Origin of the sequence: Edaphobacter sp. HDX4 (assembly GCF_036877565.1) — a bacterium.
Lineage (GTDB): Bacteria > Acidobacteriota > Terriglobia > Terriglobales > Acidobacteriaceae > Edaphobacter.
Genome location: NZ_JAEDXW010000001.1, coordinates 342501 through 400171 on the forward strand (window position 1 = coordinate 342501; position 57671 = coordinate 400171).

The following is a 57671-nucleotide window of genomic DNA, read 5'->3' on the forward strand; positions in this document are numbered from 1 at the left end:
CTGCTGACTCATTTGTGTGGAGATGGCAGTCGTGGCCTGGGCTAGATCGCTTGCACTCGCAACCGCAGTCTGGAAGCGTGCAGAATCCACAATCGCTCCATAGGCAATCCCCGCCTGACTTGCACCTTCAGGTGGAACGAAAGCGACGCTGCCGTTCTGACCCTCACCCTTTCGCCAGCTTTCCGGGTACGACATCGAAAAAGTCTTGCCGTTATAGAAGATCAGTCGGTCCTCGAGACCAAGCGCTGCTCTGCTAAGTCTCGCCGGCCCACCTGCCCCGGCTTGACCGGCGCGTGCGTCTCCACCTGCGGGAATAGTCTGTGCGGGACCGCCCGCAACGAGAGCATATCTGCCCGTCTGTTTCCACGCACCGGACTCCATCTCCTTGGCGGTGTATGCCTTCTCTTTCGTCGCCAGTTCCCGCGCATTCTTAAATGCAGCTGAAGTCACGGTGGGATTGGGTTTGCGCGGCAGCGACGCAATTTCGGCGTTCACATACTCCATGCGATTCCCCGGGTTGGGATGGTCGCTGAAGATCTGTGCACCGCCCTCACCATACTTTGCCTGAATGGTCTCAAAGAACTGCGGCAACCCTCGCGGATCGAACCCCGCGTCGTACAGAATGTCCGTTCCCAAAAGGTCCGCCTGCTTTTCATAGTCGCGCGACATTCTGAGAAAGCCTAGGCCTGCTGCCATTCCGATCCCCTGCGTCGCCAGAGAGCCAAGCGCGCCATTTCCGAGGGCAATCGCGGCTCCAAGCTGTCCAAGCGCCGCCCACGTTCCTAAGGATTGCTGTTTGGTCAGGTTACAGGTGGAGTGCCGCATCACGACGTGAGAGAGCTCATGCGCCATGACACCTGCCAGCTGCGATTCCGTCTCAGCTGCTCGAATAGCACCGAGATTCACAAACATGGCGCCTCCCGGCAGAGCGAACGCATTGATCTCGTCACTGGCCACGACATGAAAGTTGAAAGGCCAGCGATATCCGGGTGTAACGGCGACCAGTTTGGCTCCCAGCTGACGGACATACTGCGACACGGGAGAGCTATCGGGCAGGACAGGCATCTGCTTGAACACCTCAGCAGCCACCTTCGCTCCCTCGGTCTGTTCCTGCTGGATGCTGAAGGAGTTCTTGCAGGGCGGCGGTATTTGGAAGCGGGCCCAGGCCGGGCTGGTTCCACTTCCAATCAGCAACACACCGATCAAGATGGTCTTTACCCTTTTTACGGTTCCGAACATGAAGCCCACTCCTTCACGGAAACAAGTACTACATTTTCTGATGCAGGCGAACCGCCTCTTTTATGAGGGCTTCGTGATCACACCAAGGTCAGCCAGCCCGTTGACAAAATACTGCACGGCCAGCGCGACCAGCAACAGGCCCATAATGCGAACCAGGATGCGGATCCCTGTTTCTCCGAGTGCTTTTGCCACCCTGTCCGAGTTGCCGAGGACGAAATAACAGATAAGGGCAGTGATAAAGATGGAACCGAGAATGGCGACCATCTGCCACAGATTCTGCGCCTGGCCTACGAGTACCATCACACTTGCAATGGCGCCTGGGCCGGCCAGCATTGGGATGCCGAGGGGGACGATACCGGCATCTTCCTTGCTGGCTGCTGCTTCGGCGTCTCCGCTTGCCTCCTGGGTCGGCGATCGCTTGGCCTCGAGCATATCGAGACCGATCAACAGCAAAATAACTCCACCTGCGATCTCGAAGGCGGGAAGGGTAATCCCGAACATTTTGAAGATATATTGGCCGGCGACAGCAAAGGCGCTTAGGAAGATCAGAGCAGTCAACGAAGCCTTGCGAGCTGTTTGACGGCGGCGGACAGAATCGGAGCCTGCAGTTACAGCCAAAAATGTCGGCAATGCGGCAAAGGGATCAACCAGGAAGAAGATCGAGCTGAGAGCCAGCACTGAAAATCGGACGTAGACCGAATGCTGCAGGCCATAGAGACTCATCGGCGAGTGCGGCTCGTAAAGCACACTCCATTCTCCCACGGCCTGTCACAAAACTTCAGCCGCCAGTCGATGAACCCCGCGTTCCATATAGCTCCTCAATCGCGCGATCGCTATAATAGATTCTCTACGCGAGGAGCACACATGCCCATTCAAACGACTGCGAACATATGGCACAATGGCAAACTGATTCCCTGGGATAAGGCTCAGATCCACGTCATGAGCCATGTCGTTCACTATGGTTCCTCGGTGTTCGAAGGAATTCGCTGCTACACGCAGCCGACCTCTGCGGGCGTATTTCGCCTGCAAGAGCACATGCAGCGTCTGATCGACTCAGCCAAGATCTATCGCATGCCGCTGCCCTACACCGTTGAGCAGCTCTCCGCAGCAGTAGTGGACGTCGTCGAAGCCAACGGAGTGGCACCCTGCTATATCCGCCCGATTGCCTTCCGTGGCTATGGGGAGATCGGCGTAAATCCGTTGAAATCGCCGATTGACATATATATCGCAAACTTCCCCTGGGGCAAGTATGTGCCCGGAAACGAAGGCGCAGACGTATGCGTCTCGAGCTGGTCGCGCCTGGCTCCGAACACGATGCCCTCTCTCGCGAAGGCGGGAGCAAACTACATGAACTCGCAGCTCATCCGCATGGAAGCTGAAGTCAACGGCTACTCCGAGGGCATCGCCCTCGACGTGAATGGGTATCTCTCTGAGGGCTCGGGCGAAAACCTGTTCCTGGTCCGTAATGGCGTGCTCTACACAACTCCCCTTGCCAATTCCGTGCTGAGCGGGATCACCCGCAACTCTGTCATCATTCTGGCACGACAGCTCGGCATTGAAGTTGTGGAGCAGGCGCTTCCCCGTGAGCTGCTCTACATAGCGGACGAGGCCTTCTTTACGGGAACTGCGGCCGAGGTGACCCACCTCCGCTCGGTTGATCGCATTCTCGTGGGAGATGGCACGATGGGTCCTATCACGTCTGCGCTGCACGAGGAGTTCTTCGGGATTGTGAATGGGCTTAAGCCGGATCGTTACAACTGGCTTACACCCGTCAACGTGAAGGTTGCTGAACCCGTCGGCGTCTAGAATCACACCACCGTAAGCAGTGGAAACCGCGAGGGCCCAACTCCCTCGCGGTCTTTCTTTTGTCCCAAGTTGCCGATGTCGTGACACTTATTCAACGAAATGACACTTTCGAGTTAGAAGCACTGAGGCGACCATTTCCTTGTCTGCGGTACTCTTATAGACAATTCAGCTTTACCAGCCATGTTGTCTCAGGGGAGCCATGTCCACCGTTCTTGTTACCGGAATTGCAGGGTTTATCGGGTCGAGTATCGCACGTGCACTTCTAACAGAGGGAGCGCAGGTGCGCGGCATCGACAACCTGTCCACCGGTTCGATGGAGAATATCGAAGACATCCGCTCAAGCATCGACTTTCGCAGGGCGGACATACTCGATCAGGATGCTCTGACGTCCGCCTGCAATGGAGTGGATTATGTCTTTCATGAGGCGGCGATTCCGTCCGTTCCTAAATCGGTCGACGATCCCCTGGGGACCAACGGGCCGAATCTGTCTGGAACACTTTACGTTCTGGAAGCCGCCCGCAAGGCTGGTGTGAAACGGGTTCTTTATGCGGCATCCTCGGCAGCGTATGGCGACTCTCCTGAGCTGCCAAAGACAGAGGAGATGCTTCCCGCCCCCCTATCGCCCTATGCAGTTCAGAAACTGGCAGGAGAGCACTACCTGGCAAGCTACTATCGCGTTTATGGGCTTGAAACAGTTTCGCTGCGTTACTTCAATATCTTCGGCCCCAGACAAGATCCATCATCCCAGTATTCTGGTGTGCTCGCCCGGTTCATCTCGCTCATGCTGGCAGGCCAGACCCCGACCATCTATGGAGATGGCCTTACCAGCCGCGACTTCACCTTCATCGACAATGTGGTCTCGGCGAACCTTCTCGCTGCGAAGGCTCCGCGAGATAAGGTTGCAGGACGCGTATTCAATGTAGCCACGGGAGATCGTACGACCCTGCTTGAGGCTTTTACCGAAATCAAGCGAATCACCGGCTACTCGGGAGACGTCAACCACGCGCCAGAGAGGGATGGAGATATCAAGCACTCGCTCGCAGACATCTCTCAAGCCCAGAAAGCCTTCGACTACAAAGTGGTCGCAGATCTTGCCTACGGCCTTGAGCAGACGATTGAGTGGGCTAAAGAGTCGATGGCAACTGTCTAGCCATTCAGCCTTGCAAACTCCCTGGAATTCCAGGTCTGGATTAGAGTCGGTGCAGGTTCTTGGGCATGTTCCTCATCCCAAGGACGTGGAAGTCTTTCAGCCCGCTTTTGTTGACGTAGGCGAGTCGATTGTTTCCATTTGGATCGGTCGGGATGAGGAAGAACCCGTTCTCGAGGACAAAATCGCGGGTATTGCTGATGATCCCTTCGATCATCTCGCCGTCGTGAAAATACACTCTTACCCACAAGCCTGGGACAATCGGCGCGTTCTCGTGGAAATGCAGCGCCTTGTGGCGTAGATCTCCATTGAAGGTTTTTACAAAAAAGACAGCCTTCGCGTCCTGGGTAGGAATCTCTTTCTCCTCACCGGTCTCGACCAGGTTAAGCTTGATTGTCTCGAGCGGGGACTGAGCCTCATTGTGTAAGAGTTGCTCGATCGTTCCAAGTTCGCTGATGGAAGCTGTTCCGCGAACGGTATGGTCCTCAAACCTGACCACAACGCGATAAACACCTTCTGCGGCGGCCGCAGCCATAGCAGCGATTTTGGCAGCTACGCGCGATCTTGTGGAGATAGATCGTACTGTTTGATCTTGTAGAGCAGAGCCTTGTAGCTGATCTGCAGATCGTTTGCCGCCGCCTTGCGGTTCCATCCAGTACCCTCCAACACCTGTGCAATTGCAGCTGCTTCAGCGCCGCCCTTGAGATTTTTCACCAACGCCTTGAGTCCAGCGCCGTTCGCCGGTTCGAGGTTGGATCCCGTTGCCGTTTGCCCGCTTACAGGAGCCAACTCGTCAAGGATAGCCCGTTCATCGCCAAGTACCAGATATCGATTGACGACGTTCTCCAACTCCCTGAGATTTCCGGGCCAATTGTGCGATGTGAGAGCGTCCATCAATTTCTGCGAGAAAGGCAGTGGATCGCGCCCGTAGCGACGCGCTCCTTTACGTATGAAGTACTCTGCAAGCACCGGAATTTCATCCCTGCGCTCCCGCAGTGGAGGGATGTTCAAAGTAAAACCATTCAGCCGGTAGTAAAGATCTTCCCTGAAGGTCTTATTTGCCATCGCTTCTTTCATATTGATGTTCGTAGCCGCAATTACGCGAACATCGACCTTCATAGGAGAACGGCTCCCCAGTCGGGAGAATGTGCCGTCCTGAAGGACCTGCAGCAGCTTCGCCTGCAGGATGGCCGGCATTTCGCCGATCTCATCCAGAAAGATCGTTCCTCCCGTGCAGATCTCGAATTTTCCCGGCTTGGTCTTCACCGCTCCGGTAAAAGCGCCCTGTTCGTACCCGAACAATTCGCTCTCAAGAAGATCTGCAGGTACCGCCGCACAGTTGACCTTCAGGAAGGTGTTCTGGCTGCGCGAAGACATCTTGTGGGTGTAGAGAGCAAGAATCTCCTTACCGGTTCCGCTTTCCCCGAGAATCAGGATGGGAATGTCGGCACGGGCGACAAGCGAAGCCTGGGATTCGAGATCGCGCATTCGCTTACTCGACCTGACAAACGAATGCGTCTCGTTGAGGGGGATTTCGCGCAGTAACTCTGCTGCATCCGGCTTCTCTTCGCCTGAGCGTAGGTTCTCTTCAATCGCCTCTTCTATATCCGTACCCACGAATGGCTTCATGACGATGGCGCGAACTCCCGACCGGATCACCATCTCAAGATCCCGCAATTCGGCCGAGCAAGAGAGCACAACGATGGGTAAATTCGGGTGTCCCGCCCGGATTTCCGTGAGCAGGGGAAGAGGATCGTTACCAGGATGGAGCGCAAGCAGGAGCATGTCCGGCACATCTTTTTGCTCAAGGCGGTCCAGCAAGGACTTCTCTTCAGAAAAAAGACTCAGAGCGTACCGGTCTCCAAGTGTCAGACGAAGATAGTCCAGCACCGCGAGATCCGGTTCCAAAATAAGAACCTGGGGACGAGATTTAGTCACTGACTTCAAAGCAGACATACTGTAGGACGGAGAAGCCGACATACCAATACCCCTATCGATGCCGATTCGAGTTCTTTCGCTCGAATCTTGCGAGCCTGGCTGGCCGTGCAAACACCTACCTGGTTTCCCAGCCTGTACTGTAACTTCAACCACCCGTGAAGCGGGGAGACTCCCGGCGAGCTACTTGCCAAATTTTAGTTCGGATCACGTTAAACTGCGACACAAAAATGTTAATAATTTTGCCGACAAAAGAGCAAAATGTTTACCACTCTTGATGCGAACGCTTCGGGAGATTTGAGAACCATTGTGGGCCTGGCAGGAAAAAATGATGAGGTGGCGGGAAAAATACGATGAAATATCACCCTATTTTCACCACCGAATTCCTAACGAATAAGGGTTTAGTCGCCATGTCGTGGGCTGCACAAGGAGACTGTGGGCAGTTTTTTGCACAGGAAAGCAGCGCAACCCTTCGTTTTATTCATCAGATTGGAGGATTACGTGCAGAGTGAAAGGTATTGCACCCTTTGCTCTATACCCCTCTAGACGGGAAATTGACTTGGTTCATCATACGGAATCCGCTGCGTCCTTCAGTCTGCCGCCCCTGGACATTCTTTTCGGCAAAACAGCCGTTATGCATGCCGTGCGCAACAAAATCGAGAGAGTCGCCGAGACTGACGTTCCAGTCCTGATTCAAGGCGAGAGCGGAACAGGCAAAGAGATTTGCGTGCAGCTGCTCCATTCTCTATCGCTTCGTTCCAGAGGTCACCTGGTGAAGGTGAGTTGCCCTGCGATCCCTCACTCTCTGCTCGAGACAGAACTCTTCGGTTACGAGAAGGGAGCCTTCACAGGCGCTACAGCGACGAAGCTGGGTCGTGTAGAGCAGGCTCATAACGGCACATTGTTCCTCGACGAGGTGGGAAGTCTCGACCTGAACGTCCAGTCCAAGTTGCTGCAGGTACTACAGGATGGAACCTTTGTACGAGTAGGTGGCCACGATTCCCGTTCAATCGCGACGCGGCTGGTTTCTGCAGCAAACGGAGATTTGAGAACTCAAGTAGAAAACGGGACATTTCGACTCGATTTTCTGTTCCGGATCAATGCCGTAACCATCAATCTGCCGCCGCTTAGACAGCGCATCGCAGATCTCCCCATCTTGATCGACTATTTCATCGATCACTACTCGCGGATCTTCCGCCACACTCCGGAACTATTATCAAAGAGCGCCATACGCCTGATGCAGAGCTACCACTGGCCCGGCAACATTCGCCAACTTGAGAATCTGATCCGAAGCTATGTTCTGATCGGAAGCGAAGAGGCGCTTGTAGCGGAGCTGATTCCAGAGCAAAACCGGAACGGAGTTACAGCTGAGATCGATCTGACCGAGCCGATCTCCCTGAAGAACATTACACGGCAGGCGACCCATGATCTGGAGCGTCAGATCATCCTCAAGGTACTGCAGGCAAATAGCTGGAACCGCCAGAAGACCGCGAAATGGCTACAGATCAGCTACCGTTCCCTGCTCTACAAGTTGAGCGAAGCGGGAATGCCTGAGGTGCCACCGCGCCCCCTGCGTTCTACGAGCGGAAAGAGTCCGGAAGGCCCAATCAATTCAGCGCACCCTGCTTCGACTCCGCGAACAAGGCTGTACTAGCTGACGGTCACTTTCGTTGCGGTGAGCTCGCTTCCCGTCCTGCCTGAGCGGGCACGCTCTAACGTCGCAACCAGGATGTTCTCAACATCAGCGCTGACGTCGGACCAGTTTCTTGAGTGCCGCCCAGCGATCTCACTCGTCGCCCAGGACTGAGAAAGAACCTCATCCAGGGCTGTCGCAAGGGCGATGGAGTCTTTCGGAGTGACCAACCGGCCGCTCCGTTCATCCATCAGCTCCGGAATGCCGCCTACATTCGTGGCGACCACTGGTCGCCCCGCGGCGAGCGCCTCCACTATGACATTCGGACACCCCTCACGGTAACTGGGCAGCGTCACAAGATCAGAAGCCGCCATCCAGGCAGCGACATTCTCGGTCGAGCAGGATGGTGCAAGACTCACGGAACTGGAGGCGTTCTGAGCCGAGATGGCTTCGGAGAGCGGCTGACGCGCGGGTCCATCACCGACAATCCAGGCGTGCAGCTTTGGGCGCTTATTCCGCAGACTTGCCACGGCGGTAACAAGCTCGTTGAGACCCTTCGCCATATCCAGCCGCCCTACGTAGACGATGACCTCCGCATCCTGAGGAATCCCAAGGATGGAACGAGCATCTTCCCGGTTGCCCGGATGGAAGATATCTGTGTCACAGCCATTCAGAACGGCACTACTTCTCTCGACGGGAGCCCCCATACCGCGGGCCGTCCTGAGGAGGTCTCCGCTGACGGTAATCGTAAAGTCCGCCGTGCGGAGCACACGACGAGTGAGCCATCCACAGACAGGATCGGGAATGACGTTGAGGTCTGAACCTATCGCGGTAACGACAAACGGGACCTTCAGCGCCTTTGCAACCCGCAACGCCGCATCTCCGTCTGGGTAGACGATATAGTTCAAAAGGATGTCGGGCTGGTATGCACGTACCTTCGAGAGAATGCTCTGGTAAGCAGAAAACCCGTTAAAAGGCCGCGAGATCGCAGGAAGCGCGGGATAGGGGATGTATTCGACCTGAACAGCTTCAACGCGGTGCTGAAAATCCAGCTGGCGGCCAGTTCGGCTCTTTGGTGTTAGAAACGACGGATACTGAGATTCGGGATAGAAGACCTTCAGTTCGCAACGACGGGCGAGGATCTTGAGAGTCTGGTAGGCGGAGTGACCCGCCCATGGCTCGTGGGAGGTTGGGAAGTACCGGGTTACCACTGCGACTCTCATGCCTCGATCCTGTTCCTTTCAGCCTTCCGACCGGAGATCGCGAGGCCTTTCAACAGAGATGCGTACCGGGCAGTGAGGGATCGGCGATGATAAGACGCTACCCGCTTGAGATCCGGAGCAATGAGAGCATTGGGCGATTCGACTGCCTCTTCCAGCATCCGTCGGATAGACTCCGGATCTCCTACATCAGCCCATCTTCCGGCTCGGGTCTCCTCAAGGAGTCTACGAACATCGCCATCAGGGTGGACCGCGCCAAGAATCGGCTTCCCTCCCCCTAGATAGTCGTAGAACTTTGCGGCCACGTTGATTCTGTCGTGGGTGATCAACAATAGATAGTCTGTATCGCGGATCGCCGCCAGAGCCTCGGCCTGCGGGACAAATCCTTTGAGCTCGATTGTCTCTCCCAACGAGACGAGCTGCTCCCTGTATGCCTCAGCTTCGATATGGCCTATGAAACGGACATGCAATCGCGACCTGACCGCAGGAGAGAGGTTGCGAACCGCCGCAACGAATGTTCCTGGTGCGGTTGAACCGTACACCGTGCCGATATAGGTGAGAACCACTTTTTGCGTGGTACTCGGCGTTGGTGGCAGAGGGGAATGTTCCGGAGGGGGAACATCGTATCCGTTGTGAATGCAGACAAACTTTTCTTTAGGTAGCTCGGAATAGCGAGAGTGAAGTTCATTACAGGCCGCTTCAGTGACCAGAACAACCTTGGTCGCGGCGCGAACAGCATCCCCTTCTGTCTTTTGAGCAACCAAGCGGGCCCGACTATTGTTGTTGAAGCTCACAAGGTCGAGGGTAGTCGTCAGCCACTCATCTCGGAAGTCGAGGACGATCGGGAGATCCGGAAAGAGCTTCCGCAGGCGAGTCGCCAGCTTGGTACTCGAGAATGGAGGCACCGTGATCAGAACAGCATCGATAGACCGGCTACGGATCAGTCGAGCCGCCGCAGGAAGCGCAAACGGGAGCCAACCGATCTGAGGATCAGGCAGGAGGAGATTACCGATCCAGTTCTTTAGAACGCTTTGTCTCTTAACCTGACCTTCGGGACGAGGGGAGGCTGTCTTCCCTTTGCCACCAGTGATTGCCTTTTTTACAGACTTCCGAAGCCAGAAAGGAAGGTCGAGCGTCCAGGTACGGTGCACCTGGACTTCAGGCGGAACCTGCCGCAGTAGCGTGAGATCTTTGCCTACGGCAGGAGCATTGCGAGCTGTAAGCACATCCACCCGAATATCGTTGTCAGGCAGATATTTGGCTAGCGATAGTGCCCGCAAAACGCCGACACCACCTGCAGGAGGAAAAGAAAACGTGATCAGCAGAACATTCAAGGCTAAGGAGCTCCAGCAGAAGATCCGGCCATCTCCGGTGTAAGACGGGGACCTGGATTCAGGGGACCGGTCAGGGCTTCCACAGCGCAAAACATCTCGTAGGCGCTCGCCCAACGGAGCTCAATACCACGTCGCTGGGTCTCCTCATGCAGCCATCGAAACATCTGGTCGAGACCCGATACGCGCGTGGCCGTTCCCAGCAGTGCATCAGCGTTATCTTCGCGGGCGCCGTGAGTATGGAGCTTCAGAAACATCTCGTCACCAACCTGGGGTGCAAGATCAAGCCAAACACCGACCCGATCTTTAGTGGGTAGATCATTGTGGGCGATCTCTCCCATCTCAATACGCGGTACCATCCGTCCGCCAAATCGCAGTCCTGCAGGTCCCGTGATCATAAGCAGATCGCCCATTGCCCCCCCGCCCACAGACGCCTCAATCCCGCGATCGAACGCCTTGGGGCGGCCAGGCGTGCCGGTACACCAATAGATCTGATTCACAATGCGGCTTTGCGTAGGCGATGGGATCGAGGGCATCGTGAAATCCGCATAGCAGCCGAGATCTCGCAAAAGCTCGATCTCGCCGGTTAGACCGCAATCCAGACCGTCCGGTCGGGAGTTATCGAGCGCCCAGTTACCGTGAATGAAGCCGAAGACCATGCGTCCGCGATGATCATGCAAAAGACCATGGTCATCGCGCAGACGGCGACAGAAATCGCTCATTTTTGAGATAAAGCCTTTGGCGGTCTCGTTGTGGTGATGGATATGAACTTCCACATCCCCGAATCCCTGCCTGGTCATATCGGCGAGAGGATCCAGCAGCTCGCGCCTGTATTCTTCTTGCGGATAGAAGAAGCTATATCGTGGAGTATTTCCCGCGATGTCACGTGGAGCAGAGCTGGCGATCTTGGGCCAGATCTCTTCCCAACGCGCTACCCGGCGCAAAGCCGTCTCCATGGAGGCCTTCTGGCAGAGTGGCTCGTAATGATCAGTAATGGCGACCCACAATCGGCGCACCTGCGTTTTGCGCGCCAAACGCCGCGTGCGATCGCGGAAGTAGCCTGGTAACCATAACTCAGCGTGGCGTGGAAGTTTCATGAATGATTTGGCCCGGTTCAAATCCTACGATACCGACGGGAATCCGGCATCCAATTATCTGAGTTTCCTCAAGTTCTGTTACTGATTCGGAATGTCAGATGCACTAATATTGCACTTGGGACTGCAGTAACTATTTTATGGGACTCTTTCTAACGCTGCTTTATATTCTGACTGCATATTTAGGCCCCGAGACGTTGTGGGGACCTCTGTATGAGTTCCATATCGAAATCATCATCGCGACTCTGGCGCTGGTGGCGTCCCTGCCCAGAATCCAGGAGTCCAAACTCTTCGCCATGCCTCAGACCTTTGCTCTGATTGGAATGGTCGTCGCAGTATTCTGCTCGATGGTCATGACGGGATGGCTTGGATCGATTCTGCCGGCCGTGCTTGGCTTTATACCGAACGCTTTCACCTTCTTCCTCGTAGTCGTCAACTTCCGAACCAAGAGGCATCTTCAGCTTCTTGCACTTACGTTGTTTGTCGTAAGCGCCTTCACCATCTTCCGAGGCTACAGCGCACTGCGAGCAGGTGACTACACCAATCCCTATCTCATGCCCCAGGGCAGCGAGGAGGGCGGATTCTTTTACCGCCTGCGCGGCATGGCTTTCATCAATGATCCCAATGACTTCGCTCAAGTCATGGTCAGCCTCATCCCCTGCATGTTTTTCTTCTGGAAGAAAGGGAATCTTCCGAGAAACATACTTTTCGTTCTGATTCCGGTGGGATGGTTGATTTTTGGGATGTATCTGACTCATTCACGCGGTGGAATCGTCGCTCTGCTCGCGGTGGTTGTCTTTGCAGCAAGACGGAAGATCGGCACAATCCCTGCAGGCATCATCGCCGCCGGACTCTTCGCGCTGACCAGCGTGCTTGGATGGTCGGGAGGACGCGATGTCTCCATGGAGGCAGGAGCAGGTCGAATGGAGGCCTGGGCCGAAGGGATTGACCTGCTCAAAAGCCATCCGCTTTTCGGTGTCGGCTTTGGTCGGTTTGGGGAATATTTCTTCATTACCGCGCATAACACGGTTGTCGTTTGCGCAGCTGAGCTCGGAATGTTCGGGCTCTTCTGGTGGGTGATGTTTATTCTCCCTACCATCCGGGATGCGACTGCATCCTCGCGGATGGAGAAGGTTGCCCCTGCCGAAGACGACGTCTTCTCCTATGATCGTGCGATCGGTGTACGAAGGGAGTCTGCCGTCCCAATGACATGGCAAAGCCTGCAGCCCTCCGCCGCAAACGGAGTGAATGCTGCGGTCATGGTAGAAGAGACGAACCCACCCAGAGAACAACCAGCAGCCCCCCTGCACTTGGCTGTAGATCCTCTTGTTGATGAACAGTCCTCGTCTCCAGAGGAGATTCAGCGCCTTGCACGACTGATGCTCATTTCAATCGTTGGATACTTCGTCGCGGGCTGGTTTCTGTCGCGTGCCTATATCATGACTCTCTTCATCTATGGCGGCATGGTCCAGGTCATCTATGGAATGGCAATCGACAAGAACATTGCACCCGCCAGAATGCGAGCGTTCAAGGTGGTTCAATACTCCGCTATCGGTTCGGTCGGACTCATCCTGGTGGTCTATCTGATGCTCCGATTCCAACATCTCACATCTCATTGATCCCAAACTACATGGGGCGGAAGGCATGGAAGATCAGCCGCAGCCCTCTCATGGAGTTTGTAACAAAGATAAGGCCCAGAGCGAAGTAGGCCAGCGTAATGGCGTTCGCGATGTGGTAGATCACCCTGTTCTCGCGATACTTAGCATAGCGCACCTTTCCCAGTCGCTTTTTAAGGAAGAGGGTGTAGTAGTGTACCGTTACCACCCCCACCGCATGCCAAAGCCCATAGATCACAAAGCTCAGACCCGCGCCGTGCCATATACCCATCAGTACAAAGACGATAACGATAGCCAGTGCAATGCAGTGTGGAGCTGATGCCGGACCGAAGCGTCGAACCAACGATTTCGAAAGTGGCACAAAAACCATATCGCGCATGTAATTGGTCAATGTCATGTGCCAATGAGCCCAGAATTCCTGCAGATTGCGCTTGCTGAAAGGGCGATCGAAGTTCTCATGAACATGGATTCCCAGTAATCCTGAGACTCCAATAGCAAGATCGCAGAAACCCGAAAAATTCAAATAGAGATATGCGCAATATCCGGCGACAGCGATCGGGAAATCGATCCAGTGGTGGGGCAGCCCGTCCGCCAAAAGGCCATCGTACGTGAGCTGATTCGCAAGGTTGCCGAGAAACACATACTTTGTCAGACCGATGAGAATCCGTTGCCAGCTTCTTCCCACTGGAGTGATCGTGCGATCGGGCGCCACCAACGAGTTGTGAAAGGCGCTGTAAGGATTGATGGGACCGATCGACAAAGTGGGAACAAAGAACGCGAATGAAAGATACTCTGCGAAGCTGGGCATCGGGACTATTTCGTTGCGGATCTCATGCACCATGTAAGTGAGGCGAAACGCCATATAAGAGAGCCCAAGGAAAAAGTCGGCGAACACTTTGTTCGAAAAGGGAGCAGGCACGAAATTCTGAGTGAACTGGCCTGGCACGTACTTGACCAGAGCGAGCATCAGAAGGGGAAAAAACAGCGGAAACCAGGAGCCTAGTCTCTTTTGGAGCAGAAGGTATTGAACAGCGACAAGCAGCACGTAAAGCCCAAACATGAGGGTCGAAAATATAAAGTACTGCTTCACGTCGTGGAGACGAACGCCATAGGTGCCTCGAGAGAGACACACAGCTAAGGCAAAGACCAGGTTGACGGCGGCAAAAGCCGGCATCCGCATCTTCCCAGGCGACCAGCGAAGTACAACCCATGCTGCCAGGGGAAAGAAGAGAAACGGTACCGTCAATGTTACGAGTAAAAGAGAGTTCGACAGAAAATGAGTCAGGCCGGGGGGCATAGTAGGGCTGGTCCTCTAAATTTAAAAAGCCTGATAAACGAGATTGACCGACAGAGATTCCGGCGTGATAAACAACATCAGCGCAACCGCCGCAATACAAAGTACGAAGAGCACACTAAGAAGGACGGGATGCGGCTTACTGGAGGGTAGCGCCATGGACTTCCTTCCTATAGAGATCGAGCAGGGCTGGCGTTATAGCACGGGTGAACAGTTCTTTGCCGTTGTCGTTAAAATGCTGATCGTAGTAGTAGTTGTTGATCTCTGAGGCGGGAACATCGCGAAACAGGGTCGCTGAAGGAATGGCCAGTATGGGAGCGGAAGGCAGGCCGACAACTGCGGGCCAGTACATCCGTTCAGGCACTCGAGTCATTCCCTTTTCCGTGTCCTCAGGGACATGAATCATTGCGAACGGAACGTCATACTCTTTCGCCAATTCTCCGATTTGATGCGCCCAGTACCTGTGATAAGGACCGAGAGGTAAACCAGCGAAGTCGAAATTAGGGTCGTCCTGCCCGTGAGAGTAAATGCTGTCCACGGGAATGGCTGGAGGAGTTCTTGGCTCAGCCACGAAGGGACCGCCGTAATAACCGACATTTCCATACTCTGACTGAGATCCAAGCTTGGCGACCAGATTGCGATCTTCGATTCTGCGATTGGGCCTGAGATAGTTCACGAGCTGCCTGGGAGCGCCCAGGACTTCAGCCCCATAGATGGCTGTTCGGCTACGGAAGGAGAGCCCAGCGGTCGACCTCGGGAACTCGCCCCAGCGCATCCACCGGTATGCCTGAATATGCGGGGAATCTCCGATGAGCGCGAGTGTGGGCATGTCCATGATGACGAGGCGGGCCTTGCGATGCTCTAAGAAATCACGCATAAGCATGTACTGCATGTCCAGGCCCTGCCACTTCAGCGACAGACGGGCCACTCTCGCAGGTCTCCCGAGGGTTGCGCTCAGCTGCTGCCGTATATAGTCCATGTCGACGCCGCGAACGACCAGTGAGCTGCCGACAAATAGGATATCGACGGGTCCCTTGTCTTCGAAGATCTGTTCTTCATCGAGCGGACCGGTTCCTGTTTCAACGCGAATTCCGCTATATACGCGATCGCGCGGCGGCAAACCCACAACCGACATCAGGACAGGCAGGGTGAGCAGTGTGGCAATAACGACGATCAAGGCGACCGCATGGCGGTTTGACCAGATTGCGGGGAACATTTAGGCCTTCGCACCTTCACTCATGCGCCGCTGGATAAGATCAGCAAACTCTCCGAGGTTCTTGGTAGCTTCTACCTCACCCACGCGAAAGCGAACGTTGAACGCCTTTTCCACACCTAACACGAGTGAGATCTGGAGGAGCGAATCCCACTCCTCTACGTCATCAGCGCTGAGTTCGGGCGTAACTTTAACGTCGTCCAGGAATACATCGTCGAAGACAGTCTGCATCTTTGCAAGAATTTCAGTTTGCGTCATAGGCTCTCCGGTCAATCTGAATGTGAGTTTCTCTTGGGGTGAAATCTTCTGTTTGTAGCTGGTAAATCGAAAGCTCTGGAGTCTCTTCGATCAGAGAGAAACCCATCCTGGGGAAGAGGTCTCGTACCATGCCGTTCTTTTCCGTAGGGATGTAGTGACCAATTACAGACACACACCCGCGCAACTTGGCCAGCCGAGCAATTTCGTTAACAACTTCGTCTTCCATCTGACGCTTTAGTACGCGACAACTCATCAGCCAGGTGTCCACGAGCGCCGTGACTCCTTCAATCCTGACAATCACCACAGAGATGAGGCCGTTGTCGCCGAATCTATCCGCCAGCCTCACGCTGAATGCATAATGATCGGGACTCGTGAGCAAGGCCTCTACTTCGGCTTCGGTACGGCGACGTGTCGTTACATTGAACTGATTGCTCTTGTTGATGAGTTGTGAGATGCGTGGAACATCCACAGGTGTAAATTCGCTGATGATGCTGTGCATCTCGAGCGACGCCAGATAGGAGTCCATATCTGTTCCCGCATCCATTGACTGGGCTCGTGCGGCTTGTTGCTGATACTGCTCGCCCCTTCTTAGATCGTCATCCGTAATTGAGCGTGGCTCAAACAACCGCGAGTTCAGGAGCTGCGAAGCGTACGCTGCGGGATCAGGCCCCAGCCAGATAGTTTCGATCTCGGGAACAAACTGCTTCACGATCTCGATCTCCGCAGGATTGTCATCGACAAATACGATGGAGTCGAGACCAAGGTTTAGCTCCTGCGCGATTCGCCGAAGGTTTTCGGACTTTGGTTCCCAATTAGCTTGAAAACAAGCGATATCCTTGAGCTTCAGGACCATCTCTGGGTGGTTCTCGAACGGCTCGATTGCGTTCTTGTGGTCGTTCTTACTACAGACTGCCAAGACGACGCCGCGCTGCGCCAGAGCGACGATCGCAAGCTGGAATTGTTTGAAGGCTTCTCCACGCGGATGTGTGCCCCCGATCTCAATACCGGTCATCCCGTCATCACCGATCACACCGCCCCAAAGCGTATTGTCGAGATCCAGCGCCAACACTTTTTTCGAGGATCGGTGGAGAGAAGCAACGATGTGGCCTACCTCACGCGCGATCTCAACCGCGAAGTCGGATGAATAAAGCTGCTTAGTCTCGAACCATGCGCGCGGGTCATGAGAGCGTGCAGCCCCGTACCGCGTCGCAAGGAATTCGGCATCGCAGATATGAATGTAGGAAGGAGCACGGAGGCCGAGTTCAAGGTTGACGAGCTTTCGAAAGTTCCAGCTCGAGCCAAGCGTTCTGACACGAAATGGACCGGGGTCGAACTCAGCAGCAGGAAGAAAGTTCGCGACGATTACTTCCGCTCCCGAACGTTCATGTGCGATCCGACAGAGATTGAGAAGATCTTCGGCTTGCCGTAATGCCTCGGTTCGCTGCAGGTCCTGAGAATCCGTCATCGGTCCGGAGTAGACGCACCTCTGATTGGAGGGAAGGATGAGAATGACATCGGGCTTGAAGGAGTAGAGTTCGCTCTCGGGATCGAGTATCTCGGAGATGTAATTGTCAAAATCACCCTTCCACAACTCTGTCTCCCACCAGCCTGTCGAAGATTGAGCTCCAATCGTCTGCTGGACCAGCTCGTGAAGCGGATACAGGCTTGAGCCGCCGGTCATAGCTAACCGAATTGTCTTATCGCTTCCACCAGGGATGCCGGCTCTGACCGCCTTTTTCCGCAAAGTCGCCAGAGAAAGCATCTCCCCGAAATCTGCCGCAGCACGCGTCGCCGTCCGTAAAGCCGGCCAGATGTCGGAAGATCGTCGGGCCAGCAGCTCCCGCACGTCTTCGACTACTGTCTTCAACCCCGGCGCCATAACCTCTGCTTCACTACTCATCGAGCACAACTCCTCTATCGCACTGCTGCTGGCCGTCAATTCAAGCGCTGGAACATTGAGCCACAGCTCCGGTGGGCCAGTGGTCTGCTCAACACTGGGGACCCAATCAGAATAACTCCACTAATATTTCGAAGCGATGTAACGTTTACTATTGTGTAGGTTCGATTTAGCTCTGTCCCTTTCCCCATTCATCAGGGGATGAGCGTGTTGCCTTTCATGAAGATAATCCATGTTGTCTACAGTCTTGAAATGGGTGGAGCAGAGATCCTCGTAGCTCAACTGTGCCGTCTTCAACGTCTCCATGGCCACGACGTTTCGGTGATTGCCTATAGCAATCTTGGCACTCTGGGGGAGCAGCTTGTCGCGGAGGGCATTCCTGTAGCCGTTCTTGGCGAAGCTCCGTTGCCACGAACTTTGCTCCGTTTTTTGAGTGCATTCAAACGTCTCCGTCCGGATGTTGTGCACTGCCACAATCCCGCGCCTACGCTGCAGGCAGCGATCCCGGCCCGACTCGCGGGAGTCCGTTCCGTTTTGGCGACCCGCCACAGTCTTGTGGCCCCGCCCTACGAGAGAGGCACTGAGATCGCGTTCAATGCCGTTGCACGTTCTCTCAACTGGATCGTCGGTATCTGCGATGCCACTTGCATGAACCTTCAGCACACTCCCGGCGCTGTACGAGAGCGCATCGTTCGCGTGTACAACGGTGTTGATCCGATCGTTCCCGCCGCATCGGCCGATTTGCCCATTAAGCGTGGTCTCACGCTCCTGTTCGTTGGACGCCTGGCTGCTATAAAAAACCTCCCTACCCTTCTGCGCGCCCTGGCGATCGCAGTAGCGCGCATCCCCGATCTTCAGCTTTGGGTGGTGGGGAATGGCGCAGAACGGCCGCATCTGGATGCTCTTGTCGCTGAACTTGGAATGAAACAGAACGTTACCTTCTGGGGAGAACGTCTGGATGTGGAAGGTTTCTTTTCGGCCGCAGACATCTATTGCATGTCTTCGCTCTCTGAAGGCCTCCCAATGTCTCTGCTGCAAGCTATGTCTGTAGGTCTGCCCGCGATCGTCACCGACGTTGGCGGCATGGCTGAAGTGGTCAAAAACGCTGACGCCGGTCTTGCTACCCCGATTGCTGACCCTTCTGCCATGGCCGAAGCAATCCTTCAGCTCGCTTCGGATTCGTCGAGGCGGCGCGCTCTCTCTGAAAATGCCAGAGCTGCTTATCAGCAGCATTTCACCCTTGAGCGCATGGCTGCGTCGTATATGGAACTCTACATGCGCCGCAGTTGAGAGCTGAAATATCATCTTCCTCATTTAGAGACTTCAGAGTTTGTACCGCCGGAATATGACCTCGATATGTCGGGCGAAATCGAACGGCCACACTGCTGAATTGCAAGGTCGCTTACAGGTTCCTTCTTGTTGCTCAAGCACTCTCCCGACCCGTCTCCAACGGAATTGCGGAATCCGCAATCCGGCCTTTGGGTAACCAGATCTTCCAGAGAGGACCGCGAGTGAACATAAATTTGTAGAGGCCAGCAACCGCTGCCGCGTTGAGTACAAGTAAAGCACTCGCAGGCGATGCTATCCGGTGGATCAGTGGCAACCTGACACGCAGTGCAAGCGCCGCCGCAATCCAAAATGCCCATTGGATGAGGGCAACGAACCGCCAGCCCAGAGATCCGGCACCAAGTACGGTCGCGCTTAGGATGAGGAGCAGGAAGAAGTAGGGCACCAGAAGCCGCATCAGTTTATGTGAGACCAGCTGGAAGAAGACACGATTACTTGGAGTCAGTGTCCAGGGAGCCAGGGAAAACAACTGATAGTTTCCGGCCAGGGTTCGGATCTTGCGTTGAAATTCGCCTGAAACTTTCGCGGGCCAGGTGTCCAGAACCAAGGCCGAGCGGTCCAGCACGCTGCGATAGCCTTGGCCGATGATAGATAAAGGCTGGAACATATCATCCAGAATGATGCCCGCAGGAAAAGGCTGAACAATGCTGCGACGTACCGCATAGAACCCGCCATATACTCCTACGGGAGAATCCCACGCGGCTTCGCAGTTGCGAATCCATTGCTCATAACGCCAGTACACTCCACTGACAGCAGACGCGGCTGCATCATGCCCATCAGCATTCAAGAGCAACTCACCCGCAACGCATCCCACTGCGGGATCGGCGAAGTTGCTAAGCAACTTGGTGAGAGCACCCTCCTGAACCTGGGGTCTGATATCGATAAACAGGAGAATCTCGCCGCTTGCTGCCGAGATGCCGTGATTCAGTGCCGCCGCCTTACCTCCCTGTTCCGACAGGACGATGGTCCGTAACCTGGGTTCATGGCAGAGCTCTAATACCTCGGCGGTTCCATCGGTTGAGCCATCCGAGATAACAACGACTTCCGTTACCAGATCCGGGGCAAGAGATAACAGGTGCTCAATTTGCGCCCGGATCTTTGAAACCCCGTTGTGGACTGCCATCACGATGCTGACTGGAGCGACGAAGGCGTCCCGCTTCCAGGGTCGCGGATAGAATCGCGCAAGCAGGAACATGATGGCTGGATACCCGATATAGGTGTAACCAATCACGGCCAAAGAAAGCCAAAAAAGACTTCTCATTGTGCGCCTCGTCTGCGCAAAATCGTCTTCACCGTTTCAAACATGATCAGAAGATCAAGTCCCAGAGTCATGTGCTTGATGTAATAAAGGTCGTATTCCAGCTTTTCCCGAGCCTCTTCCAGGGTGGAGCCGTATCCATATCGCACCTGCGCCCATCCCGTGAGCCCGGGCCGGATCATGTGGCGAAGATCAAAGTACGGAATGTTCTCCGAAAGCCACGGCACAAACTCCGGTCGCTCAGGACGTGGGCCGACAAACCCCATATCTCCGCGCAAGACATTCCACAACTGCGGAACCTCATCGAGGCGAGTCTTTCGCATGAACCGACCGATCTTTGTGGCTCGGGGATCGTCCTTGCTGGCCCATTTCGCTCCTGAAACCTCAGCATCGGTCCGCATCGTACGGAACTTGTAGACTGTGAAGTTTCTGCCTCCCATTCCTACGCGCGTCTGACGGAAAAAAATAGGACCCGGCGAGGACAGGCGCACTGCAAGTACGACAAAAGGAAATAACGGGAGAAAGCACAACAGCCCGGCGGCGGCGGTCAGAGTCGAAACGATTCTGCGCGCCAGCTGTTGCGACGGCTTTACACGGAATCCTTCGCTATAGATGAAGTTGCTAGGGCGGAGGCCGTCGAGATACAGCTTTCCGGTGAGGCGCTCGAGTAATGCGCCTGCTTCCTCGATGACCACTCCATCAAAGCGCAGTTTCAGGAGTTCCCGCAAGGGAAGTTCGCCCCGACGGTCCTCCAGGGCAATGACAATGCGATCAATAGCCATTGCTCGTCCCCGGAACGATTCCAGCGCAGCCCTGAATGCTTCTCTCCGCTCTTCTTTATCTGTAGGCATCGACTCGAATCCCACAACCTCCATGCCGGCATCCCTGCGGGTTCGCAGGGTCTCAGCAATCATTCGCGCGTGATCGCCTCCGCCCAGGACATAGACCCGCTCGCGAAAGACAGCTCTTCCAAGGATCCATTCATAAGCGCCACGCCAGATCACGAGTCCAAAGGTGAGGAACATCAACCCAAGTAACAGGACGTAGTGTGCGATGTCTATTTGAGGGAAAAAATAGACCAGTGCAGAAAGCAGAAAAGAAAGGAAACCAAGAACCAGCAGAAGTCTGAAGTAGATCTCCCATCGTTCAGAAATCCGCTGTGGCTCATAGAGATCGAAGTAGTACGAAAGCAGGAGGGTCAACACCGTGAGGGCCGCGATCTTGAGCACACCGTATTCATAGTTCAGGCAGATGTATGTGTCCGGCCCGAGGACGAGCTTCGTAGCCAGCAGGAACGACCCGCTGACGATTAAAGCCTCGCACATTAACAAGACAATTGTGCGGGTCGGATAATACACATTGAAGAGTCGAATCATTGCTGCTGCAGCTCCCACCTACTCCTTATTCGAGTTGTAACCGTAGTAGCTTCCCGTCTGAGGATTCTCTTGTACGGCGTTCAGGACGAAGCCGAGGACATGAGACGCTCGTAGCTCCGCAGCCGCGCGTTGCGCCACGAGGTACTTCGTGACTCCGGCACGTGCGACTAAAAGAACTCCATCGCACGAACGAGCAAGATTGACACCGTCCGAAACCGGTATGACCGGTGATGAATCCACAATGATCCAGTCAAAATAAGGAGCGACCTGGCGGAGTAACTCTCCGAATCTAGGATTTCCGGAAAGATCAGCAGCTTTGTCTCCGCCATTGCCACCCGGGATGAAGGTGAGGTTAGAAAGAGCATGGCCCACCGAGCTTAGTGGTTCGTTCTCTTCCGGCCGCTGCATAATCTGTTCTGCGGTGACTTTGCCTGCGAGATATTCGGCAAGGCCAGGATAAGATTCGGTCCCCAGCAACTCGTGAAGCGTGTACCGGCGCATATCCCCGTCAATGAGCAGAACCTTGCTGTTCTTGTGTCGAGCGAGGCTGACAGCCAGGTTCGCCGAGACAAAACTCTTGCCTTCCTGGGGCAATCCGCTGCTCACAAGAATCGACTTGAGAGGGCGAATGTCGCGAGCTTCGTAGACACGAGAACGCAGGCTACGGAACTGTTCGATGGCAGGGCCTCTCTCGAGCAGGGAGGGAAGTCTATCGATCAAGGGAGTCCAAGGAAAGCGCCGAACCGCACTAAGATTTAGCCCGCCGGAGGACAATCCGTCGGTAAATGTCTGCTCCCGCGGTGACTCCACAAAGGAGGGAGGAAGCTCGTACTCCAAGGTAGCCGTCGGCGGTGCAGTGCCTGCCTCCTCAACTGGAAGACGAGACTCGCTCATGGGGCGTTCCATCTTTTTTTCTGATTCGGCTTTCTGAAGTGCTTCGTATATGCGGCTCATCGATCCTGCCTTCCTTTAGGTTCGCCATCGAACGCTGTCATCAGACCTGAAGTCTCACCGAAGTTACCGCTACGGCCACTGCTGCCGATAGCTACCGGAGAGATCAAAAATGGCTGCGTCTCTAGTTCGAGTTCCGCAGCAACTCCTTCAACTAACTCTGCGGAGACTTCCTGAACCTGCTCGACATACGCCACGATCAAGGAGTGCTCGCAAAGCAGATTAATAATCCGGGGGATGCCGTGGCTGTAGCGATAGATCAGATCCAAGGCCTGAGAGGTGAAGATGGGTCTGGTCGCACCGGCTAACCTCAGACGCTCCGCAACGTAGGCATGAGTCTGATTCTCCGTAAGGGGCTGAGTCCGGCACCACAACGCAATGCGCTGCCGCAGCTGCCGTACACTAGGATGCCTCAGCTTCTCTTCGAGCTCTGGCTGACCGGAAAGTACGATCTGAAGAAGCTTCTCCGAGGAGGTTTCGAGGTTCGTAAGCAGGCGAATCTCCTCCAACAAATCCCAGGAGAGGTTCTGTGCTTCGTCAATGACGACCACGCAAGTCTCTTCCATCCGGAATCTCTCGATGAGCCAGCGGTTCAGTTGAAGCAACATCCCGGATTTGGTCCTGGTAGTCGAATTGATGCCGAAATCCGCGAGCACAAACTCGAGGAAGTCCAGCACCTCAAGCCGTGGATTGAAGACAAATGCTGTTGAGATCCGGCGATTATTGAAGGATGCCAAAGCGCGCTTAAGCAGGGTTGTCTTGCCTGTGCCGACCTCGCCGGTCAGCACAGTGAATCCCTTTCTGGCGGAGATGCCATATTCCAGACATGCAAGTGCCTCTCGTGTGTGCGGCATCATGTAAAGAAACCGTGGATCAGGGCTTGTGCCGAAGGGGCTGCTATGAAGTTTGAAGAAGCTGTTATACATTCGTCATCCGCCCGTATTAACCAGAGGCTTACCAGCTTGAAGTTCTGACTTGCGACGTCCTAATCCCCAACGACGGCCCCCCGAAGGCGGAGCATCCGGGTCATTCAGCGTGAATGAAATGACTCCCAGGGTAGGCAACTTCGTGAAGGCCCATACATCTCGTTCGGACCGCATCACGGTGTCGCGATACTCTCTCCATGCGACCAGCATGGTTCCCAGGAACAGACCGGCCATGAACCCTGCTCCTACGAAAACTCCACGTCGGGGAAACATCGGGCTGTCAGGGAGATTTGGCTGATCCATCACGCTGAACTGTTCCCCCTGCTGACGCCTCTCCAGGTCAGTTGCCATCTTCGATTGATTCATCTTTTTCAGAAGATCGTCGTAGAACCCCTGTGCTGTCTGATAGTCACGAGTGATGTTCTTGTACTCTTCGAGCACCATTGGGCTGGCAGAGATGCGATCCTGGTACATCCGGATCTGGCTAGAGAGCAGTGCCTGTTCGTGCCGCTTGGCTTGTATCCCCTGATCGAGAGACCGCAACTGCGCACGCAGCTGTTGCAAAGCCGGCGAGTCATTCCTGTTCGGTGTAGTACTAGCGGAAATAGCTGGAGTTGACGGTGCCGCCGGAGGCTCAGCTGCAATCTTTGCCCGCAGCTCCTTGATCCGGCGCCGAACGGCGACGACATCCGGATAATCATCCGTATATCTCCGAGTCAGATCGGACTCTTCGTTCAACAAGTTCTGGAGCTCGACCTGTCGGGCTCCCGGCGCCGAAGCTCCGTGATCCGTGGATTGGGAAAAGCTCTGCTGCTGCGCCATCATCGACTCGGTATAGCTCTTGTCCTGCTCCATGCGGGAGAGAGCCTGTGTCGTGGCATCAAGCTGAGTGTTGAGACTGGTCAACATATTCATGTTGGGAGTCTCTTCCCCGGGAAGACGGCCCATGTACTTCGATTGGAATGCAGCCAGCTTTGCGTCCTGCTCATCAAGCGCACGCTTTGCATCCGCCAGTTGCCCCTTCAGGAACTCCGTAGTCCCTTCTACGGACTGCGCTCGCGCATTCAGATTTGCAGTGACAAAGAGTGAGGCAATCTCTCCACAGACCTGCTGCGCGGTGTGAGGGTCCGGGTCCTTGTAGGAGATAAAGAATCCTGGCAGACCGCCGGTGCGCGCCATCTCCGAATGGATTGGCTTGATGTCGATATTCTTTCGCACCTCATCGATGCGATCATCCATGGACATCTTCTTCGTGCCGTACAGATTGAACCGTTCGATGATCGGCTCAAGCCGAGAACGGCTGAGGATCTGTTCTTTCATGGACGCCAGTCTGGCCGTGATATCTTCCACCACCACCGGCCTGACGTAATCGTCAGGAACCTTCTGTTGTTCGACCAGAATAAGCGTCTGAGAAACATATTGAGGAGACACGAGGAAGGTGAGCGCAAATCCGACGAGAGCAAGAAAGATGGCCGGAACCGCGATCATCCATCCTCTGCGCTTCAGAATTCCTAAATAATCGTCCACGTTGAGCGTACGATGTCCAAGCATTAGTGAGCTCCTTAAAATTCACCGAGGCGGGTTGATTGCGGCGACCATGAAACTCCGACACCGAAGATGTGGGAGATGCCGTTCAACGCATTCGGCGCCAGGATTCCCTGGTTATACGACTGGTTTTGCGCTGTGTAACTCGCGTAACCTGAGATGGTACGCGTAAACCCATGCGTTAGCTGCAATGTTCCGTACTGGGTATTCGTGATTCCATTTAGCCCGTTTAGGTTAGACCCAAGGGCCAGCAGTCCGCTGGTTCGCGTGTAGACGAAGGAAGCTGAACCGGCCCATTTCGCGCCAAATGTGCGACCCACCGTCCCCGTCACGTTGTCCGATAGAGCGCCTGGCTGAACTCCAGAGCCTCCGTTGACCCCATGCGTGTAGCGCAGGCTGTAGCTCGTCAGGCGGCGACCGTATGTCAAACCAGCGTTCAGGTAATAGTTCAGCTGATTCGGAATAAGTGGTGCGGCCGAACTCTGGATCCACAGCGGTCCCGCAGAGATGTCGCTAGACAGAGCCCTCGTCCAACGCCGCGAATAGGAAAGATTGATTCCCTTGGTTTGATAAGTGATGCTGTTCGGAAATCCTGGAGGATAGAGCGAATAGAAGTTTGTGGTGTCAAAGGTCGAATACACCGCACTGAGACTGACAGAGTTTCGCCGATCGATCTGGTGATTGATCGCAACCTGGCCTGAAATCATCGTGGTATCCAGGCCAGCATTCTTGTCTAGAAAGTGGAGAACGGAGTAGGAGCCGCTGCCGCTCGCGGAGGTTCGTCCACTCAGTTGACGCTCAATCGTGCCGGACAGCACGTTGCTGATACGGTTTCCGGAGTAGGTCAGGATCCCTCCAGCAGGTCCCTGTGAGGGGCCATCGATTGGTATCGTTCCCGGACTATTGATCCCAGGGACACCTGCCACGCCCGTTACAGGAGATTGCGGAAGAAAGCTGAAGGAGTCCGTCACATTGAAGACCCACCGCTTCTTTATGAGGGTCTGGCTGATGACGAAGTTCTGATAGGTCGATGTGCCTTGGCCTCCCTGTCCGATCACGACCCCACCGGCGAACAACAGGGATGTCGGATGAACCATGCTTAGAGAGGAATAGCCTACGACACCCGAGAGAGCTGTGGAACTGGTGACGTTTCCGCTTCCGTAGTATCCGTACTGAACGATCTCAGAAGCGCTTAAGGAGTAGTGAACGGTGCCGTCGATCCAGGAGAGCCGGGGCGTGGTAGTCCCAGCAGGTGCCTGCGTCTGCACTGGCACGGCTGTGGGAACAGCCTGGCCGAGCGATCGGTAAGATTGGCCCGTAAGGGCTAGAGCTACGAGCGAGATTGGAATCAAGGTTTTCATTGGCTGCCTCATGGGACGACGATTGTGTCCCCCGGCTTCAAACTCACTCCCTGCGTATCCTCTCCCTTGAGCGCTTTCTTGTAGTTGAAGGGAATCTTCTGCTGCTTCCCTCCTTCATTCCGTAAAATATAGATTTTCTTGGAGTTAGCAAATGCAGAAAGACCGCCTCCGGCCGCGATCGCCTGCAAGGGAGTCATCCCCGGAGTCATCGGCACCGGGCCAACATGACCCACCTCTCCGATAAGGAAGATCCTTTGACTACTATCGGCCATAACCACGACCGAAACGTTTGGATCTTGAATATACTTCTTCAGCTTTACGGTGATGTCATCAGCAAGCTGCATCGGGGTCCTTCCCGCAGCCTTCAGATCACCGATGAGAGGCAGAGAGATCATGCCGTCCGGGCGAACCGGTATAGTTCCAGACAGAGAGGGCTCTTTCCAAACGGTGATTGAAAGCGAATCGTCGGAACCGATCACGTAGCGCGCAACGTCGACATTCGCGGCCCCTTGAAGGGTGGCAGGTTGGCCCGATGACCCCGGAGTACCCTCGGAACTGCCGGATTGTGCCGCTGACGGTGCCGTTTGTCCCTGTACCTCCTGTTTGTTCCGCGCGTCCTGGGCAACAGCCGAAGCTGATATCGCTACAAGTACTCCAACCTGGAGCCATTTCATGGTTTTACTCCCCATTCGTCTTCGACTTTCCTGAAGATATCTTTCATTCTGACTCATCCGGCTATGCTTTGCCTCCATCCATGATATTGGCGTTGAATTCGCTTCGCTTACAGTTAACTCAGCGACTTCAGATCCGGGTCGATGCCCTCCAAATAGAGGTACGCAGTCAAATATGCGAGCTGCGGGCCTTACAAATTTGGCTGTCACTGACCCTGCAAGCACAACGAATGCCAAATGCGGCGAAGACATGATTTTTTCAGTTTTGCCGTGCTGTGATCTCTATATAGACCGAATGCCACCCTTCCATCTTGATACTTACGGAACCGGCAGGACTTCTTCGTCCTTTGGGGCATTACTATGGTATGCAGAACGGCGGCTTATGTGGGAAAACTTTTTCCCTTTACCCTACAACTATGGTCCAGTAAGTTCCTATGACTGTAGGCAGAGTCAGAAATTACCCTTATCTCAAACAATCTGCCGACGGCAAGGCAATTGCTTACAACTGAGCTGTGAAGTATAACGCCTAGACATGGTGACTGGCAGCTTGCAAAACGAACAGCTCTCTCAGGAGGTCCTTCCCGGCCTCGACCAGCTCCCGGTGAACTCCTCCCGGATTCAGATCCCGTCACGAGCGTGGCTGCCGTCCGCCCTCGTCGGCCTTTTGCTGATCGCGCTCTATTACCGCATCGGCATCAAGCTGGTGGTCGACTGGTATAACATCCCCGATTACTCCCACGGATTCCTGGTTCCTCTCTTCTCGCTCTTCCTTCTTTGGGACAAACGGGAAAAGATTGCGGCGACACCTGTTCGGCCCACCTGGGCAGGCGTTCCTATGATTATCTTGGGACTGCTGATCCTGATCTTTGGGGTCTATGGGGTTGACCTGTTTACCTCTCGAGTATCCTTCGTCATCCTGCTCACCGGGCTTGTCTGGACGTTTCTCGGCGGCGAGATGCTGAAGCAGCTTCGTTTCCCCGTATTCGTCCTCCTGCTGGCGATTCCATTTCCCGCCATTATCTTCAACCAGATCACCTTCCCTCTTCAGCTACTAGCCTCGAGGCTGGCCAGCATGACACTGCCTCTGCTGGGAGTACCCGTGCTGCAGGAAGGCAATGTGATTCAGCTCCCCGTGATGAAGCTCGAGGTTGCCGAAGCATGCAGCGGGATCCGGTCACTGATGAGCCTCTTCACCCTGGCCGTGTTCTATGGATACTTCCTTGAACGAACGACGAAGCGCCGTATCCTTCTTGCCCTGGCTAGCATTCCAATTGCAGTCGCGGCCAACGCGATTCGAATTGTGGGCACTGGCCTTTGCGTTCAATACTGGGACCCCGTCAAGGCGCTCGGGTTCTTTCATGAGTTTTCAGGCTGGGTCATGTTTGTGATTTCGCTCGGCTGTCTCTACCTTATCCACCGCCTCATGCGCATGGTGGCACCACCGAAAGCGAGAGTAACTACGTGAAATCGTCACGTTTCTGGACCGTTATCGTGCTCATGATCGTAACCCTGGGTCTGTTGATGCATCGGGGAGATGCGGACAATGTCCCTTACAGCCCGCCTCTCAGCCAGATGCCGACTGTTATCGACGGCTTGGTTGCGCAGGATCTGCCCCTCGATGATGGGGTGCTCGCAGTATTGGGCAAAGGCGACTTCCTCAATCGGGTTTACAGCGCTCCAGCAGTCCAGCAGGTCTCCCTGAAGCCCTCCGCGGTGTACCCGGTAAGTCTCTTCATCGGGTACTTCGCGACGCAACGCACCGGGCAATCCATCCATTCCCCGCAACACTGTCTGCCTGGAGCCGGCTGGACCTTTGAGTCTGAGTATTCTAAATACACGGGCCTTGAAGACATCCGAGGAGAGCACTTCAATGTCGGAGAATATGTCATCAACAACGGCGAAAGCCGCCAGTTCGTCATCTATTGGTACCAGGCGCATGGGCGCAGTATCGCGAACGAATACAAAGCCAAGGCTTACATGCTGGCTGATGCCATCCGCTACAACCGCACCGATGGAGCGCTTGTCCGTGTAATTACCCCTATTGCGAGCACTGAGCAGGTCGCTGACGCACGCGATCGTGCAATCCGCTTTACCGCGCATATGGCTCCGTATCTGTCTCAGTTCATTCCTGGCTGAGATTTGTTTCAGCACGCACGCCAGGGTGCAAAAGCCTGGCCCTAAAGAATCCGTCTCAGGACATCTGTACGGATTGACGATTGAATGAAGGGACCGAAAATGAAAATCTCCCGGGCTTCTGCTCCAGTTCGCCTTTCTGCCGCTTTACTTGCTGCCTCGATAGCTTTAGGCTTCACGACCGGCTGTTCTCGAGATCCCAATAAGCAGAAACATAAATATCTTGAGAGCGGAAAGCGCTACGCCAACGACGGCAAGCTTAAGGAAGCGACCATCCAGTTCTCGAATGCCTTGAAGGTCGATCGTAACTTCGCCGATGCTCACTATGAGTTGGCCAAGGTCTATCTAAAAGAAGGTTCGACCATGACCGGATACGCCGAGCTCATGCGCACGGTGGATCTGGCTCCCAACAACCAGCAGGCGCGCATCGAATTGGGGAATCTGCTGCTGGCCGGCAACGCTCTCGACAAATCAGCAGAGCAGGCCAACGCAGTCCTGGCCATCAACAGCAACAATGCAGATGCCTACGCTCTCCTTGCAGCGATTGCTGCGCGTAAGGGTGACCATGCCACAGCGCTCACCCAGATTCAGAAAGCCCTATCCATCGATCCCAACCGAGCACCCTTTCACACCACGTTGGGCATACTTCTGGCATCCGATCCCGCAACTGCGGGACAAGCGGAGGATCAGCTCCGCAAAGCTGTATCTCTTGAGGACAAGAATGTTGCCTCTCACATTGTCCTCGGGAATATGCTGCAGAAAAAGGGCGACATCAATGGCGCCCTTGAGCAGATGAATGCCGCAGTCGCAGCGGACCCTCACAACATCATCGCGCGTTCAAGCTTGGCCGACCTGTACCTGCGCCAGAACGACACAGCAAAGGCGGAGGCTGTCCTTCACAAAGCTGCAGATGAACTTCCGGATGACAGCAATGCTGCCGATATGCTGGCTTCGTACTACATCCGCTTGAACCAGGCCGATCGTGGGGCACAGGTCTACGCTGACCTTGTCTCGAATCATCCCAAGAGCGTACCTCTCAAGCTCTCTTATGCCCGCCTCCTCATCGCCAAGAAGGACATGGCCAAGGCTCGAAGCATCGGCCAGGAACTGGCCAAGACCGATAGTGAACTCCCTCAGGTGGCGCTTCTGAATGGCATGTTGATGCTGAACGAAGGCAAGATATCGGACGCCTTCGACACGCTGCAGAAGGCTGCCAAAGCGAACCCCGACAACATTCAGTTGAAAATCTGGCTTGGCCGGGCTGCCACAGTGAAAGGTGATATACCCACCGCTCAGCAGGCATTTCGAGACGCCGTTCGCATGAACCCGCGGAACGCTGATGCCCAGCAGGGACTCGCGCAGATCTCAATCAGTCGTGGCGACAACACCACCCTCGCTCAGCTGGGCGATGCAACAGTTGCATCGAACCCACAATCGGCCAACGGCTACATATGGCGTGGCATGGCGGAGGGAAGTCAGAAGCTTTATGACAAGGCTGAGGTAGATTTCAAGGAAGCGATCAAGATCGATCCTAATAATGCAGACGCCTATCTCCAGATGGCCAAGCTGCGCCTCATTCAGAAGAACTTTCCCGAAGCTCGCAATATGCTGGAGCAGTCTCTGAGCCACAATCCCAACTCCTCTCCCGCTCTCCGTCTGTTGGCCGCTGCTTACGTTGCAGACAAGCAGGTAGCCAAAGCTGTAAGTAGGGTGCAGGAGCAGATCGCAAAATCCCCGCAGAACGGCGATATGTACAGCCTGCTCGCTCAACTCCAGGGCTCAACGGGCGATACCGCAGGTGCGCTGGTTACCTCAGAGAAGGCCATACAGCTCAATCCCAACGATCCCGTCGCAGCAGTCGTTTATACCCGTGCGGTCATTACCAATGGCGACCCCGGCAAGGCAATCGCAAAGTGGCAGCAGTGGACGACGGATCACCCGAACGACGCGCAGGGGTTCACGGTTCTCGGAACGCTCCAGGAGGCACAGGGAAATCGCGATCAGGCGATTGCGGCCTACAAGAAGGCCCTTCAAATTCAGCCGGATCAGGCGGTCGCTTCGAACAATCTCTCTTATCTGATGATCGAAACCGGTCAGAATATCGATGTCGCCTTGTCGCTCGCGCAGGTCGCTCGACGTGGCATGCCAGACTCTCCAAGCACGGCTGATACTCTCGCCTGGGCGTACTACCATAAAGGCAACTACACGTCGGCGCGCAGCTTGCTGGAAGACGCAGTGAAAGCTAGTCCCAATGACGCTGCGCTCCATTATCACTTGGGCCTTACCTACAGTAAGCTGTCCGATAGCTCTGATGCGGCGCTTCATCTGAAGAAAGCCGTCAGCCTTGCGCCAAACAGCCAGACCGCGAAAGATGCGGAAAAGGCATTAGGCCAGCTTAGCTGAGCCCTTCGCTCTCTCGCCGGATCTGCTCTTCGGGTTCAGGTCCGGCCGCTTCATCTCGGAAAGACTCGTGAATACCAAAACCATTGCTCGCAATACAGCCTGGTATGGGCTGGAGAACATGATCGGCTTCGTGACCTCGCTGGTCACTTCTATCGCCATTGCCCGAACGTTGGGACCGACGAAGATGGCGTACATCATCTACGTCACCTGGCTTACGGGCATTGTTAGTCAGCTCGGCTCTGTCGGAATTCCCATTACCACTCGCAAGTATATGGCCGAGTATCTGGGCGCTGGCGACTATACGACCGCACGCTTCATCTATCTTCGTACGCTTCTGATCCAGACCTTGCTCGCCACTGCGGCAACCATCGGGGCTGTCATATGGGTCTTTCATGACGCTCCCGCCGATTACCGGATCGCGGCCCTTCTGCTTGTCGTCGCCATGCTGCCGGCGATGATCAACTTCATCTCGGCCCAGGCGAACGTCGCCGCCGAAACGCTTTCAGCAAACCTGCCCGGCTCTCTTGCCTCGACAGCAACCTACTTTATCCTCACGCTCCTTGCTGTCGTCTTGCATTGGGGCGTCAATGGAATCGCTTTTGCGATGTTCGCCATGAAGTGGGCTGATTTCCTGGTGAGGCTTATCCCGACCATGCGCCGCATTCTCGGATGGGACAGCGGTCATGCGCATCCGCCTGAAGACCTGCGCGCCCGCATGATGAGTTTTGCTGCACAGAGTGTCATGGGAATGCTGCTCACTCTTGTCGTATGGGATCGCTCCGAACTCTTCCTCCTTAAGCATCTCACCCCGGATATCCGTCAGCTCACCTTCTACTCAGTCGCATTCAGTCTTGCGGAGCGCCTGCTGATCTTCCCTTCTATCTTTGCAGCGGCCACTGGAGCCAGCATCTATGCGCAGTACGGGCGTGATCGGTCTAAACTTCCGGCGATGACCGCCGCCTCTGCTCGCTACATCGCGCTCATCTCGCTCCCAATCCACATCATCGCCGTCCCGCTCGCCGCGCCGGTCGTCATGGTGCTCTATGGCAAGCAATATGTGGGAGCGCTGCTGGTCGCGACAGTTGCGCCGCTTCTATGCCTGCCCAAGGCATTCTCTGGCCCAATTCAGAGTCTCTTTGAAAGTGTCGATCGACAGAAATATTTCATCATCACGACCATCGTCGCCTCGTTCGTGGATGTGGGCGTCGCCTGGTTGTTGATTCCATCCTATGGCGCTCTCGGGGCATGTCTCGGAAGCGGAGCTGCTCAATTCACGGCGGTGGTTCTGATGTGGGCGGTGGGAATTCGTCGCTACGAGATCCGGCTTCCGTGGGGTTTTCTATTCAAGCTCACGGCAATCAGCACCATTTGTGCGACCGTCGCCTACGGGGCTACCTCGAAATTGTCAGCACTTCCTGCTTTGATTCTGGGATCGGTAATCTCGAGCACTCTGTTTCTCCTGCTTGGATACGTCTTCAAGATTCTCGAACCAGAGGACCGGGATAGATTCAGGATCATCTCGAACGCGTGTCCCGCACCAGTGGCTGGTCCGATGAACTTCCTCTTAGATCGATTCACAAGACCTCTGACGCCCGACTCTACCACCGTATAAAATGTCGATCCTCGTTGCCGTGTGCAATGGGAAGTGAGCAAAAAAAATGAGTGAGGAGAAATCTCCTCACTCCTGGTTGGATCTGCCAGTTGCTTTTCTACGGCAGGGCTCCCGGCACCTCCCGCAAAATGCATGTCCGACAGATTTACTTCAAAACCAATCCGTCACCCACGGAACCGTCAGGTGAAGTCCCAAAGCTTCAGAGTCTGGCCCGAAACGGCAGGTCAACCCATGTCGCGAAACTCGCAAAGAACGATCCCGTTCTTCGCCGTTTCTGGATGCAGATTGGCATCCAAACTTAAGTTGCTGAATCTCCATTACTTACCTAAAAATAGTGTTGGCAAGCTTGCAACTCTTTGCTGCTTAAATAGAGAAAAATTGGGCTAAACCGAGCTCGACTCAGCGCTTACTGCTTTGGGAATTGAGTATTAACCTGGAGCCTTACGGCCTTTTGGGCGATTTATCCCGTCAAATGGAAGAGGGAAGAGATATTCCGGACAGGACTTTGATGACCGTAGACCAGCCTCATATCAACTTCTGGAAGCGTTTGCGCCACATCCCCATACTCGTCTTTCTGCTCTGGTTCGCAATACAGCCGCCTGCATCGTCTGCCGAACCTCTCAGCGGAAATCCTTTGGATGATGGTTACCGGGATATGTACAACTTGCAGTTCGCGGACGCACACGGGAAATTTCAGGCCTGGATGTCGAGTCACCCTCAGGATCCGATGGGGCCGGTTTCAGACGCCGCAGCATCCCTCTTTAGCGAGTTTGAACGGCTTCGCGTCATTGACGTGCAGTTGTTCGCAGATCAGAGCCGGTTTGATAACAGAACTCGCCTGAAACCCGACGAGAACGTAAGGAAAGCTTTTGAAGATCGTCTGAATCAGGCATCCACTCTTGCAGATGCTGCGCTGCGCCGCGACCCTCATGATGCTCGCGCGCTCTATGTCAAAACTCTCATCAGCGGCATGCGATCTGACTACGCTTTGATGATCGACAAAAAGGACCTCGCTGCTCTCAACTACAGCAAGGAAGCGAGCGCCTACTCCAAGCAGGCCTTGGAGGTGAATCCTCATCTCTATGACGCATATCTCGCATCCGGGGTGGAAAACTACATGCTCAGCCTCAAGTTCGCCCCCGTCCGTTGGCTTCTTAACCTCACCGGAGCCTCCACAAGCCGGGACGAAGGTATCCGTCTGCTCAAGCTGACCGCGAGCCAGGGACACTACCTGGCGCCCTTCGCGCGCATGATGCTGGCTGTCGCCGCACTCCGCGAGAACAAGCCTCAGGAGGCCCGCGCCATTCTGATCAATCTGAAAAAGGAGTTTCCCCTAAACTCCCTATACGACCGGCAGCTTGCTCAGATTCACTGAACCGGATGCTCACAAAACTTTTGCATCGAAATTGAGTCAAACCATGTACGCTGAAGGGGTCTTCTGCCCACACAGGCAACATAACTCAATCGAGATTCAAAAGGCCCCATAAGATGCGTATTGCTTCAGTAGGAACAGCCTATCCTCCATACCGCTACAACCAGACCGTAATCGCCGAAGCACTACGCGACCGATGGCAGCACAAGATGGAAGAACCACGTCTTCTCACCCGGCTCCATGCAAACTGCGGAGTTGAGCACCGGCACACGGTGTTTCCATTGGAGCAATATCCTGCTCTGGATACGTTCCGCAAGACGAATGATGCCTGGATAAAGGCGGCTGTCGATTTAGGACAGCAGGCAATATGCCAGTCGCTCGACTATGCAGGCATCTCTCCGGAAGACATCTCCGCAATCTTCTTTGCGTCAGTCACAGGCATTGCTAGCCCTACCGTCGACGCGAGGCTGATCAACCGCCTGCCGTTCCCTGTAAACATAAAACGAACGCCGATCTTTGGGCTCGGATGCGTCGCAGGCGCTGCAGGCATCGCTCGTGCCTCCGACTATGTGCGGGCCTTCCCTGATCATTATGCCCTCCTGTTGTCGGTCGAGCTGTGCTCTCTCACCTGGCAGGATGATGATCAGTCGATCGCAAACCTTATCTCCTCCGGTCTCTTTGGAGATGGGGCAGCGGCAGTCGTTGTCGCAGGTGCGGAAACCAAGCTGGGACGCCAAAGCCGTGGCCCACGCGTTCTTGCCACTCGCTCAACCTTCTATCGCAACACAGAACGAGTCATGGGATGGGACATCGTAGAAAGCGGTTTCAAGATCGTTCTCTCTCCCGATGTTCCAAAGGTTGTCGAAGAAAACCTGCTGCAAAACGTCGAGAAGTTTCTTGGGGACAACAACCTCACTCGTGACGACATCTCCACCTACATCTTTCACTCCGGGGGCCCAAAGGTGCTTGAGGCGATGCAGAAGTCTCTGGACCTTCCACCGGACGCGTTGGCGCCCTCATGGAAGAGTCTGAGAGAGGTTGGAAATCTCTCTGCTGCTTCGGTCCTGGCTGTTCTTGAGGATTACCTGAAGGTACACCCCGGTAAGCCCGGCACCTACAGCATCCTCGCAGCGATGGGACCTGCATTCTGTTCCGAGCTTGTGCTGCTTCAGTGGTAATCGCTAACCAGTTCCTCACGCACTTATAGCTTTCCGCGTGATTCACTTTGCAGCTATTCAGGATTAAATAAAATGTCCCCTGCAAGTCGAGGTCAGGTTTGACCATGACTTGCAGGGGATTTTTCCGATCACATTCCAGATCAGAAGTTAATGCGTCCGGCTAGCTGGAGCAATCGCGGATCATTGACCTGCGTCGTGATCTGCCCCACCTGTGCCGACCCAATTGAGGTATTCGGCGCACCGAACTGGACTCTGTTGAATAGATTGAAAGATTCAACGCGAAGCTGGAGCACCAGACGTTCGGTGATGTGAGTGTCTTTGAACAGTGCCACGTCGAAGTTGGCAATTCCTGGTGCTCGGAGTTGATTATCCGTCCTCGATTCATTGCCAAAGCGGAAGTTCCCCGGTGCGGCGAAACAGGTCGGATCGAACATCTTCTTCCCGTTCGAGGAACCATCTCCAAGTCGGGACTGAATCGATCCCGAAGTCTGCTTTTGGCATCCCTGCACTATGTTAGGACGCGTGGTACCCGCCAGAGCATAGGTGCTCACTGTATTCGATGCCATTGAGAAACCCAACGGGAAGCCCTTTTGGAAGGTAGTTACACCGTTCACTCCGTATCCGGAGATCAAACCTCCTAGAAGGCCCGAAGCGCCGGCACCCCAATGTTGGTTCTTGCCAAAGGGTAGGAAGTAAACATAGCTGACTGTCAGGCGCTGACGTGAGTCGTAGCCTGAGAGCGAGTACTCCTGACTGAGATCATTGAGGTTCTGGAATCCCGGAGCACCAGTTGCCTCCAGCCAGGAAGTCAACGAATCGGCATTCGTCATCAACTTGGAGAAAGTATAGGAACCGAGCAACACGCCGCCAGAAGAGAACCGCTTTTCCAGCTTCATCTGAAGAGCGTTGTAATTGCTGAATCCAATATAGTTACCCGTATTGGAGATACCGCCATACTGTGGGTAGGGACGATAGAGTTGGTTGGATTGGATCGTTGCATACTGTTGGTTTCCTTGAGTAAACAAAGAACGGTTTAACGGATTCGCCACTCGTTTCGTCAGGAAACAATTGCTTGCCAGGTTTGCGGTCGGTCCTACGCAGTTCGGATCGGAAACCGCCTGGTTCAAATACTGCTGCGACACCTGATTGATATTCCGGCTGACGGGCAGATACGAGCCGTGCAAACCGGCGTACGCCGCTTCGAGTGCTACGCCCAGAGGAAGCTGTCGCTGAATCGCGAAGTTCCACTGATAACTGGCGCCGTTGTCCTGGCTCGCTGAAAGCGCATTTGCCGAACCTCCCAGCAGAAGTCGTTGATAGACCGGATCGCGTCCAGGCGCGGGTGTGATTCCGCTGGGAAGGGGATTGTCCAGCGTAGCGTTGGGTGTCACGCCAGCATCCGTGGTAGACACAGGATTGTTTGTAATGTAAGAGAGCGGTGACTGCACCGGAGACTCGGGAAATTGGAGATATGACGGTATGACAAATTTACCCCAACCTGCCCGGATGACTGTCTTATCGTCTGGGCGGAACGCGAGTCCGAGACGTGCCGAGAAGTTCGTGTAGTTCTCGGGTCGCAATCCCTTCTCGGGGTGCTGAGCGGAATTGACCAGATCGTACGCTCCTGTGACCGGCTTACCATTGATCGAGATCGCTCCCAGAACCGGATTGACTTCATTCGGATTGAAGGTCGCGATAAGATCATGTCGCTCGCGCCACACGCCGGGGATATCGTAGCGTAGTCCGATATTGAGCGTGAGCTTCGAGTTGACGGTCCAGTTATCTTGAACGAAATAGCCTTGGTAGTAGATGGTGCTATATGTGGGCGGGGCAATCTGAACGACACTGGCGGTAGATGCCTGGTCGACCATGTAACCCATCAGGAACGATGCGAACGGATGACCTCCGTTACCGTTATTGACAAGTGAAGACATGAACGGATTGAACTGGAATGAGCCGCCGGGACTGTTGTTCTGGAAGTAATTCATCTCCAGACGGCGAAGATCGGCACCCGCTTTGATGGTGTGACCTTTGAACGTTTTGGTGACGCTTGGAGCGATCACATAGTTATTGTTGATCGAGAATATGTAGCCGGTCCCAATCCCATTAACCGTCGGGTTCGATAAGGCGATCGAGGGGACCGTGGTTGAATTGGTAACTCGATTTAGTTCTGAGATAGTCCCCATGTAGGAGGGAAACCCAAGTTGTGTCTCATCGTAGCCCAGGGTTCCCGGCGTACGGACGTAGTTCCAACGCGTGAAAGAGAGACGAAGATCGCCGATCAACGAAGGATTGAAAAGATAGGTGTCACCAACAACAGTCTGGTAGGTTTTGAAAGACTCAGGAGAGATCGGGTCACCAGAGATCAAACCGTTGTTGTAGGGCATCGAACCGCGGTTTTTTGAGTTCCACTGCGTGTAGCGCCCGAAGATTCGCTGTTTGTCGCTCAGAGTAAAGTCGACACGGCCGTTGTATTGGTCGTTTGAACCTCCGGCTCCGGCGTATTTCACGAAATTGTTGGTAACCCCAGGCCCGGTCGGAGCTGCCCAGTAAGGGAAGTTCAACAAATTACGGGATACAGTGCTCCAGCGTCCGTTCGGGATCACGTTATTCACGTAAGGCGTGCGTGGACCGGTATAGCCCGGACATCCCTGACCTCCTGGTACAGTTCCGCCGCAGGGATCATAGATCTGCCCTGGAATTCCATTGGCGACGTTAACGCCAGGCGTAGGGATGCACGTGCCTGTACTGGCGTTAATCCCATTTGTGCAGAGCTCCGAGAAATCTCCCTGCCGCATCTTGAGAGTAGGAACCGTGTAGTTGTACAGGCGCTGCTGAGACTGACGATATCCCTCATAGTCGAAGAATCCAAATAGCCGATCCTTGATGATCGGAAAACCTACGTTACCGCCAAACTGGTTCTGGTGATATGGGTTCTTGCTCAGGATCTGGCTCGGATTGTGTTTCGCGAAATAAGGAGTCGAGTTGAAGATGGTATTTCGAACGAACTCATATACCGTTCCATGAATTGCGTTCGATCCAGATTTGCTGGCTATGTTGATGACACCACCCGTGTAGTTTCCGTACTCCGCCGTGTTGTTGCTGGTCTGGACGCGGAACTCCTGCACGGCGTCCTGGGAAGGAACGAGAGCCGTGACGTTTCCATACGAGATGTTGACGGGAGCACCGTCATAAAGAGTCGCGCTTTGGTTGGCGGTACCGCCACCTATCTGATAATTTCCGGCCGCAAATACATTCTGGCCTGTGAGATTACCGGACGAGCTTCCTTGCGGAACGACTCCCGGGACGAGCCCAACGAGTGCCAGCACATTACGCCCATTGAGTGGGATATCGGTGACAGCCTTGCCTTGAACCACCTGGCCTAGTGCCGCGTTTTCCGATTGGATAATAGGTGCCTGCGACGTGACGGTTACCTCTTCGGTCGCCGATCCTACCGACATGTCTACGTTTTCGCGTGTGGCTAGAGCGACCTGCACTTCCACTGGATTGTGCGTGTAACGACGGAAGCCCTGCGCTTCGACGCTCAACGTGTACTCTCCCGGAGGGAGAGACAAAAACTGGTAGTCTCCGGAATCCACCGTAAGCACGGTTCGTTTGTCCCCAGTCCCATTGTTCGTCAGCGTGACCGTCGCACTGGGTATGACAGACCCGGTAGTATCCGTGATCGTACCCACCACAGAACCGGTCGTACTCTGAGCCCACATGCTTCGGGCACAGACCACGAAGCACAAGGTGAGTGTGCATAGCATCACGAGTCTTAGAACTCGCATGTTCGTACCTCCTGAGAAGGCAGGTCTCCCTGCCACTATTGAAGTTTGGAAAACCATATTTTTACGACCTTTTTCATTCAGTAGTTTTCGCAAAATAGAATTCGAACTAAGATCAGCTATCGAAACAATGGGCAGTGTCATTTCAACGCGCCCTTTCCGGGCTTCTTCACGCCCCAGAAGATGTAAGTTCCACTCCGTGTTGACGTCACGATGTCAACGACACCGTCCCCATTCAGATCACGGGCGAGCACATCCGATCCCCCGCCGGAGTAGTTATGTACCAACTCGGGAACGAAGCGAGCGCCACCAGGAGCTGCTTTGTCGCGTACCGTGCGGTACACATACAAAACGGGCGCTCCGTACGGATCCGGATCATAGAAGTCATCCAGATGCGACCAATAACGCTTGCCCACCACGAAATCAGGAATGCCATCGCCATCAACATCTGCGATCGTTGATGCATGAGGTTCGGTGAACAGCACCCCACCTGCACTCTCCTTCGCCGTGCGGCCCATAATCACATGGGGAACAAAGCTGATCTCGCCCGAAGCAGACCGCTTCTGCTCAAACCAGTCGATACCCCATCCATGTGCCTGCATCGTGGTTACAACGTCCGGTAGGCCATCACCATTGACGTCGTAAACACCGATCTTGGAGCCTCCTGCCGAGGTTCTGCCCCATTTACCAAAGGGTGCGGGATGGTACTTCCACTTAGCTTGCGAATCTTTCTCAGCCGGCTGCTCCCACCATCCATACGCTCCAACGATGTCCACGCGATGGTCGCCGTTCACATCTCCAGCGCCGACCCCGTGGGCGGGCCATGGGCCAAGTTCACTCACTTTGTGAACGGTCCATTCTTTTGTGGGATTGGCCGGATCCGGTTTGGCATAGCACATGTACCCGCCCCCCATATAGACGAGTTCCTGCTTTCCATCGCCGTCCACATCCGCGAGCACAGTCTCCTCGCTGTCGATCGGAGCAACGACAGTGTACTTCTCCCATCGTCGCGACTCTCCCTTGGGATTGACATAAAGTACGGCGCCCACCTTGCCGCCATCGGCATGGCTTGTCGTCAATACATCGGGCCAACCATCTCCGGTGAAGTCTTCCGCGTGCTCGACCCAATCCTCCATCGAATAGGTCGTTGAGGCATTCACGATTTGAGCCGGATAGATCTCGCGTGAGGTCGTGTATTCCGGGCCAAAGTAAATGAATGGCCCGGAGACAATATCCAGCTTCCCATCATGATTGAAGTCTGCAGCGGCAGCCGACCATCCGTAATAAAACTCATTGATTCGCTGCATGTTGAATCTGGAACCCACCTGCTCTTTGGGCCACGTCTTTAGTCCCAGGTCTTTATAGGCAACAGCGCGAAAGTGAATGGTCGATCCGGTTGAGTACAGCGCAAACGGTCCAAAGCCGTCCATGCTCTCCGTCGCTGCGCTGACAGCATCTCCGCCGTCATCAAAGAAGGCGCGCAGAATATCGGCGTCCAGCAAGACCTCCACCTCATTCCAACCGTCCTTACGCAGGCCATGGGTCGGATGCTCAAGAGGAGAAGTTGTTCCGGCGGGCATTGGAGGCAGTTCAGGTCTGCGAAAGGTCCTTGCAGGTGTTCCCGGCGGTGGCGCTGGCGGGGCAAAGCGAATCTGACCTCCCGCGTTGCGTAACTTCGTTCTCTCCGTCTCTTTTCCTTCTGCATCGAGGGTTACGCGATACACGCCAAGCTCTTGCTCAAAACTAAGCAGAAACCCATGCATCCCATCAGGAGTTTTTTCGAGACGTAGAAAAATTCCACCTGCGCATTCGCCTTCGCAGCGAAACTGAAGATACACTCCGGTATCCTGCATGGGCTTGTCGAAGACCAAAAGGCCTCTCCCGGTTCCCGTGATCTCTCCATCAGAAGCAGTCCATTTCCCATTGCCGACTGTGTTCCACCCCGTAAGAGAAGAACCTTGGAAGGAGCCGTCAGCGCTAAAGCTTGGCGTCTGGGCCCGCATAGCAGCGACAGGTGCCAAAGTAAGCAGTCCGACACCGGCTAATCGCAAAAACGTCAACATCAAAGAGTCCTTTGAGAAATTCGCCCAGGGCGTTCTTCGCAATTTATTTTGCATACTATGCAATGGTCAATTTTGAAGCGGAGCCATAATAGCACCGGCAACCGGACGATTGTCGAGAGGCTTTTTCACAAAAAAATGCTAAAACTACAGATCGATACCTGGAGGGCTTCCTAGATGCTGCGAACAATAGCGACCATACCGGCAGGATTTCTTTTGTGGTTGGGAATCCTGGGCACAAGGAGCGGTGGACCGACTATCGAAAGATCAGCAGATCAATCTTTCGAATATCCCGCAGCAGTAGAGAGACTGGATCCTGCAGCCGACCGCCTCATACCTCAACATCCGGTCTGGAAGCAGGTAGCAACGGGGTTTACCTGGGTGGAGGGTCCCGTATGGATCCACGCTGGTTATCTTATGTTTGCCGATATCTCTAGCAACAGCATCCGCAAAATCGCCCCCGATGGGAGAGTCTCTATCTGGTTACAGCCCAGTGGCTATCGAGGCAGCCAGCCGTATGGAGGCAAAGAGCCGGGCACGAACGGAATGACTCTTGACCCCTCCGGTAGGCTTACCGTTGCAGGACACGCAGCGCGAAACATCATGCGCTTCGAATCACTGGATCCCCACGGGCCGGTCACTATACTCGCCGACCATTACCAAGGCAAAAAGCTCAACAGCCCAAACGACTTGCTCTACGGTAGTGACGGTTCTCTCTATTTCACCGATCCTCCCTACGGCTTAAGAACGCAGCAGGATAATGACCCAGCCAAAGAACTCACCTTCAGCGGGGTCTACCGACTTCCCCATGCTGTTGCACAAAAGCCTGGCGCGGCTCCGGATAACAATGCGCTGCAGCTTCTCATCCGCGACCTCCCCCGGCCCAATGGCATAGCCATCTCGCCGGATGGACGATGGCTCTACGTAAGTAACTCCGAACCCAAAAAGTGGATGCGCTACCCCCTCAGACGTGATGGCACAGTAGGTACCGGCAGCGTGTTTCTCGATGCCTCGCAAGACAAACGGCCCGGAGCGCCGGACGGCATGAAGATCGATTCAGAGGGCAATCTGTACGCTGCAGGTCCAGGAGGTGTTTGGATCATCTCGCCGTCCGGCAAACACTTGGCCACTCTGCTCACCGACAAGGCAACAGCCAATGTTGCATGGGGAGGAGCAGATGGAAGCACCCTCTACACCACAACGACGGACTCAATCTATAGCATTCGCCTTAATGCGAAAGGGATTCGTCCCTAAGCTCTCCCTCACCAGTCCGTGAGGGTACCGTCCAGTTTGCGAGCAATTGGAAGATATGCTCGTTGGTAAGGATATTTGGCGGCCAGTGTTTCATCGATGTCCACTCCAAGTCCAGCAACATCGCCCGGGTACATATAACCTGCTTCGAAGCGATAGGCATGTGGAAACACATCATCCGTCAACGAGGAGTGCGGCATATGTTCTTGTATGCCGAAATTGTGCACAGCCAGGCCGAGATGAAGTGCCGCAGCCATCGTCACTGGCGACAGATCGGTGGCTCCATGGAAGCCGGTCCTTACCTGGTACACCGATGCAAAGTCGGCCGCCTTCTTGAGCGGCGTAATCCCTCCTCCATGCACGATCGTCATACGGATGTAATCGATCCACTGATTGCGAATGAGATCATGCGCGTCCCAGAAGGAGTTGAAGACTTCTCCGGTGGCAATCGGGGTGACTGTATGCTGCCGTATCAGACGGAAAGCATCCTGATTTTCAGCTGGCGTCGGATCTTCGAGCCAGAATAGGTGGTAAGGCTCAAGCTCTCGCCCCAGCCGTGCAGCCTCTATGGGAGTCAATCGGTGATGGACATCGTGCAGCAGGTGCACATCTTCACCGACCTCTTTCCGTATAGCCTCAAACAGTCGTGGAACGAAGTTGAGGTACCTCTCTGTGGACCACAGAGACTCTGAAGGCAGGCCGCGCTCCGCAGGCTCGTAAGGCTTATCTCCCTTCGGCACACCGTAGCTTCCCAGAACTCCCGGAACTCCACATTGAACTCGGATCGCCAGGTACCCCTGCGCCAGGTGTTCTTTGACACTCTCGATCGCATCAGGGATGTCATTTCCATTTGCATGGGTATAGACAAGTGCGCCCTGTCGGCTCTTTCCTCCGAGCAGGTTATAGAGCGGCGTCTTCAGAGCCTTGCCCTTGATGTCCCATAGAGCAACATCGACGGCGGATATAGCCGTCATCGTGACAGGACCTCTCCGCCAATAGGCTCCGCGATAAAGATACTGCCACATGTCTTCGATGGCGAAAGGATCTCGGCCAATCAGGCACGGAATCACGTGCTCTTCAAGATACGCGGCAACGGCGAGTTCTCTGCCATTCAGCGTGGCATCACCGAGGCCATAGGTTCCTTCGTCGGTCTCGATCTTCAGCGTTACGAAATTGCGGTCGGGCGAACATACGATCAATCGTGCGGCTGTTATCTTCATATCTCGAGTCTATCCACGTTCTTTCATCCTTCCGGATCAGCGAGGTAGCTCCTTCTCCCCTGTAATGACAAACGAAGCGGTTGCTCCTTTGGACACCTCTGGTTGCGAGCCACTCATGGAGAGAGAGTATTCCCCTGCACGCATCGCCCGCACACCCTTTTGATCGACAAACGACAGCTGCCGCGGATCCAGAGTGAAGTGAATGTGCCGTGTCTGCCCGGGCGAAAGGTGAACCCGCTGAAACCCGCGTAATGCATACTTCGGCAGCAAGACGTCTTTGGGGGGCGTCAGATACAGTTCAGTCACCTCATCTCCCTCTCTCTTTCCAGTATTCTTCACATCTGCCTCGACGGTCAGATCGCCGCCTGCTTCCAATCGCCCAGTGCTCAACTTTAGATTCGAGTAACTGAATTCGGCGTAGCTCAGCCCATATCCAAATCCGTACAGAGGCTGGCCCTTGTAATAGCGGTATGTGCGATTCGACATCGAATAGTCAGTAAACGCAGGTAGATCGCTCACATCCCGGTAGAAGGTCACAGGAAGACGACCTGCAGGATTGTTCTTTCCGCTCAAAGTCTCTGCGATCGCCTGTGCTCCGGCCTGGCCTGGATACCATGCTTCGAGAATGGCATCAGCATTCTGCTTAGCCCAATTCACCGCAAGTGCTGACCCGTTCAAAAGAATAACGATCAGCGGCTTGCCTGTCTTCTTCGCCTCTTCCAGGAGATGTTGCTGAGCCGCGGGAAGTCCGATGTCAGTCCGGTCACCGCCAGAGAATCCCGGAATTTGAACCTTCATCTCTTCGCCTTCGAGGTCTGGAGAGAGCCCCACAAAAGCAACCACGACATCAGCGTCCTTAATCGTCGCCAGTGCCTGTTCGAGCAGAGGCTGTACGGGAACCACCCATTTGAGCGTGAGCCCCGCTCCAAAGAGTTTCGCGCGATGCGAGTATGCCACCTCAAACTTATGCGGCTGCGCGTCGTCGAAGTGCAGCTTCACATGAGGCGTCGACGACTCGTGGTGATCCAGTTCTTCGCGCGTATGGAAGCTAGTGAGATCCTTGTCATCGAAACGAATCGTAAACTTCTCGGCATCATTGCATGGATAACAATGAGCGAGATTGGCCGTGATCTCGTAATCGCCCGGTGCCGGGGCCTGTAGCGTCCCTGTCCACCGCACCGAGAAAGCCTTCGCATCGACGGCAGATGCAGGAGAAGCGCCATTCCAATCGAAGTTAATCTGCTTGTCGATACGCGTCAGTGCAGGCTTTCCATTGAAGTTATCGTTTGAGAAATACTCCGCCTTCAACCCTTCTATCTTAGATCCGTTCGCTGTACGGAACTGAGTTCTGGGAATCACAATGGGAGCATTCTCCGCATAGGGCGCTCCCTGCGCATACAGCACCTTCGCCGCCCCAAACTCCTTCACAATTCCATCAAGCGGCATGACGGGATCTTTAGGAACGGCGTTGTAATTTCCTTCGATCGCCGAAAGCTCCGCCGCGTTTGGCCCTATGACTGCAATCCTGCGCACTTTGGTAGACAGCGGCAAAGCATCATTGTCATTTTTCAGCAACACGATGGATTCACGCGCTGCCTGCAGGGCCAACGCTGTATGCGCGGGAGACATGTTGTCGCTGAACGGAAGCGATGCATATTTGACTCGGGCCGGGGGATCGAAGAGTCCTAGCTTGAACCGCGCCAGAAATAGACGGTGCAACGCGCCATCCAGCTCGTCTTCCCGGATCAAACCATGTCGGACAGCATCTGCCAGATTCTTATAAGTCGTTCCGCAGTTGGTGTCCGTCCCCGTTCTAATGCCCGCGACAGAGGCGTGCTCTGCATCCGGCGAGTACTTGTGACCGTTCGCGTGAAAGAAATCATCGATTGCTCCGCAGTCGGAGGTCACAAAGCCTTGAAAGTGCCAGTCTCCCCTCAGGATGTCCTTCAGGAGAAGGTCACTCGCACATGCCGGTTTGCCATCGATTGCGTTATAAGCGCACATGATACTGTATGCATGCCCATCAACAATGGTTGAGCGAAACGCCGGAAGATAAGTGTCCCAGAGATCATAGGCGCTGGGCTCGACATTGAAGCGGTGGCGATCGCTCTCCGGCCCGCTATGAACGGCAAAGTGCTTTGGCGTCGCGATCACCCGGAAGTAGGTCGGATCTGTTCCCTGCAAACCCTTCACGAATGCGGTGCCCAGGCTTGCCGTGAGGAAAGGATCTTCTCCATAGGTCTCCTGCCCCCTTCCCCATCGGGGATCGCGAAAGATGTTTATGTTCGGGGACCAGATAGTAAGGCCATAGTAGATGGAGTGCACGTCGTGTCCAACTGCGTCGTTGTACTTCGCCCTTGCTTCGGTGGACACAACCTCGCCAATCCGGCCAAGCAGAGGCTCGTCGAAGGTTGCCGCCATTCCAATCGCCTGGGGAAACAGAGTGGCATATCCTGACCTCGCTACACCATGCAGCCCCTCACTCCAGAAGTCATAGGCGGGAATGCCCAGACGGGGAATCGCAGGAGCAGTATTGATCAACTGTTGCGCCTTCTCATCCAGCGTCATATGGCTGATCAGGTCATCGACTCGCCGCTCCATAGGTAAGGATGCATCCTGATATGCCGGCTTCGTCTCCGACTGCGAATATGCCAGCGAATGCACCACAAGACCACCCGGCACCAGGCAGGCAAAAACACTCACTTTGAAGAGAACGCTTGAGAGGCTAGACATGACCGCACCTTCTTTGGACGTAATAAATTACTGATTGACCCCGCTGGCCAAGAAACCACCATCGACTACTACGACCTGACCCGTCGTAAAACTGCTCTCCGGACTAACCAGGTAGATAAGCGCGGAGACCAACTCATCGGGTTCTCCGAATCGATGCATCGGCGTTCGCTGCAGAAGCTCCTGCCCCCTGGGGCTATCGATGATCTTGCGATTCAGTGCTGTGGGGAAGACGCCGGGAGCAATCGCGTTCACCGTAATTCCAAAGGGTGCCCACTCGACTGCCAGCGACTTGGTAAGAGCGCCCACGGCCGCTTTGCTCGCAGCATACGCCGCCACCTCATGAAACGCCACGAAGGTGGACAACGATGCTATGTTTACAATCTTTCCGAAGCCGTGCTCAATCATAGATTCGCCGAAAACCTGGCAGCTTCTCAGCGTTCCCAGCAGGTTCACATCCATGATTCGCTCCCAGCTCTCTTCATCCATCTCGAGTGTGGGAACACGCTTGGTGATTCCGGCGCAGTTTACGACAATCTGGATGCTTCCAAACTCAGACAGAACGGCGTCCCGGAGACCCACCAGCGTCTTTCGATCTGAAACATCGCTGGAGACCCGCAGGGTTCGCACTCCGATGGACTCAATCTCTGATGCCATCTCCGCGACCGATTCTTCGTTCCTCGATGAGGCGATGACAGAGACACCCCGACGAGCCAGCCCAAGCGCGAGCGATCGTCCAATCCCCGATGTTCCCCCCAGGACCACCGCGCATTGTCCCTTCAGCTCTGAAGGAGCTTCATCTTGCCTTCTGCTCTCTAGGACCAAGTCAGCACCTTTTGCGAATCGATCTTGCTCGGATCCAGTTCGATCCCGAAGCCCGCATCCGTAGGCAGCGGCAAATGGGCAAGGACCGGAACTGGAGGGTTCTTCTCAAAATGATAGTAATGACGCATCTTGTTGATCAGATACTCTCCCAGAGGAAAGACCATGGGCGACTGACTCGCAATAACATGCATCGCCGCATGAATACTATGTCCATGCGGGATGACAGGAACATCATAGAGTGATGCAACGGTACCGATCTTCAAAAGCTCTGAGATCCCTCCACACCACTCCGGATCGGCCTGAACCACAGAAAGCGCATCCGCCACGAGGTATCGCTGCACCTCCCAACGGCCATAGAAATGTTCCCCCGATGCAATCGGGATAATAGTCCCGCGGTGGAGGTTGACGAAAGATCCAATCTTCTCCGGATGTGCGATCTCTTCCATCCAGCGCGGATGATATCGCTCAACCTGGTGCGCCCACTCGAGCGCATAACTTTGATCCCATCCGCTATACGCATCGAACATCAGTTCCGTATCGTCTCCGAGCGTCTCTCGCAGGATGCGGACCAAAGCGACATTCTTCTGCATTCCTTCAGCACCGGAACCCGGCCCATAGCCGATAAACCACTTCTGATAGCGATAGCCCTCCTGTTTCAGCGAGAGGCATCTCTTGCGCACGGCCTCTGGCTCCAGCGAAAATCCCAGGCAGCTGGCGTAGACCTCGACAGATTTCCGTGTGGGCCCACCCAGTAGGCGGTACACCGGCACCCCGAAGAAGCGGCCTTTTAGATCCCACAGCGTGTTATCCACCGCACTGATCGCCATCATGAAGAAGCCATCGCGCGAATGCCGGTTGGACCGGTACATCTTATCCCACAGCAACTCCGTCGCTAGTGCGTCTTTACCGATCAGAAAGGGCCGAAGATCCTCATAGACGACAATCGCGGGCTCGCGCTCAATAGGACCATACAACCCCTCCAAGCCAGATTCTGTTTTGATCCGCAGATAGATCGCACTCGTTTTTACATCCTTCATACCTGAAGGATTGTCTTTGTACTCCGGCGATACCTCGTCCTCGTAGATATCTAGAGGATTGACTTGGCGCTGGCGATTGATCCCAGCTTCCGCTTTGTAGTGCCCCTGAAGCTCGATCAATTCAACGGCTGCAATCTTCTGCGGTATCGGCCCTTCCGCATTCGTCGCGACTGCCCCAGGTATCGATGCCGACGCCATTGCAGAAGGTGCCGCAGCAGCAACCGCACCCGCCATCGCTCCTAGCAGCATGTCTCTTCGATTCATCAGCCGATGCTGCCTCCCCGGGGTGGTACCGACAGATCTTACGGAAACTATTCCGGAAAATCCACGTCCTCAAAAAACCTGTAATTCTCGAGACCCGCTGGGGGAGCAAAGAAACAGGCGACCTTCATCTCAATGTCCGAAAGGTTTTGAAGCATGTGAACCTTCCCCTTCGGAAATAACACCGCACATCCGGTTCGTACCGGCTCAACCTCGCCATCCACCAGAACCCGTCCATGACCGCTCAGGATATAAATGACCTCTTCTCCGTTCGGATGAGAATGGGCAGGTCTCACTCGCTGTCCTGGCGCAACACGGATCACGGCCATCGTGCAGTACTGCGCACCAGCATTCTCCTTCGTGACCACCCACCGCAGCTTTCGGCCAGGCAGGTCGAGCTCTTCTACCGAGCTCTCATCTATCACCGCAATAGACATCTATATCCCACTTTCTACCGTGCCACTAACGTTTGCACTGCTTCGGCGATGCTCTTAGGCGTCAGCCCGAAGACCTCCACTAACTCCTCGTACGTCGCCGAGTGGATGAACTGCTTGTCTCCATGCTTGTCCAGAGTGTTAATGATGGATACGCGATTGAGCCCCGCCGTGTCCACATCAGCACGATGACGATACAACACCTTTAGAAAGTTCTGCCATAGATAACCGTTGTTCTGTTCCGCAAACAGGATCGGCAGGCCTGTCCGATACAGCTTCACCAGCAGATCTTCATCTACTGACGGCATGTCTACGACCGCGAGGTTGATTCCGTTCTCCGCGCAAAGATCCGCAGCCGCCAAAGCTTCATGTACCCCCCGGCCGCTGCTGATAACAATCGCTTGATCATTATCACTTCTTCGCAGCTCATATCCTCTACCGAACTCAAATTCGTAGTCACTGCCGTACAGAACGGCTGAACCGGTCCTCATCACTCGCAGGTACGTAAGGCCACGGTTCCCATCCATGATCCACTTCATGATGGAAAGCATCTGCTGCGGACACGACACATCGATAATCTTCAGATGAGCGACGGCATCAAACGTCGACGCATCGTCGTTTCCCATGTGGGTTGCGCCATTGGTACGAGTCTCAAAGTTCGCCGCGGTCGCCAGAAATGTGATGTCAAGACCGTGTCCTTCGCTGAGCCATCCGTTAGCGTCCGCAATCGCTTCCAATCGCTCCTGCTGCCCGACGGCAATGCGTCTTAGAACCTGCCAGTTGAAGAATGGGCAGAAGGTGCTGCACCAGGTGTTGCTCCCGAGAGCTGCATAGGCCTCAGAGATCAGCATCATGTTCGCTTCCGCCACGCCGACGTTCAGCGCGCGGGACTGATCTGCCGCTCCAACGCCGGCCTCCAGCCCGCTCGTCGACGCCAGATCGGAATCGATGGATACTACCCGCTGGTCTCGAGCAAATACCTTCATGGCTGCCGTGACGATCTCGGCAGCGCTGTAGCTTTTGCTCTTATCCAGCTTTGGCAGGGCCGATGCGTCGTAGCGAATCTTTTTGTCTCGCTTGGGCACGGACTTGGTCATGACCGGCCCCATAACCGGATCCAGCAGGTTGCCATCAGACGATCTGCCGGTGGTCAAATGCATCCTCTCTGCTTCGTTCAAAAGCAGTTCCCGAATCGCCTCTCCATCTCCCAGGGTCGACAAATCATCCAGCAACGAAAGGAACTCCGCCACTCTTGAGGATCTCCGCTCCTTCTGGAGTTGCAGCTCCTGTTCCAGCAATGCACCTGGCACAGTAACTTTGTGCTTATTGAAAAAGTCCGAGAAGGCTCCGAATCCTTTTTTCGTGTTGCACAGGATCGCAGTAGGCCTGCCATTCCTTGCACCGAAACGAAACTGGTTGAGAGCCTGGATAACTCCGTCATACTGAGTGGCGTCGACATTGTGAGCATTCCACCCATAAGAGCGAAAAACTTCCTCCAGGGGCGGCATCGGGAAAAGCATTCGGTCGTGGATGTCCAGCTGACCATTGTTCCTGTCCACAAGAACGCAGAAGTTGTCGAGACCATGCTGCGCAGCGTACATCACGGCCTCCCAGCACGAACCCTCCTGAAGCTCTCCATCCCCCACCAGTGCGTACGAATCAAACTGCCGGCTGCGTTTCCCCGCAATGGCAAATCCCTGTGCGACGCCAATCCCCTGGCCCATCGGACCGGTCGCTATCTGGATGCCCGGTAGCACGGGTCCAGGATGACCGTTCAGGATGCTCGCGTGCGAGCGGGAGCCATGAAGAATCTTCTCATCGAAGTAGCCCAGCTCCGCATAGATGGACGCGAGTGCAGCTACCGCGTGTCCCTTACTTAGGGTGAACAGATCCTGTCCTCGGCGTGTCGGATCTTCGATGTTCAATCGCAAAAATCCTCCATGAAAGAGAGACACCAGGGGAACGATGGCGGAGAATGCTCCCCCGGCGTGGAGTCCTTTATCGATAGCATCCTTACTCTGACCCATCGTCAGAATCCGAACATCAGAATCCTTGATCTCCAGAAGTTTCAGAAAGCCTCTCCGAAACATGGCATCGCGATGCATCAATAGCTCACGGCTCGGCACTCTGAGTTCACCAACAGCGAGGGCTTGGGTGTCCATGCTCTTTATTCCCAACTTTCAAATTAGAATTATGCGTATTACGCAATATCAATTGCATAATTAGATCGGAAGTATATGGGCGGCTACAAACTATCGTCAAGCCTATGCCCCGCAGTACTACATGCGCCATGTCGCTCGTAACGGCAACTGGTTGACAGTAAAATGAAAAGCTTCAGGGGAGAGTCATGCGAGTCGTCATCATTGGTGGTACCGGTCATATTGGAAGCTATCTCACGCCCAGACTTGCGGAGGCGGGACACACCGTCATCTGTATATGCCGCGGACTAAAGGAACCTTACCGCTCCCACTCCGCCTGGCAATCGACTCAAAGGCTCATATTGGATAGAGACGCCGAAGAGGCGGCCGATAACTTCGGGGAGAAGATTGCCGCACTTGATCCCGATGTCGTCATCGATCTCACCTGCTATCGCCTGGAGAGCGCCCAGCAACTACTGGCAGCTTTGCGAGGTCGCGTTCAACACCTGCTCCACTGTGGAACAATCTGGGTACACGGCCACAGCAGTGAAGTTCCCACTGTAGAAGAGGCACCCAAACATCCATTCGGCGAATATGGTCTTCGAAAACTTGCCATCGAGCAGTTTCTACTTACCGAAGCGCGCCGACACGCGATCCCCGTGACAATCCTGCATCCCGGACACCTGGTAGGGGTCGGCTGGAATCCTATCAATCCCCAGGCTAACTTCAACCCGGGCGTCTTCTCCGCCCTTGCCGAAGGTAGGAATGTTGTTCTCCCCAATCTTGGGATGGAGACAGTCCACCATGTCCATGCAGATGATGTAGCCCAGGCATTTCTCTGCGCCATCGCTCGCAGAAGTCTCGCCTGCGGTGAGAGCTTCCATGTCGTCTCCCCGGCGGCGCTTACCCTTCGCGGCTTCGCCGAGCGGATGAGTCATTGGTTCGGCCGTTTTCCGGACCTGACCTTCCTCCCCTGGGACCAGTGGAAAGAGTCAGTCAGCGAGAAAGACGCCCGGGCGACATGGGATCACATCGCCCATTCACCTAACTGCAGCATCGCAAAAGCTCGAGCTCTCCTGGGGTATGCTCCTCGATACACCTCTCTTGAGGCAGTTCAGGAGGCAATTGCTGCTATGCAGTCAAAACGAACTGTTATGACTGCATAGCGAAGCTTTCATGCTACTTACGCCCGAATGTCGTTCCAGTGAACCATCGGCAGGCCCGGTGCAGGCGCAGGGAAGTAGGGGATATTATTTGCTCGTAGAGAGCCGATGTAGATTGTCTGAAGATCAGGTCCTCCGAAGGTCACGCTCGCCATCCACGGTGCAATGCCCCGCCCCGTTGCGAACAGAACCTCCTGTGTAACCTCGCCAGCGAAAAACTGCTTCTCCAGTGCGTCAACCTTTATCGGATCACCCTCATCCAGCAAGATCCGAAGATCGCCCTCAGGCGTCAGCACAAATAGCTTGTCCGAATAGACGCAGGTGCCCCAGAGATTTCCGACGCTGTCGAATGCGATCCCGTCCGGCCATGCGCCCTTTCCCAGGCTCGATGGACCGAATATATCTCTCTCCCCCAGAGAGCCATCCTCATGGACGCGGAGACGGCTGATACACCCCCCCGTCGTCTCCGCCACGTACATGTACTCTTCCTTCGCATCCATGCGGATCTCGTTGGTGAAGTGAAAACCATCGGCAACAATACGGAATTTACCGTCGACATAGCGGGCGATATACCCATCCGCCAGATCGGGTTTCAAGGCATGCATCCAGTTCTTGATTCTGGTCGAGACAGTGATCCATATCCGTCCCTTCGAATCGCGCAACACGAAATTGACTTTGCCGATCGCCTCTCCATCGATGCTGTCCGCCAGCACCTTTGACTCGCCCGTGCGCGTCATGATCTCCAATCGGTCGGTTCCGAAGTTTGAGATCAGGATGTCTCCGTTCTCCGCAAAAGCCAGACCGTTCGGAAGGGTTCCGGTCAGATAGCGGCTCGCTTCACTGTCGGCGTTCGAAAAGTGAGATGAGATCTTCTGCGTAATAATCTCCTGCGTGCCATCGGGCCGCAGGTGAACCACACCACCGCGGGAGTCTGCAGCCCACAACGTCCCATCTCTCTCCGCGAGAATACACTCCGGCCGCTGCAGATCATGGCCGATATATTGCAATTTGGACCTGTCAATCTCAAAATCCAGAACGGGATTTCGCATTTATCTGTGACTCCATCGATATTTTTCGTTGCGCACTACGCAATTCAGATTGCAAGACTAGCACATCGTAATTACAAAGAACCAACTAACCGTCGCGTACCGTTAAACGAAAGAAGGCACTCGGTCTGACCCGAATGCCTCTGATCTCAATGGTGATGCTTAGGCGCTTTGCTCCGCGATCTCTTCCGATGCGCTTAGTAACTGACCGATCCTCTTTGCGCATTGAATGACTGCCTTCGAGTGAGCGGGGTAATGCTCCTTAAGGAAGCGAGATGCCGGCGCAGAGATACCAATGGAGCCTACAATCATCCCGCTATTCAGCCGGATGGGGGCCGCTGCGCAACGCATACCCTCCATAAATTCGGCCTCATCCAGGGCGTATCCGCGCTCCTGGATGCCGACGCACTCTCTTACCAGCGCAGGAATCGTCCTAATCGTCGTCTTGGTGAACTTCTGCAGCGGCTCCGAACCAAAGATCGTTCGTAGCTCCTTCTCGTCCAGATCAGCCAACAAGGCCTTTCCGTGAGCGGTGGCATACAAGGGAACAAGTTCTCCCGTCTGGCCCGCAACCACCAGGACATGGCGCGCATGGACAGAGTCGATGAAGAGGGCATTCCGTCCCTCGCGGATCGCCAGATGGGCTGTCTCATTCAGCGAGTTCGCAAGTGCCTTCAGCTCCTGGTGCGCCACCCGGACAAGCATGTTGCTCCAGTCATACTGACGGGAAAGCGTCCACATGGCCGAACCCAGGATATAGTCCTTGCGCCCCGCCGGAGTCGACAGAAATCCCCTGCGTCGGAGAGTCTGCGCCAGTCGAAACGCACTGCTTCGATCAACCCTGAGGAGTTCCGCCAACTCACCAAGAGTTACCGGCTGCGTTGACGTGGCTACCGCTTGCAAAATCGTCAGCCCACGATCGAGGCTCTGGATAAAAGGAACTTGGGCTACTTTCTTTGGCATGGATCCTGCTGCTCACGTTCGGAACCTGACTCCAATCGACCGGAGATAATCCCGGCTCTCCTTTGCCAGGGTCGCCGAGGGAACTGGAGACGGATCTTTGAAGTCGTTATCAAGCTCGACCATTACCATACCACTAATCTTGCGGCCCTCCATCAAATCAAGAATTCCCGGAACATTCACCTCTCCTTGCCCCAACGGGCAATAACCGAGAAGGTGCGGATCTTTGCCATTAAAATCCTTCAAATGCATATGTTCCACCAGCGGTAAAAAGTCTTTCACCACCTTTAGTGCGTCCTGCCCGCCCTTCGTCAGCTGTCCGACATCTGGTCCGAACTTCAGATGATTGGTGTCCACTGCGTCCAGCACAGCATAGGTCTCATCCCTGGACTCGATACAGGTCCCCGTATGTTGATGGAGAACCGGCGTTAGCCCCTGATCGGTCACCGTCTTCGCCAGTTCGTTCAATGTCTCGATGATATTGCTCTTGTTCGCTGCAAAGTCGTAGCTCTGCCGGGGAACCTGGTTCGGACCCACGACGAAGATTCTCCCGCCCGCCTTTTTGATCAGTCCGCACCATCTCACCGCTTTCGCTAACTCGTCTTGCTTCTTCGATGAATCCGTGAGGTTGATGGTGCAATAGCCGGAGATGAGTGGGATGTGGTTCTGCTCGAGAACCGGCTTCAGCCCGCCCCGATCTTCGGCCTTTGCCAGAACCTCGCCGAACGTTTCAAAGCCATAGAATCCAAGCGCGGCAAGAGACGGGATTGCCTCGTCGACCTCGCTGTTTCGCCAGGTGATGCCGGTATAACCAATGTGGATATTCCGCTTCTTCTCTTGAGCGGCATAGGCAGCCTTCGTCGCGAAGGCGCCAGCGGCGAGCGCGCTCTGTGCAAGAAATGTACGACGGCTTACAGCGTGATTCAAAATATACCTCCAGGGGCGACTTGCCGCTTTAGACTCTCAAATTGAGTGCGCAACTTGCAAAGTAAGTTGCACAGCACGCAATAAATCTGCAACGGCTCCTTTACTTTTGTCAAGAAATCCGCGAAATACCTCTTATATTTTCTGACAGCAAAATTGCGACGGAACAAGCCTTGACGCATCCACATGTGAAAGATAAGATTTTCGCGAGTTTGCATTATGCGCAATGCGATTCGCGCTTTGCGCAATGAATTTAGAATAGCTTCAACCGGCCCGGAGCTGCCGCAGCTCTCAAACTGAACCGTGAAGGAGATTCGCTTGCCGGACTATTCCAGCTTTGGCCTCGAAGAGAAGATTGCTGTCGTTACAGGAGCCTCGCAGGGCATTGGACGTGCCATCGCATTAGGACTTGCTCAAGCAGGCGCTCACCTCGTCCTGGCAAAGTACCCCGGCCCGCGCATGGAAGAGATTCAATCGCTCCAGAGCGAGATCGAGCAGCTCGGAAGGAAAGCCATCATCGTTACTACCGATGTGAACAAGGTGGAGGACTGCCGGGCACTGGTGGAACGTACCGTGGCAGAGTTTGGCCGCATTGACATCCTGGTCAACAACGCAAGCTGGACCGGCACCGGCGACGCGATCGACGTAACCGAAGAGGAATACGACAAGACCTTCGATGCGAGCGTCAAAAGTGTGTTCTTCGCATCTCAGGCCGCCGCCCGCGTTATGCTGCCGCAAGGTGGCGGCCGCATCATCCATATCGGCTCGAACTTCGGCGAAGTCGCCTTCAAGAAAAGAGCCGTGTACGCCGCTGCTAAAGCTGCCGTGCATCACATGGCCAAAGCACTCTCCCTCGAATGGGCGCATCAGGGTGTCCTCGTCAACACGGTCGCCCCATGCATCACGGAAACGGAATCACGGAAGAACATCCTTGAGCGCCCGGGCTATAAGGAATGGGCCACTCAGGAAATGATCCCCCGCGGAAGATGGAATCAACCAGACGATCTCGTGGGAGCAGTACTGTTTTTGTCCAGCAAGTTTGCAGACATGATCGTCGGACACACCTTGATGGTAGACGGCGGTTGGACCATCCACTAAAGATCGCGCCTCTATGAGCGATCGAATTCGCTGCAGGTAGAACGTGCATCTCGCGCTTAAGCGATAACTTTCAAAGGACAAAAACAATGAAGCTGAAGGGAAAAGTCGCTGTCATAACGGGAGCAGGTCAGGGTATCGGCCGGGGTATCGCTGAAGTCTTTGCAGAAGAAGGCGCGGACCTTGTCATCAACGATCTCTGCCTCGATTCTCGAACAGATGAGGTCATTGAAAACATCCAAAGCAACGGCAGGCGCGCAATCGCTGTTGCGGGCGATGTCTCCCAGCGCGATGACGTCGAACGCCTCTTCGATGCCGCATGGAGTGAGTTCGGAAACGTCGATATTCTGATCAACAACGCCGGAATCGAGACCATCGTCCCCTTCACTGAACTCACAGACAAGCAGTGGGAAGATGTCACCAACACCAACCTCAAGAGCGAGTGGATGTGTTCGCAATCCTTCTGCAAGCGCTTGATAGCGGAGGGACGGCAGGGCTCCATCATCAATATCGGCTCCATTCAGGCTGCTCGGGTGCTGCCGGGCCGCACGCATTACGCTCCCAGCAAGCTTGCTATCGAAGCCCTTACCCGCAATATCTCTGCTGAGGTTGGCGCCCACGGGATTCGCGTCAATTGCATCCATCCAGGCCTGATCGATACGCCCATGATTCGCTGGGTTCTCGAAAGCCCTGACATCCTTCCTCACGTCGTCGCCCAGATATCTCTCGGCAGGCCAGGCCGTCCCTGCGAGGTTGGGTCTGTCGCGGCATTTCTCGCCTCCGACGAAGCGGCCTATGTTACAGGGCAATCCCTGTACGTTGACGGTGGGTGGGTGGGCAAGTAGCGATTTTGCCCGTGCAGCAACAAGAGGGCGCTCCGTGGGGGAAGCGCCCTCTTGCCTTTAAGCCCTGACCTTACTACT

The 57671-nt window shown here is 54.8% G+C and carries 46 protein-coding genes (2 of these 46 cut by a window edge); 15 read left to right on the forward strand and 31 right to left on the reverse strand.

Features of this window, described 5'->3' with window-relative positions; all coding sequences use genetic code 11:
* On the reverse strand, window positions 1–1239 hold the 5' portion of the coding sequence (locus JAO29_RS01440; RefSeq protein WP_334266386.1) for a M48 family metallopeptidase. Its footprint begins 252 nt before the window's first position; only the first 1239 of its 1491 coding nucleotides appear in the window; it begins with the start codon at window positions 1237–1239; the stop codon falls past the left edge of the window.
* A 60-nt stretch (window positions 1240–1299) separates the two neighbouring features.
* A complete protein-coding gene (locus JAO29_RS01445) occupies window positions 1300–1986 on the reverse strand; it encodes a MarC family protein (protein ID WP_334266387.1) in 687 nt (228 codons plus the stop codon).
* Between the two features lie 117 nt (window positions 1987–2103).
* Here JAO29_RS01445 and JAO29_RS01450 point away from each other — a divergent pair, with 117 nt between their 5' ends.
* Both JAO29_RS01450 and JAO29_RS01455 read left to right on the forward strand, forming a co-directional pair.
* A complete protein-coding gene (locus JAO29_RS01450) occupies window positions 2104–3045 on the forward strand; it encodes a branched-chain amino acid transaminase (RefSeq protein ID WP_334266388.1) in 942 nt (313 codons plus the stop codon).
* 199 nt (window positions 3046–3244) lie between these two features.
* Window positions 3245–4195 (forward strand): SDR family oxidoreductase, encoded by a 951-nt coding sequence (locus JAO29_RS01455; RefSeq protein WP_334266389.1) that lies wholly within the window; start codon window positions 3245–3247, stop codon window positions 4193–4195.
* Window positions 4196–4235: 40 nt separating this feature from the next.
* Here JAO29_RS01455 and JAO29_RS01460 read toward each other — a convergent pair whose 3' ends face one another.
* Complete coding sequence (locus JAO29_RS01460; protein WP_334266390.1) at window positions 4236–4727, reverse strand: DUF6982 domain-containing protein; 492 nt, start codon at window positions 4725–4727, stop codon at window positions 4236–4238.
* A 17-nt stretch (window positions 4728–4744) separates the two neighbouring features.
* Entirely contained in the window at window positions 4745–6130 is a 1386-nt protein-coding gene (locus JAO29_RS01465) for a sigma-54 dependent transcriptional regulator (protein ID WP_334266391.1), read from the reverse strand.
* A 556-nt stretch (window positions 6131–6686) separates the two neighbouring features.
* On the opposite strand from JAO29_RS01465, the gene JAO29_RS01470 reads away from it, so the two are divergent.
* Complete coding sequence (locus tag JAO29_RS01470; protein WP_334266392.1) at window positions 6687–7781, forward strand: sigma-54 interaction domain-containing protein; 1095 nt, start codon at window positions 6687–6689, stop codon at window positions 7779–7781.
* On the opposite strand, the gene JAO29_RS01475 is transcribed toward JAO29_RS01470, so the two are convergent.
* From JAO29_RS01475 to JAO29_RS01485, 3 genes are read right to left on the reverse strand one after another with little or no spacing between them, the layout of a single operon-like run.
* The gene (locus JAO29_RS01475) at window positions 7778–8983 is read right to left on the reverse strand and encodes a glycosyltransferase (protein WP_334266393.1); all 1206 of its coding nucleotides are present in this window, start codon (window positions 8981–8983) and stop codon (window positions 7778–7780) included. The two genes, JAO29_RS01470 and JAO29_RS01475, sit on opposite strands and share 4 nt — an antisense overlap.
* Window positions 8980–10314 (reverse strand): glycosyltransferase, encoded by a 1335-nt coding sequence (locus JAO29_RS01480; protein WP_334266394.1) that lies wholly within the window; start codon window positions 10312–10314, stop codon window positions 8980–8982. Before JAO29_RS01480 ends, JAO29_RS01475 begins: the two co-directional genes overlap by 4 nt.
* A 2-nt stretch (window positions 10315–10316) precedes the next feature.
* Entirely contained in the window at window positions 10317–11267 is a 951-nt protein-coding gene (locus JAO29_RS01485) for a hypothetical protein (protein ID WP_334266395.1), read from the reverse strand.
* Between the two features lie 278 nt (window positions 11268–11545).
* Between JAO29_RS01485 and JAO29_RS01490 the strand changes: the two genes are divergently transcribed.
* Complete coding sequence (locus JAO29_RS01490; RefSeq protein WP_334266396.1) at window positions 11546–13024, forward strand: O-antigen ligase family protein; 1479 nt, start codon at window positions 11546–11548, stop codon at window positions 13022–13024.
* Between the two features lie 7 nt (window positions 13025–13031).
* Here the strand turns inward: JAO29_RS01490 and JAO29_RS01495 are convergent, their stop codons facing one another.
* The 5 genes from JAO29_RS01495 to JAO29_RS01515 form a co-directional block, all read right to left on the reverse strand.
* Window positions 13032–14195, reverse strand: coding sequence for an MBOAT family O-acyltransferase (locus JAO29_RS01495; RefSeq protein WP_334266397.1), 1164 nt, complete (start codon window positions 14193–14195; stop codon window positions 13032–13034).
* 144 nt (window positions 14196–14339) lie between these two features.
* Window positions 14340–14474: a hypothetical protein gene (locus JAO29_RS01500; protein ID WP_334266399.1), complete on the reverse strand. Its 135-nt coding sequence runs from the start codon at window positions 14472–14474 to the stop codon at window positions 14340–14342.
* Window positions 14455–15531 carry a hypothetical protein gene (locus JAO29_RS01505; protein ID WP_334266400.1) on the reverse strand — a complete coding sequence of 359 codons (1077 nt, stop codon included), beginning with the start codon at window positions 15529–15531 and terminating at the stop codon, window positions 14455–14457. The genes JAO29_RS01500 and JAO29_RS01505 overlap by 20 nt, the downstream gene beginning before the upstream one ends.
* The gene (locus JAO29_RS01510; protein WP_334266401.1) at window positions 15532–15786 is read right to left on the reverse strand and encodes an acyl carrier protein; all 255 of its coding nucleotides are present in this window, start codon (window positions 15784–15786) and stop codon (window positions 15532–15534) included.
* Window positions 15773–17686 carry an HAD-IIIC family phosphatase gene (locus JAO29_RS01515; protein ID WP_334266402.1) on the reverse strand — a complete coding sequence of 638 codons (1914 nt, stop codon included), beginning with the start codon at window positions 17684–17686 and terminating at the stop codon, window positions 15773–15775. The genes JAO29_RS01510 and JAO29_RS01515 overlap by 14 nt, the downstream gene beginning before the upstream one ends.
* 216 nt (window positions 17687–17902) lie before the next feature.
* Between JAO29_RS01515 and JAO29_RS01520 the strand changes: the two genes are divergently transcribed.
* Window positions 17903–18973, forward strand: a complete 1071-nt coding sequence (locus tag JAO29_RS01520; RefSeq protein WP_334266403.1) for a glycosyltransferase — start codon at window positions 17903–17905, stop codon at window positions 18971–18973.
* Between the two features lie 133 nt (window positions 18974–19106).
* Here JAO29_RS01520 and JAO29_RS01525 read toward each other — a convergent pair whose 3' ends face one another.
* The 7 genes from JAO29_RS01525 to JAO29_RS01555 are packed head-to-tail and all read right to left on the reverse strand — an operon-like array spanning window position 19107 to window position 27121.
* The gene (locus JAO29_RS01525) at window positions 19107–20291 is read right to left on the reverse strand and encodes a glycosyltransferase (RefSeq protein WP_334266404.1); all 1185 of its coding nucleotides are present in this window, start codon (window positions 20289–20291) and stop codon (window positions 19107–19109) included.
* Window positions 20288–21664: a TIGR03013 family XrtA/PEP-CTERM system glycosyltransferase gene (locus JAO29_RS01530; RefSeq protein ID WP_334266405.1), complete on the reverse strand. Its 1377-nt coding sequence runs from the start codon at window positions 21662–21664 to the stop codon at window positions 20288–20290. Before JAO29_RS01530 ends, JAO29_RS01525 begins: the two co-directional genes overlap by 4 nt.
* Window positions 21665–21682: 18 nt before the next feature.
* Window positions 21683–22558 (reverse strand): CpsD/CapB family tyrosine-protein kinase, encoded by an 876-nt coding sequence (locus tag JAO29_RS01535; protein ID WP_334266406.1) that lies wholly within the window; start codon window positions 22556–22558, stop codon window positions 21683–21685.
* A gap of 56 nt (window positions 22559–22614) precedes the next feature.
* The gene (locus tag JAO29_RS01540; protein WP_334266407.1) at window positions 22615–23541 is read right to left on the reverse strand and encodes an ExeA family protein; all 927 of its coding nucleotides are present in this window, start codon (window positions 23539–23541) and stop codon (window positions 22615–22617) included.
* A gap of 3 nt (window positions 23542–23544) precedes the next feature.
* Window positions 23545–25092 (reverse strand): GumC family protein, encoded by a 1548-nt coding sequence (locus tag JAO29_RS01545; protein WP_334266408.1) that lies wholly within the window; start codon window positions 25090–25092, stop codon window positions 23545–23547.
* Window positions 25093–25103: 11 nt separating this feature from the next.
* On the reverse strand, window positions 25104–26447 hold the full coding sequence (locus tag JAO29_RS01550; protein ID WP_334266409.1) for a hypothetical protein: 1344 nt from the start codon (window positions 26445–26447) through the stop codon (window positions 25104–25106).
* An 8-nt stretch (window positions 26448–26455) separates the two neighbouring features.
* On the reverse strand, window positions 26456–27121 hold the full coding sequence (locus tag JAO29_RS01555) for a polysaccharide biosynthesis/export family protein (RefSeq protein WP_334266410.1): 666 nt from the start codon (window positions 27119–27121) through the stop codon (window positions 26456–26458).
* 529 nt (window positions 27122–27650) lie between these two features.
* On the opposite strand from JAO29_RS01555, the gene JAO29_RS01560 reads away from it, so the two are divergent.
* From JAO29_RS01560 to JAO29_RS01585, 6 genes are all read left to right on the forward strand, one after another.
* Window positions 27651–28583: an exosortase/archaeosortase family protein gene (locus JAO29_RS01560; protein ID WP_334266411.1), complete on the forward strand. Its 933-nt coding sequence runs from the start codon at window positions 27651–27653 to the stop codon at window positions 28581–28583.
* Window positions 28580–29254 carry an exosortase C-terminal domain/associated protein EpsI gene (locus tag JAO29_RS01565; protein ID WP_334266412.1) on the forward strand — a complete coding sequence of 225 codons (675 nt, stop codon included), beginning with the start codon at window positions 28580–28582 and terminating at the stop codon, window positions 29252–29254. The genes JAO29_RS01560 and JAO29_RS01565 overlap by 4 nt, the downstream gene beginning before the upstream one ends.
* Before the next feature lie 99 nt (window positions 29255–29353).
* Window positions 29354–31654 (forward strand): tetratricopeptide repeat protein, encoded by a 2301-nt coding sequence (locus tag JAO29_RS01570; RefSeq protein WP_334266413.1) that lies wholly within the window; start codon window positions 29354–29356, stop codon window positions 31652–31654.
* Window positions 31655–31721: 67 nt separating this feature from the next.
* Window positions 31722–33266 carry a polysaccharide biosynthesis C-terminal domain-containing protein gene (locus JAO29_RS01575; protein WP_334266414.1) on the forward strand — a complete coding sequence of 515 codons (1545 nt, stop codon included), beginning with the start codon at window positions 31722–31724 and terminating at the stop codon, window positions 33264–33266.
* 508 nt (window positions 33267–33774) lie between these two features.
* Complete coding sequence (locus tag JAO29_RS01580; RefSeq protein WP_334266415.1) at window positions 33775–34641, forward strand: hypothetical protein; 867 nt, start codon at window positions 33775–33777, stop codon at window positions 34639–34641.
* Window positions 34642–34754: 113 nt separating this feature from the next.
* Window positions 34755–35816 (forward strand): type III polyketide synthase, encoded by a 1062-nt coding sequence (locus tag JAO29_RS01585; RefSeq protein ID WP_334266416.1) that lies wholly within the window; start codon window positions 34755–34757, stop codon window positions 35814–35816.
* A 140-nt stretch (window positions 35817–35956) separates the two neighbouring features.
* Here JAO29_RS01585 and JAO29_RS01590 read toward each other — a convergent pair whose 3' ends face one another.
* Window positions 35957–39607, reverse strand: coding sequence for a TonB-dependent receptor (locus tag JAO29_RS01590; protein ID WP_334266417.1), 3651 nt, complete (start codon window positions 39605–39607; stop codon window positions 35957–35959).
* A gap of 137 nt (window positions 39608–39744) precedes the next feature.
* Window positions 39745–41667, reverse strand: a complete 1923-nt coding sequence (locus tag JAO29_RS01595; RefSeq protein ID WP_334266418.1) for an FG-GAP-like repeat-containing protein — start codon at window positions 41665–41667, stop codon at window positions 39745–39747.
* Between the two features lie 174 nt (window positions 41668–41841).
* Between JAO29_RS01595 and JAO29_RS01600 the strand changes: the two genes are divergently transcribed.
* On the forward strand, window positions 41842–42918 hold the full coding sequence (locus JAO29_RS01600) for an SMP-30/gluconolactonase/LRE family protein (RefSeq protein WP_334266419.1): 1077 nt from the start codon (window positions 41842–41844) through the stop codon (window positions 42916–42918).
* Window positions 42919–42926: 8 nt separating this feature from the next.
* Here JAO29_RS01600 and manD read toward each other — a convergent pair whose 3' ends face one another.
* From manD to JAO29_RS01630, 6 genes are read right to left on the reverse strand one after another with little or no spacing between them, the layout of a single operon-like run.
* Window positions 42927–44135 (reverse strand): D-mannonate dehydratase ManD, encoded by a 1209-nt coding sequence (gene manD, locus JAO29_RS01605; protein ID WP_334266420.1) that lies wholly within the window; start codon window positions 44133–44135, stop codon window positions 42927–42929.
* Window positions 44136–44171: 36 nt separating this feature from the next.
* The gene (locus JAO29_RS01610) at window positions 44172–46868 is read right to left on the reverse strand and encodes a glycoside hydrolase family 3 C-terminal domain-containing protein (protein ID WP_334266421.1); all 2697 of its coding nucleotides are present in this window, start codon (window positions 46866–46868) and stop codon (window positions 44172–44174) included.
* 27 nt (window positions 46869–46895) lie between these two features.
* A complete protein-coding gene (locus JAO29_RS01615) occupies window positions 46896–47690 on the reverse strand; it encodes an SDR family NAD(P)-dependent oxidoreductase (RefSeq protein WP_334266422.1) in 795 nt (264 codons plus the stop codon).
* Window positions 47681–48991: an enolase C-terminal domain-like protein gene (locus JAO29_RS01620; RefSeq protein ID WP_334266423.1), complete on the reverse strand. Its 1311-nt coding sequence runs from the start codon at window positions 48989–48991 to the stop codon at window positions 47681–47683. The genes JAO29_RS01615 and JAO29_RS01620 overlap by 10 nt, the downstream gene beginning before the upstream one ends.
* Before the next feature lie 47 nt (window positions 48992–49038).
* Window positions 49039–49425 carry a cupin domain-containing protein gene (locus JAO29_RS01625; protein ID WP_334266424.1) on the reverse strand — a complete coding sequence of 129 codons (387 nt, stop codon included), beginning with the start codon at window positions 49423–49425 and terminating at the stop codon, window positions 49039–49041.
* 14 nt (window positions 49426–49439) lie between these two features.
* A complete protein-coding gene (locus JAO29_RS01630; RefSeq protein WP_334266425.1) occupies window positions 49440–51584 on the reverse strand; it encodes a transketolase C-terminal domain-containing protein in 2145 nt (714 codons plus the stop codon).
* 185 nt (window positions 51585–51769) lie between these two features.
* On the opposite strand from JAO29_RS01630, the gene JAO29_RS01635 reads away from it, so the two are divergent.
* Window positions 51770–52726 carry an NAD-dependent epimerase/dehydratase family protein gene (locus tag JAO29_RS01635; RefSeq protein ID WP_334266426.1) on the forward strand — a complete coding sequence of 319 codons (957 nt, stop codon included), beginning with the start codon at window positions 51770–51772 and terminating at the stop codon, window positions 52724–52726.
* Window positions 52727–52743: 17 nt separating this feature from the next.
* Here the strand turns inward: JAO29_RS01635 and JAO29_RS01640 are convergent, their stop codons facing one another.
* The 3 genes from JAO29_RS01640 to JAO29_RS01650 all read right to left on the reverse strand — a co-directional run bounded on the left by JAO29_RS01640 (window position 52744) and on the right by JAO29_RS01650 (window position 55656).
* A complete protein-coding gene (locus JAO29_RS01640; protein WP_334266427.1) occupies window positions 52744–53772 on the reverse strand; it encodes an SMP-30/gluconolactonase/LRE family protein in 1029 nt (342 codons plus the stop codon).
* Window positions 53773–53931: 159 nt separating this feature from the next.
* A complete protein-coding gene (locus JAO29_RS01645; protein ID WP_334266428.1) occupies window positions 53932–54732 on the reverse strand; it encodes an IclR family transcriptional regulator in 801 nt (266 codons plus the stop codon).
* Window positions 54733–54744: 12 nt separating this feature from the next.
* Window positions 54745–55656: a sugar phosphate isomerase/epimerase family protein gene (locus JAO29_RS01650; RefSeq protein ID WP_334266429.1), complete on the reverse strand. Its 912-nt coding sequence runs from the start codon at window positions 55654–55656 to the stop codon at window positions 54745–54747.
* Window positions 55657–55971: 315 nt separating this feature from the next.
* On the opposite strand from JAO29_RS01650, the gene JAO29_RS01655 reads away from it, so the two are divergent.
* Together JAO29_RS01655 and JAO29_RS01660 are read left to right on the forward strand one after the other, a co-directional pair.
* Window positions 55972–56751, forward strand: coding sequence for an SDR family NAD(P)-dependent oxidoreductase (locus JAO29_RS01655; protein ID WP_334266430.1), 780 nt, complete (start codon window positions 55972–55974; stop codon window positions 56749–56751).
* Window positions 56752–56837: 86 nt separating this feature from the next.
* Window positions 56838–57593 carry an SDR family NAD(P)-dependent oxidoreductase gene (locus JAO29_RS01660; RefSeq protein ID WP_334266431.1) on the forward strand — a complete coding sequence of 252 codons (756 nt, stop codon included), beginning with the start codon at window positions 56838–56840 and terminating at the stop codon, window positions 57591–57593.
* A gap of 73 nt (window positions 57594–57666) precedes the next feature.
* Here the strand turns inward: JAO29_RS01660 and JAO29_RS01665 are convergent, their stop codons facing one another.
* On the reverse strand, window positions 57667–57671 hold the final stretch of the coding sequence (locus JAO29_RS01665; protein WP_334266432.1) for an outer membrane protein assembly factor BamB family protein. The gene runs 2263 nt beyond the window's last position; 5 of the gene's 2268 nt are visible here — the last part of the coding sequence; the start codon falls outside the window, past its right edge; the stop codon is at window positions 57667–57669.

Excerpts from the sequence above, each read along its gene's own strand:
- JAO29_RS01520 (WP_334266403.1), top strand. The coding sequence starts at position 17,903 with ATGAAGATAATCCATGTTGTCTACAGTCTTGAAATGGGTGGAGCAGAG.
- JAO29_RS01645 (WP_334266428.1), bottom strand. The coding sequence starts at position 54,732 with ATGCCAAAGAAAGTAGCCCAAGTTCCTTTTATCCAGAGCCTCGATCGT.
- JAO29_RS01545 (WP_334266408.1), bottom strand. The coding sequence starts at position 25,092 with ATGCTTGGACATCGTACGCTCAACGTGGACGATTATTTAGGAATTCTG.
- JAO29_RS01620 (WP_334266423.1), bottom strand. The coding sequence starts at position 48,991 with ATGAATCGAAGAGACATGCTGCTAGGAGCGATGGCGGGTGCGGTTGCT.
- JAO29_RS01475 (WP_334266393.1), bottom strand. The coding sequence starts at position 8,983 with ATGAGAGTCGCAGTGGTAACCCGGTACTTCCCAACCTCCCACGAGCCA.
- JAO29_RS01550 (WP_334266409.1), bottom strand. The coding sequence starts at position 26,447 with ATGAAAACCTTGATTCCAATCTCGCTCGTAGCTCTAGCCCTTACGGGC.
- JAO29_RS01490 (WP_334266396.1), top strand. The coding sequence starts at position 11,546 with ATGGGACTCTTTCTAACGCTGCTTTATATTCTGACTGCATATTTAGGC.
- JAO29_RS01585 (WP_334266416.1), top strand. The coding sequence starts at position 34,755 with ATGCGTATTGCTTCAGTAGGAACAGCCTATCCTCCATACCGCTACAAC.
- JAO29_RS01635 (WP_334266426.1), top strand. The coding sequence starts at position 51,770 with ATGCGAGTCGTCATCATTGGTGGTACCGGTCATATTGGAAGCTATCTC.
- JAO29_RS01510 (WP_334266401.1), bottom strand. The coding sequence starts at position 15,786 with ATGACGCAAACTGAAATTCTTGCAAAGATGCAGACTGTCTTCGACGAT.
- JAO29_RS01450 (WP_334266388.1), top strand. The coding sequence starts at position 2,104 with ATGCCCATTCAAACGACTGCGAACATATGGCACAATGGCAAACTGATT.
- JAO29_RS01560 (WP_334266411.1), top strand. The coding sequence starts at position 27,651 with ATGGTGACTGGCAGCTTGCAAAACGAACAGCTCTCTCAGGAGGTCCTT.
- JAO29_RS01555 (WP_334266410.1), bottom strand. The coding sequence starts at position 27,121 with ATGAAATGGCTCCAGGTTGGAGTACTTGTAGCGATATCAGCTTCGGCT.
- JAO29_RS01640 (WP_334266427.1), bottom strand. The coding sequence starts at position 53,772 with ATGCGAAATCCCGTTCTGGATTTTGAGATTGACAGGTCCAAATTGCAA.
- JAO29_RS01625 (WP_334266424.1), bottom strand. The coding sequence starts at position 49,425 with ATGTCTATTGCGGTGATAGATGAGAGCTCGGTAGAAGAGCTCGACCTG.
- JAO29_RS01590 (WP_334266417.1), bottom strand. The coding sequence starts at position 39,607 with ATGCGAGTTCTAAGACTCGTGATGCTATGCACACTCACCTTGTGCTTC.
- JAO29_RS01580 (WP_334266415.1), top strand. The coding sequence starts at position 33,775 with ATGACCGTAGACCAGCCTCATATCAACTTCTGGAAGCGTTTGCGCCAC.
- JAO29_RS01600 (WP_334266419.1), top strand. The coding sequence starts at position 41,842 with ATGCTGCGAACAATAGCGACCATACCGGCAGGATTTCTTTTGTGGTTG.
- JAO29_RS01535 (WP_334266406.1), bottom strand. The coding sequence starts at position 22,558 with ATGAGCGAGTCTCGTCTTCCAGTTGAGGAGGCAGGCACTGCACCGCCG.
- JAO29_RS01595 (WP_334266418.1), bottom strand. The coding sequence starts at position 41,667 with ATGTTGACGTTTTTGCGATTAGCCGGTGTCGGACTGCTTACTTTGGCA.
- manD (WP_334266420.1), bottom strand. The coding sequence starts at position 44,135 with ATGAAGATAACAGCCGCACGATTGATCGTATGTTCGCCCGACCGCAAT.
- JAO29_RS01570 (WP_334266413.1), top strand. The coding sequence starts at position 29,354 with ATGAAAATCTCCCGGGCTTCTGCTCCAGTTCGCCTTTCTGCCGCTTTA.
- JAO29_RS01515 (WP_334266402.1), bottom strand. The coding sequence starts at position 17,686 with ATGAGTAGTGAAGCAGAGGTTATGGCGCCGGGGTTGAAGACAGTAGTC.
- JAO29_RS01525 (WP_334266404.1), bottom strand. The coding sequence starts at position 20,291 with ATGAGAAGTCTTTTTTGGCTTTCTTTGGCCGTGATTGGTTACACCTAT.
- JAO29_RS01505 (WP_334266400.1), bottom strand. The coding sequence starts at position 15,531 with ATGTTCCCCGCAATCTGGTCAAACCGCCATGCGGTCGCCTTGATCGTC.
- JAO29_RS01610 (WP_334266421.1), bottom strand. The coding sequence starts at position 46,868 with ATGTCTAGCCTCTCAAGCGTTCTCTTCAAAGTGAGTGTTTTTGCCTGC.
- JAO29_RS01500 (WP_334266399.1), bottom strand. The coding sequence starts at position 14,474 with ATGGCGCTACCCTCCAGTAAGCCGCATCCCGTCCTTCTTAGTGTGCTC.
- JAO29_RS01540 (WP_334266407.1), bottom strand. The coding sequence starts at position 23,541 with ATGTATAACAGCTTCTTCAAACTTCATAGCAGCCCCTTCGGCACAAGC.
- JAO29_RS01455 (WP_334266389.1), top strand. The coding sequence starts at position 3,245 with ATGTCCACCGTTCTTGTTACCGGAATTGCAGGGTTTATCGGGTCGAGT.
- JAO29_RS01660 (WP_334266431.1), top strand. The coding sequence starts at position 56,838 with ATGAAGCTGAAGGGAAAAGTCGCTGTCATAACGGGAGCAGGTCAGGGT.
- JAO29_RS01630 (WP_334266425.1), bottom strand. The coding sequence starts at position 51,584 with ATGGACACCCAAGCCCTCGCTGTTGGTGAACTCAGAGTGCCGAGCCGT.
- JAO29_RS01495 (WP_334266397.1), bottom strand. The coding sequence starts at position 14,195 with ATGCCGGCTTTTGCCGCCGTCAACCTGGTCTTTGCCTTAGCTGTGTGT.
- JAO29_RS01460 (WP_334266390.1), bottom strand. The coding sequence starts at position 4,727 with ATGGCTGCGGCCGCCGCAGAAGGTGTTTATCGCGTTGTGGTCAGGTTT.
- JAO29_RS01530 (WP_334266405.1), bottom strand. The coding sequence starts at position 21,664 with ATGATTCGACTCTTCAATGTGTATTATCCGACCCGCACAATTGTCTTG.
- JAO29_RS01485 (WP_334266395.1), bottom strand. The coding sequence starts at position 11,267 with ATGGAGACGGCTTTGCGCCGGGTAGCGCGTTGGGAAGAGATCTGGCCC.